A 56,681-nucleotide genomic window follows, 5' to 3' on the forward strand; every position below is an offset into this window, starting at 1 on the left:
GAGCAGCAGGCCCTGCCACCAGATGCCGTCGTCGATCAGGAACTCCATGCACAGCGCGCCCGCAGCCATCGCGAACGCCACCGCTCCGACCAGGCCCTCACGGGTCTTGCCGGGGCTGATGCGCGGCGCGAGCTTGTGGGTGCCGAAGCGCCAGCCGACCGCGTACGCGCCGGTGTCGCTGACGACGGTCAGGAGCAGGAAGGTCAGGACGCGGGCCGCCCCGTCCTCGGCCGTCAGCATCATCGCGACGAACGTGGCCAGGAACGGCACGTAGAACGCGGCGAAGACACCCGCCGTGACGTCCTTGAGGTAGCCCTCCGGCGGTTCGGTCATCCGCCAGACGAGGACCGCGAGTGCCGTGAGCGCCATGGCGACCCAGGCACCCTCCGCGCCCCGGACGTACCCCGAGATGACCATCGCGGCTCCGCCGAGCGCCAGCGGCACGAGCGGCGCCTTGATGCCCTTGCGCTCCTCCAGCCGCTTCGTCAGCTCCCACAGCCCGACCACGACGGCGACCGCTATCACGCCGACGAAAGCGGCCTTGACGAAGAACAGCGACGCGATGATCACCGCGCCGAGTCCGACCCCGACGCCTATGGCCGCACCCAGGTCCCGCCCCGCGCTCTTCTTCTGCGGCGCGGGCGCCGGCTGCGAGGAGTCGGGCATGGGCTCCGGATTCTGCTTCTGCGGTGCCGCCGGGTAGGGCTGCGCCGATGCGGTCACTTCACGGAACGTCCCGTCCCGGAACGTGTCGTCCCGGAACAAGGGGCCGCTCAGCCGAGCGGCCCCCCGGTCGTCATCCTGGTCGTCGCCGTCCCGGGGTACAGCGGGTCCGTCGGGCACGATGGGCATGGGGCGAGTGTGCTGCGCGTCATGCGCATCGTACGCGGGACCCGCCGGGGCAGCCCCCTGGACAGGCCCCTGGTCGGACGGCCCCCAGTACCCGGTGTGAGGCGGCGTCGCCCAGGAAGAGTCGTTCATCAGACCTCGAGAAGCTCCGCTTCCTTGTGCTTGAGGAGCTCGTCCACCTGGGCGACGTACTTGTGCGTCGCGTCGTCGAGGTCCTTCTCAGCACGGCGGCCCTCGTCCTCGCCGACCTCGCCGTCCTTGACGAGCTTGTCGATCGCGTCCTTGGCCTTGCGGCGGACCGAGCGGATGGAGACCTTGCTGTCCTCGGCCTTGCCCCGGGCCACCTTGATGTAGTCGCGGCGGCGCTCCTCGGTGAGCTCGGGGAACACCACTCGGATGATGTTGCCGTCGTTGCTCGGGTTGACGCCCAGGTCGGAGTCGCGGATCGCCTGTTCGATGTTGCGCAGCGCGGTCTTGTCGAACGGGGTCACCACGGCCATGCGCGGCTCCGGCACGGAGAACGAAGCCAGCTGGTTGATCGGCGTCGGCGCACCGTAGTAGTCGGCCACGATCTTGTTGAACATCGCCGGGTGCGCACGCCCGGTGCGGATCGCGGCGAAGTCCTCCTTGGCGACCACGACGGCCTTCTCCATCTTCTCCTCGGCCTCGAGGAGGGTCTCTTCGATCACCACTTGCTCCTGCGTGTCTTGAGTAGGCCCGGCTGCTGTTCCATGTGCGTGGGCGGCGGCCGGCTGCGTCGCGTCTTCTTCCTGCACGGTTCCCGACCGGCAGGACATTGTCCATCCCCCGGTCAGGGACCGGGTGTGTCCCCTGTCAGTCCCGGCTGCCCGGCTCACCCACCAGCGTGCCGATCTTCTCACCCTTGACGGCTCGGGCGATATTTCCCTCCGTCAGAAGCTCGAAGACCACGATCGGCAGCTTGTTGTCGCGGCACAGCGTGACGGCCGTGGCGTCGGCGACCTTCAGGTCACGGGTGATGACCTCGCCGTATCCGAGGGAGTCGAACTTGACCGCGTCGGGGTTGGTCTTCGGGTCGGAGTCGTAGACCCCGTCCACGCCGTTCTTGCCCATGAGCAGCGCCTCGGCGTCGATCTCCAGGGCGCGCTGCGCGGCGGTGGTGTCGGTGGAGAAGTACGGCATGCCCATACCGGCGCCGAAGATGACCACGCGGCCCTTCTCCAGGTGGCGCACGGCGCGCAGCGGGATGTACGGCTCGGCCACCTGGCCCATGGTGATGGCGGTCTGCACCCGGCTGTCGATGCCCTCCTTCTCCAGGAAGTCCTGGAGGGCGAGGCAGTTCATCACGGTGCCCAGCATGCCCATGTAGTCCGAGCGGGCGCGGTCCATGCCGCGCTGCTGGAGTTCGGCACCACGGAAGAAGTTGCCGCCGCCGATGACGACGGCGATCTCGGCGCCGTCCCGGACGACGGCGGCGATCTCACGAGCGATCTTGTGCACCACGTCGGGGTCCACACCCAGGCCCCCGCCACCGGCGAACGCCTCTCCGGACAGCTTCAGCAGAAACCGGCCGCGCACTTTGCCGTCGTCGCTCTTCTGGGCCTTGGTGGTCATGGGATCCCGCCTCTTTCACCTGTTGCACATACGAAGAAGGCCACTGCCGGTGGGAACTGGTTCGCATCCCATGCGCGGCAATGGCCTCCTCGTCAGATCTGCTGTCGTCCGCCACGCGCGTGCGTGGCGGCGTACCGGACGACTGCTGACGACCCTATCGGGCCCGCGCGTCGCTCGCGGTACGGACTCAGATGCCGACCTTGATGCGCGTGAAGCGCTTCAGGGTGACACCGGCCTCGTCCAGAACCTTCTGGACCGACTTCTTGTTGTCGAGCGCGTACGGCTGACCGAGCAGCGTGGCGTCCTTGAAGAAGCCGTTGAGGCGACCCTCGACGATCTTCGGCAGGGCGGCCTCGGGCTTGCCCTCGGCGCGGGTGGTCTCCTCGGCGACGCGGCGCTCGGACTCGACGACCTCGGCCGGCACGTCCTCCTTGGAGAGGTACTTCGGCGCGAAGGCGGCGATGTGCTGGGCGACACCGCGGGCGACCTCGGCGTTCGGCTTGTCCAGCTCGACGAGGACACCGATCTGCGGGGGCAGGTCGGGCATCGTGCGGTGCATGTACGCGGTCACGAAGCCGTCGGCGAACTGCGCGAAGCGGTCCAGGACGATCTTCTCGCCGAGGTTGGCGTTGGCCTCGTCCACGAACGCCTGGACGGTCTTGCCGGCCTCGATCTCGGAGGCGAGCAGGGCCTCCAGGTCGGCCGGGGAGGTCGCCGCGACGTGCTCGGCGATCTGGTTGGCGACGGCCTGGAACTTCTCGCCCTTGGCGACGAAGTCCGTCTCGCACTTCAGCTCGACGAGGACGCCGGAGGAGTTGTCGTCGGCGATGATCGAGACCACGGCGCCGTTCTCGGCGGAGCGGCCCTCGCGCTTGGCGACGCCCTTCTGGCCCTTGATCCGGAGCGCCTCGACGGCCTTCTCGACGTCGCCCGCGGCCTCGTCCAGCGCCTTCTTGCAGTCCATCATGCCGGCGCCCGTGAGCTCACGGAGCTTCTTGACGTCGGCGGCGGTGTAGTTCGCCATGAGTCTGTGAATCTTTCTCGAAGTCTGGAAGATCGAAGATCTACGGGGTCTACGGCCCCCATGTAGCCGGGGGCCGCCGACTCACCGCTGACCTACGGGTGAACGGCGGGAGCGGAGTTGGTGCACCGCTCCCGCCGTCACCCCTGACGCTGACGGGTCAGGCCTGCTCGGCGTCCGCGGCCGGAGCGGCCTCGGCGGGAGCCTCGGCAGCCGGAGCCGCCTCAGCCTCGGCAGCGGGGGCCTCGGCGGCAGGGGCCTCGGCAGCCGGAGCCTCGGCGGCCTCGGCAGCGGGGGCCTCCTCGGCCTTCTTCTCGCCGCCCTCGAGCAGGTCGCGCTCCCACTCGGCGAGCGGCTCGCCCGCGGCCTTCTCGCCCTTGTCACCGGTGGCGACACGCGAGCGGCTGATGAGGCCCTCGGCGACGGCGTCGGCGATCACGCGGGTGAGCAGGGTGACGGAGCGGATCGCGTCGTCGTTGCCCGGGATCTTGTAGTCGACCTCGTCGGGGTCGCAGTTGGTGTCGAGGATGGCGACGACCGGGATGTTGAGCTTCCGGGCCTCGCCGACCGCGATGTGCTCCTTCTTGGTGTCCACGATCCAGACGGCGCTGGGCACCTTGGACATCTCGCGGATACCACCGAGGGTCTTCTCCAGCTTGGCCTTCTCGCGCGAGAGCACGAGAAGCTCCTTCTTGGTGAGACCGGAAGCGGCGACGTCCTCGAAGTCGATCTGCTCGAGCTCCTTGAGGCGCTGCAGACGCTTGTAGACGGTCGAGAAGTTGGTGAGCATGCCGCCCAGCCAGCGCTGGTTGACGTAGGGCATGCCGACGCGGGTGGCCTGCTCGGCGATGGCCTCCTGCGCCTGCTTCTTCGTGCCGACGAACATGACCGTGCCGCCGTGGGCGACGGTCTCCTTGACGAACTCGTAGGCGCGGTCGATGTACGACAGCGACTGGAGCAGGTCGATGATGTAGATGCCGTTGCGCTCCGTGAAGATGAAGCGCTTCATCTTCGGGTTCCAACGACGGGTCTGGTGACCGAAGTGGACGCCGCTTTCCAGCAGCTCCCGCATCGTGACGACGGCCATGGCCGTTCTCCTTGGTGTTCTCGGTTGTACCGCGGGTACCGGAGGGCACCCGCGCCTGACGCCCGCGACGCGCCTTGCCGCAAAGGACCGAGAGGCGCTGACACCGACCGCGTGACGGCGCGGTGTCGGGGCGTGCGAAGTCGACCCGGTGACCCGGATCGCCAGAAGAAGTGTACGGGACCGGCGGGGTACCGGGTGACGCCGCTGTCCACAACCCGGGAGTAGTCCACAGGCCCCGGTCATGAACCGGGCGGCTGCGGGACGGTTTCCGCATGCGAGCGAAGCGATGCGGACGATGCGGTACGTGGCTGGTGCTGGGGTTTCTGCTGTTCCTGACGGCGCCGGCACCCGCGCCGGAGCAGGCCGCCCTCAGGCCGATGGCCAGGATCGCGGACGTCTCGGTGCCGACGATCGGGCGCACCTGGCCCGTGGGCACCCGGCCGACGGTCCTGCGCGGCTGGGAACCGCCGGCGACGGTGTACGGCCGCGGCCACCGGGGCGTGGACCTGGCGGCACCTGCCGGCACCCCGGTACGGGCGGTGGCGGCGGGCCGGGTGTCGTTCGCGGGCCGGGTGGCGGGCAAGGCGGTCGTCTCGGTGGAACTGACGGGCACAGTCCTTCGAACGACCTACGAACCGGTGACGGCGTCGGTGCAGAAGGGCGACGAGGTGGCGGCGGGCGAGGTGGTGGGGGTGGTGGAGCCGACGGGCTCCCACTGCCCGACCACGTGTGTGCACTGGGGTCTGCTGAGAGGCGAGACCTACCTGGACCCGCTGTCCCTGCTTCCGCCATGGCTGCTGCGGAGAGGTCCGTCCAGGTTGCTCCCTGTCCTGGGGGTGCCTGTACCTGCGTAACGTCCGGACCGCGCTTCAAGAGGCGTGCGGCAGCCGCGCCCAAGTCGCGGGGGGGGCACCGCGCGACCAGCCCCGACGGACCCGCGCCCGGCAGCCACCCGCAGCCCCGTACGCCGACCCCGCACTCAGCCCCGCACGCCCCGCAGCGCCATGGAGACCGCGGCCTCGGTAATCACCGAAGGCTCCTCCGCCGCCCCCAGCTCGATCCGCCGGACCGCCGCGTCCACCACTCCCTGCACCAGCATCGCCGCCAGCCGAGGCTGCTCGTGCCCCATCTCCGCGAGCGCCTCGCCGATCATCGCGACCAGGCCACCGTGCGCCGCGCGGATCTTCTCCCGGGCCCCCGCGTCCAGCTCGCTCGCGGAGATGGCGACGACGGCCCGATGCCGCCGGTCCCCCACCAGCGTCAGCTGCCGTCGCACATACGCCTCGACCTTGGCCTGCGCTCCCTCCGCGGCGGCCATCGCCTGCGAGACCTCCGCCGCCCACACCGGGAAGTCGACCTCGCACAGCTCCTCGACCACGGCGGCCCGTGACCGGAAGTACTCGTACACGGACGACCGCGCGAGCCCCGTCCGCTCGGCGAGAGCCGGGAAGGTCAGCGCCTCCGTCCCGCCCTCGGACAGCAGAGAGCGAGCCGCATCCAGCAGGGCGGCTCGCTGCATCGACCGGTGCTCGGCCACGGAGGCCGCTCGAATCCTTGGCACGTCAACCACTGTACGGACGCGCCCCTGCGGACGGGAGTCACTCCGCCCGAGCAGCCGTCGCCGGAGGGCCGCCCGGCCGGGTCAGCGACCGAAACTGGCCAGCTTCGCCCGCAGTTGCAGCACCGACTTGGTGTGGATCTGGCTGACCCTGCTCTCGGTCACGCCCAGCACGTTCCCGATCTCGGCGAGCGTGAGCCCCTCGTAGTAGTACAGGGTCACCACGGTCTTCTCCCGCTCGGGCAGCGTGTTGATGGCCCGCGCGAGGAACCGTCTGAGCTCCCGGTCCTCGGCGACCTCCACGGGGTTGTCGGCGGCGGGGTCCTCCAGGGTGTCCATGAAGCTCAACCCGTCGCCGCCCTCGCCGCCGACGTGCAGCAATTCCTCCAGGGCCACCACATTGGCCAGCGACAACTGGCTGAAGACGGCATGGAGATCGTCGACCGCGATCCCCAGTTCGCCGGCCACCTCCCCCTCCGTGGGCGTCCGTCTCAGCCGTGCCTCCAGCGTCGCGTACGCCCGCTCGACGTTGCGCGCCTTCTGCCGGACGGACCGCGGGATCCAGTCCAGTGCCCGCAGTTCGTCGATCATCGCGCCGCGGATCCGGGTGATCGCGTACGTCTCGAACTTGATCTCCCGGTCGAGGTCGAACTTCTCGATCGCGTCGATGAGCCCGAAGACCCCCGAGGACACGAAGTCCGCCTGCTCGACGTTGGGCGGCAGACCGACGCTCACCCGTCCGGCGACGTACTTCACGAGCGGTGAGTAGTGCAGGATCAGCTGCTCGCGCAGCCGCTCGTCCCCCGTCGCCTTGTACGACCGCCACAGTTCGTCGAGCGTCGAGGGAGCGGGCGGCCGCACGCTGCCACCGTCACGGGCGGCTGGGGGGATGGCCGCCCGGTCGGACCCGGAAGTGTGCTGGGGCATGCGTCGCCTTGTGCCGTTCTGCCGTGAAGTACGCGATGTACGTGATGTGCGTCGGAATCCCCGTGAGCGTAGCGTGACTGAAAGGTCGCAGTGCGCAAACAGCGGGCCGGGGCTCACCATCGGATGCGTCCCGCGGACCGCTTCCGCGCGACGCGGCCGTCGCCCTGTGTGATCAACGGAACACCCCAACTGCGGTAATTCCCAAGGGCTTCGGGGTTCCCCCGGACGGCCGAACACGCTCCGTCAACACGGGCCGCGGCCACCCCGGACGGAGATCATCGCCTGGCGTGTCAACTTCCAGCCGTCGCCGTGTCGTTCGACGTAACCAAGTGCACGGAGTTCGTACAGTCTCGCGACGGCGTCGTCCCGCGTGGTCTGCGCACCGCGCGCGATCTCGTCCACGCCGGCCTCCCGCCGGCCGGGCAGCGCGGACAGGACTCTTCGTGCCTCCGGGTCCAGCAGATCGCGCGGCAGCACCGGTCCGCGCCGGTCCGGAGCCAGCTCCCCCATGTCGCCGACCAGCTCCACGACTTCCGCGGCGTCCGTGACCAGCGTGGCGCCCCCGCGCAGCAGTTCGTGCACCCCGGCGGACAGGCTGCTGGTGGCCGGCCCGGGCACCCCCATCGTGTGACGGCCCAACCGCTGTGCCGCACGCGCGGTGACCAGTGAGCCGCTGCGGTGGGCGGCCTCGACGACCACGGTGCCCCGGGTGAGGGCGGCGATCACCCTGTTGCGCAGCACGAATCTGCTGGGCGTCGGATGATCGCCGGGCGGCAACTCCCCGATCACCAGGCCCTGTTCCGCGATCCTGGTGATCAACTGGGCGTGTCCGCGCGGATAGGGCCGGTCGACCCCGCAGGCCAGGACGGCGACGGTGGCACCGCCCGCGCCGAGGGCACCGCGGTGGGCGGCGCCGTCGACGCCGTAGGCTCCGCCGGACACGACGACCCACCCGAGCTCGGCGAGCCCGGTGCCGAGGGTGGCCGCCATGTGGGCGCCGTACTCGGTACAGGCACGGGCCCCGACGAGGGCGACGGACCTGAGCGCCCACATCCTCAGGCTGGGCCGCCCCCGCACCCACAGACCGATCGGCCGCGCGTCCCCGAGGTCGTCGAGCTGTCCCGGCCACTCGGCTGTCCCGGGCACGGCGAACCGCGCACCGGCCTCGTACGCGACGGCGAGATCCCGGCGCGGCTCCGCCACCTCGGCCCGGGCCCGCATCCCACCCCACCGCTTCTCGCTCACTCCGGGCAGCGGCTCCGCACATCCGCGCAACCGCGCGGCCACCTCCCGCACGCCCCACTCCCGGATCCACCGCCCGCCGACCTCGTCACCGGGCTCGACGACGCGAGCGAGCAGGACACGGTCGAGCAGTTCGGCGTCGGGTTCCTCGCCGGTCATGTCAGCGCCCCGATGGCCATCGGTACGCCCCGGGGCACTCCGGTGCGCAGTTGCAGCGCCAGCGCGACGTCGGTCGCGTCCGGGCGGTCGTGTCCCACGAGGTCCGCGACGGTCCAGGCGACGCGCAGGACGCGGTCGAGTCCCCGGGCGGTCAGGACGCCCCGCTCCAGACTGCGCTCGGCCTCGTCCATCGCCCCGGACACGGCGTGCCAACGGCTGCGCAGCTCGCGTCCCGGCACCTCGCTGTTGGTCCGCCACGGGGTGCCGGCGAAGCGCGTAGCCGCGCGTTGCCTGGCGGCCCGCACCCGGTCCGCGACCACGGCGGTCGTCTCGCCCCGGGCGCCCCGTCCGGCGAGCTGGTCACGCGTGACACGGTCCACCTGCACCCGCAGGTCGACCCGGTCGAGCAGCGGACCGGAGAGCCGGGCCTGGTAGCGGCGGATCGCCGAGGGCGGGCACTCGCAGAAGTCGTCGGTCTGCGAGAAGCGACCGCAGGGACAGGGGTTGGCCGCGAGCACCATCAGGAACTTCGCCGGGAACCGTACGACACCCGCGCTGCGCGCGATCACCACGTGCCCCGCCTCCAGCGGCTGTCGCAGCGCGTCGAGGGCCTGGGTGTTGAATTCGGGAGTCTCGTCGAGAAAGAGCACCCCTCGGTGTGAGAGCGAGACCGCGCCGGGACGGGCGATGCCGTTGCCGCCGCCCACCAGCGCCTGCATGGTGGCCGAGTGGTGCGGGGCACAGTAGGGGGCGACGTCGATCAGGGGCTTGCCCGGTGGCAGCAGACCGGCCACCGAGTGCACCGCCGTCACCTCCAGCGACTCCTCCCGGGCCAGCCGGGGCAGGACGGCGGGCAGCCGCTCGGCGAGCATTGTCTTGCCCGCGCCGGGCGGCCCTTCCAGGAACAGGTGATGGCCTCCGGCCGCCGCGACCTCCACGGCCGTGCGCGCCGAGGTCTGACCGACGACGTCGGCCAGGTCGTGTCCGTGGTCCTGCTGGGCGGCTCCGGCACTGTGCATGCCGGTGGCGGCACCCGTGCCCGGCACGCGCAGGCCGGCCAGCAGGGGGTCGGGGCGGCCGGGCTCGTGCGGTTCCTCGTCGGGCACCGGTTCGTCCGCGAGGACCGCGACGAGCTGCCGCAGAGTGCGTACGCCCAGCACGGAGACGCCGGGCACCAGGGAAGCCTCGGCCGCGGCACACTCCGGCACGACGACCTGTTCGTAGCCGGCGTCCGCGGCGGCCAGCACCGCGGGCAGGATGCCCCGGACCGGACGCACCCGGCCGTCCAGGCCCAGCTCGCCGATCATCACGATGTCGGCGAGCACGCGCGGGTCGATCCGCTCGGAGGCCCCCAGCACGGCGCACGCGACGGCGAGGTCGAACCCCGAGCCCGCCTTCGGCACCGACGCCGGGCTGAGCCCCACCGTGAGTTTCTTCTGGGGCCATTCACCGCCCGAATTCACGACGGCCGCCCGAACCCGGTCCCGGCTCTCCGTCAGGCTCTTGTCCGGCAGCCCCACCAGCGTGAAGGCCGCGACCCCGGGCTCCAGGTCGGCCTGGACCTCGACCACGACTCCTTCGACGCCCACCAGCGCCACCGAGCACGTACGAGCGAAACCCATCTCAGGCCACCCCCCGCGCATGCTCGACCACGGGTGCGCCACGCTGGGGCAGGACGACGCCCACCAGGTCGATGCGGACACCTCCCGGTGGCGCCCCTCCATGGGCGTGGATCCAGCATGCGGCGAGGCTCCGCAGGCGCTCCGCCTTGTCGGGAGTCACCGCGGCCATCGGGTGCTCGAAGGCACCGGCCCGCCGTGTCTTGACCTCGCAGACGACGAGGACCTCGCCGTCCCGCGCCACGATGTCGATCTCGCCCGTCCTGCCACAGCGCCAGTTGCGCTCCAGGACCGTCATCCCGGCCTCGGTCAGCCGCCGCGCGGCCAGACTCTCGCCGTACTTGCCGAGTGCACTGCGTGCGTTCATGTCGGCACCACCTCCGGCGCCAACGATCACGCAACCCCGCCCACCGAGTTGATCTTGGTGGACTACTCAGCGGTTGTGGAAAACCGCGTCACTCACATGAGTGAAAGCCACCGTCAGCCGCCCGGCAGCTCCAGATCGCTCTTGTTCAGCTCCTCGATGTTCACGTCCTTGAACGTCAATACGCGGACCTGTTTCACGAAGCGAGCCGGCCGATACATGTCCCACACCCACGCATCCGCCATGGACACCTCGAAGAACACCTCACCCTGGACCGAGTGCACCTGCATCTCGTAGTCATTGGTCAGGTAGAAGCGCCGCTCGGTCTCGATCACGTATTTGAACAGACCGACGACATCGCGGTACTCCCGGTAGAGCTTGAGCTCCATCTCGGTCTCGTACTTCTCGAGGTCCTCGGCGCTCATGGCATGTTCCCCTTCAGCCGTGCGATCCCACCATTGTGCGCCAGTCCCGTCGGCACCTAGACGATTTCGGTGTCGAGGGTCACGGGCCCGGCCGGGGGACCTTCGTCGAGCAGCCTGCTCAGCAGCTCGGCGAGTCTGGTCGGATACACCGTCTCATGTGCCCGGGTCAGTTCCTGACACGTCCACCAGCGCGCTCCGGCGACACTGCGTCGCTCCAGCTCGGTCAGGGCCGTGGGCCGGGTGTCCGTCACCGTCGTACGGGCCAGGTAGTACCACTCGTCCTGGTCCCAGCGACGGCCCGCGAACGGGAACGAGCACGTCCGCCGCCAGAGCACCGGCCCGAGTTCCACCTCGGTGATGCCGGTCTCCTCGGCGAGTTCCCTCAGCGCGGCCTCTTCACGGGTCTCGTCACCCTCCAGTCCGCCGCCGGGCGTGAACCACCAGTCGTCGGACGGATCGTCCGGCTCGTGGCCGTGCAGCAGCAGGATGCGGTCCTCGGGATCGAGCAGCACCACCCGGGCCACCTTGCGCAGCCCGCCTCCGGACAAGGCCGCGGCCGACGCTTCAGCGGGCACCCACGGGCTCCGTCCGGACCCGGGAGCGCCTGCTGAAGAGGTTGGCGACAGGGCCGTACGCGCCGCCGCCGAGGACCAGCACCCCGCCGACGACGATCAGGAAGAAAATCGTACGCAGCGGGCCGGGTGAGGAGAGCGCGCCGAGCGGCTCGAAGGCGGCGGGGCGCTCCAGCATGCCCTTCATGGGCCAGACCACGGCGTCCACGCGAGCGTTCACAGCCGAGCTCTCGACGGTGCCCTGGGCGGCGTCGGTGAGGTGGGCGGAGGAGTCCAGCGAACCCTGGCGCTCGTCGCCGAGCAGAAACAGGCGGCCCTTGGGCACCTTCACGGTGGGGATGGACTTGTCCTCCACCACGCCGCCCTTGAGATAGGTCTCGTCGAGCGCCTTGCCGTTGACGGTCAGCTTCCCGTCCGTGCAGCAGGAGACCGTGTCGCCGCCGACCGCGACGACCCGCTTGACCACGGGCGCGTTGCTCACCCAGGTCTTGTCGGTGAAGACGACGACGTCGCCCCGGCGTACCTCGTCGCCGTCGACGCGCTGTGCCAGCACCCGGTCGCCGGCGTCGATCGTGGGCGTCATCGAACTGGTGGGCACGGTGTAGGGCCGGTACAGCACCGCTCCCCAGGCGAATCCCCCGAGGAACAGCACCAGGCCCAGCGCGACGGCCAGTCCGGACAGTCGCTGTCCGGTCCGGCCGCCCACCGGGCCCGTGCTGGTGCCACCGCTGTGCGGGGCCGTACGTGTAATGCTCTCGCCACCCATGGATCCGCACCCTACCCGGCGGTACCTGAGCGGGTCAGCCCCTCCTGCCCGGCCGGAGCGACAAGCTCCGCAAAGCTTTCACCAGGCCCGTGGCAGCCCCAGCGGTCCGGTCGGCAGGACGGTACTCAGCGGGTCCGCTCGACGGCGGCCTTCCTGCGCCGCCACAGCGCCACCGGAACCACACCGACGAGGGCGATCCCCTGCGGCGCGACCGTCAGGGCGGCGGAGGCCGACGCCTTGTCGTTGATGCCGGCCTGGTCGAAGGTGTCCGGCTTGGGCAGCGTGCCCCAGCGGTTGAGCGGCCAGGCCTTCACGATGGCGCGGCCCACGACGTCGTCGACCGGGACCATGCCGTGGTGCTTGTCGGACTGGTTGTAGCGCGAGTCACGCGAGTTCTGCCGGTGGTCGCCCATCACCCAGATGTACCCCTTGGGGACCTTCACGGTGAACTGGCCGCCCTGGTCGTCCTGGCTGCAGGGGGTGTTGCCGGCGTAGACGTACGACGACTCGCTCAGCGCGTGACCGTTGACCTTGAGCGGTCCGGTGCCCTCGCAGGAGACCGTGTCACCGCCCACGCCGATGACGCGCTTGATGAGGTCCTTCTCCGTGGCGGACGGCATGAGACCGATCCAGGAGAGGAACGTCTGTACGGCGTTCGGGTCCGCCACCGGCTCGCCAGCCAGCCAGTTGTCGGGGTCGTGGAAGACGACGACCTCGCCGCGCTCGGGCTCGGAGCCGAACCACGGGGTGAGCTTGTCGACCAGCACCCGGTCGCCCTGCTGGAGGGTGTTCTGCATCGAGTCGGACGGGATCGAGAAGGCCTGCACCAGGAAGGTCTTGATCAGCAGCGCCAGCACGAGCGCGATGCCGATCAGGATCGGCAGCTCCTTCCAGAAGGAGCGCTGCTTCTTCACCGCGGGGGCCGAATCGCCCGGCCCCCCTCCCCGGACCTCCGTCGCCGTACCGTCCTCGGTCGCCCCGGAGTCACTCCCGGAGGTCACGGCGCTGTCCGATGCCGGGTCGGCTGCTTCCACGGGGCGTCCGCGGTGCTCCTCGCCGTCGTGCCCGGATCGTGCGCCAACCGCCACATCCCCCACGCCAACTCCTTACTCTGTGCCGCCGCCTGCGCCACGTACGGCGCAGGCCCACCACTCCCATAACGAGCGGGAGTTCCGCAGGGCTCGGGAGTTGGATCGCTTCGTTCGGATCGTCGTGAGCAACCCTAAGCGACGTCCGGGAAGCTGCGGTCGTCCCGGACACCGAGTCGGCAACGGAAGAGTAAGTTTTCGGTTCGTCGAGCATGGTCCAGTGGCCGAAAGGCCACGCGATGACCCTGGCCCGCCCCACCACCGAGTCCAGGGACACCGTGCCGCCGTAGTCGGTGTCCTGGTGCGAGCGGGAGTCCGCGGAGTTGGCGCGATGGTCCCCCATCACCCACAGCCGCCCCTTGGGGACGGTGATGTCGAACTGCTGGGTGGACGGGGCGTTCCCGGGATACAGGTAGTCCGTCTCGCTCAAGGGGACGCCGTTGACGGTGACCCGCCCCTCGGTGTCACAGCACTTGACGCGGTCGCCGCCGACTCCGACGACCCGCTTGATCAGGTCCTTCTCGTTGTCGGACGGCAGCAGGCCGATGAAGGTGAGCCCCTCCTTGACCTGCTTGACGACGACGGGGTCGTCCTTCTTCGTCGTGGTCTGCTCGTCCTGGAGCCAACCGCCGGGGTCCTTGAAGACGACGACGTCCCCGCGCTTCGGCTCGGAGCCGAACCACGGGGTGAACTTGTCGACCAGGACGCGGTCGCCGATCCGGATCGTCTGCTCCATCGAGCCGGACGGGATCACGAACGCCTGGACCAGGAACGTCTTCAGGACCAGGGCTATCAGGACGGCCACACCGACCAGGAGGGGTATCTCCTTGACCGCGCCGCGCCTCCTGCGCCGCTTCACCTTGCGCTGGAGCTTGCGCCGCTCCGCGCGTGAGCGGCCGCCGGAGGGGCTGGCGGAACGTCTCACACCGGTGGGCAGCAGATTGTCGGCGGGGGTGCTCGACACACCGCGCGGTTTGCCGCGGTTACCCATGCGCGCCCTCCGCTGCGGGCACGCGCGCGTAGGCGGCGGAACGGTGCAGGCGGACGGCGTGGCCGGCGGGCCAGATGATCCAGTCGGCCCGTCCGAGGACGTCGTCGACGGGGACCATGCCGCCGCCCGGTGAGCCGAGATGGTCCCGGGAGTCGCTGGAGACGCTGCGGTGGTCACCGAGGACGAAGAGACTGCCGTCGGGCACCTCGACGTCGAAGGGCACCGAGGACGGGCTGTCGCCGGGGTACAGGAAGCCCGACTCGTCGACCGACCGGCCGTTCACCTCGACCCTCCCCTTCTTGTCGCAGCAGACCACGTGGTCTCCCCCCACGCCCACAACGCGCTTGATGTAGTCCCCGTCCCCGAAATACCCGGTTCCGTCGAACACGACCACATCTCCCCGCTGCGGCACGGCACCGAAACGGTACGCCAACCTATTTACGAGAACGCGGTCCCCGATCCTCAATCCGTTTTCCATGGATCCGCTGGGAATCAGGAAAGGTCTGACCACGAACGTACTGATCAGCAAAAGAAAGACCAGGCAGACCAGCAGGGTCAGGGAGATCCGGCCGCCGGGCAGCCACTGGGTGATTCTCGACACCAACGCGAAACGCGACCGTCCCTCCGCGGCCCCTGGTGCGGGGCGGGAGGAGCGGTCGCGCTCCGTCGGCTGTGCTTCGGTGTCCATCGGGGCCAGATGCTATCCGGCCGCGCCGTGACGTCCGAGAAGCGCTCAGTTGTCGCGCTTCTCCTTGATCTTCGCGGCCTTGCCGCGCAGCTCGCGCAGGTAGTACAGCTTGGCGCGACGCACGTCACCGCGGGTGACGAGCTCGATCTTCTCGACGATCGGGGTGTGCACCGGGAAGGTGCGCTCGACGCCGACGGAGAAGGAGACCTTGCGGACCGTGAAGGTCTCGCGGACACCGGCGCCCTGGCGACGGATGACTACGCCCTTGAACTGCTGCACACGGGAGCGGTTGCCCTCGATGACGCGGACGTGGACGTTGACGGTGTCACCCGGGCGGAAGGCCGGGATGTCGGTGCGCAGCGACGCGGAGTCGACGGTGTCGAGCAGGTGAGACATTTCGTCTGCTTTCTTCGCCCATGCCACAGGTCATCGGCGGTAGATAGGGTTCGTGAGGAGCTGTCCGTGTCGGGGCGGGCGTCGTGTCCCCCTGTGGCAGGGGCGCACGCCGGACGACGCACAACAGCGGCCTATTGTTCCATGCCTTCTGGCCTGCGCCAAAATCGGCCGTACGGCTCCCCCGCCGGGTCCGGCGCCCAGCCCAGGATGGAGAGCATCTCGCGGTCCTTCTTGTTGAAGACCGCCGGGTCGCAGCGCTCGATGAGGTCGGGCCGGTTGGCCGCCGTACGCCTGAGCGCCTCGTCGCGGCGCCAGCGGGCGATCTTGCCGTGGTGCCCGCTGAGCAGGACGTCCGGGATGCCGCGGCCGCGCCACTCGGGCGGCTTGGTGTAGACGGGGCCTTCGAGCAGGTTGGCCATGGCTCCGGGCGCGAAGGAGTCGTCCCGGTGCGACTCGGCGTTGCCGAGCACGCCGGGCAGCAGCCGCGCCACCGCCTCGGTGATCACCAGGACGGCCGCTTCACCGCCGGCGAGGACGTAGTCGCCGATGGACACCTCGTGGACCGGCATCCTCGTGGCGTACTCGTCGATCACCCGGCGGTCGATGCCCTCGTAGCGCGCGGGCGTGAAGATCAGCCAGGGGCGCTCGGAGAGCTCTACGGCGAGTTCCTGGGTGAAGGGGCGGCCGCTCGGGGTGGGGACGATGAGGGCGGGCGCACCGGAGCCCGACTCGTAGCCGTCCGCCAGCACGGAGTCCAGCGCGTCTCCCCAGGGGTCGGTCTTCATGACCATGCCGGGGCCGCCGCCGTACGGGGTGTCGTCGACGGTGTTGTGGCGGTCGTACGTCCACTGGCGCAGATCGTGGACGTGCACGTCCAGCTGTCCACGCGCGCGTGCCTTGCCGACCAGGGAGACGTTCAGGGGGTCGAGGTACTCGGGGAAGATCGTGACGACGTCGAGGCGCATCAGGACTCGTCCTCGGAGTCCCGGGAGGACGCGATCTCGGCGCGGTCGTCGATCAGCCCGGGCGGTGGTGTGATGACCGCCTTCTGCTCCGCCAGGTCGATCTCGGCGACGATCTCCTCGACGAACGGGATCATCACCTCGCTGCCGTCGGGCCGCTCGACGATGAAGAGGTCCTGGGATGGCAGGTGCGAGATCTCGGTGATCCGGCCCACCTCCACGCCGTCCTCGGTCACGACGTCGAGGTCCATGAGCTGGTGGTCGTAGTACTCGTCCTCCTCCTCGGGCAGCTCCTCCGGGTCGACCTCGGCGATCAGGAGGGTGTTGCGCAGCGCCTCGGCGGCGGTCCGGTCACGGACACCCTCGAAACGCAGCAGGAGGCGGCCGCTGTGGACACGGCCCGTCTCGATGGTGAGCGGGCCGGTGGCGGCCGGGTCGGTCGCCAGTACGGCGCCGGGTGCGAGCCGGAGTTCCGGCTCGTCGGTGCGGACCTCGACGGTGACCTCGCCCTTGATGCCATGGGCACGGCCGATCCGCGCGACTACGAGCTGCACTTCCGAAGATCTCCTGTCGTTGGGCCCGTAACGACTACGGGCCGGGGACGGCCCGATGGCCCTCCCCGGCCCGAGCCGGTGCTGCGTGTGACGTCAGCGGACGTGGTCGACGTCGACGAGGTCGACGCGGACACCGCGGCCGCCGATGGCCCCCACGACGGTACGCAGGGCGCGAGCGGTGCGGCCGTTGCGGCCGATCACCTTGCCGAGGTCGTCGGGGTGGACCCGGACCTCCAGCACTCGCCCGCGGCGCAGGGTGCGCGAGGCGACCTGCACATCGTCAGGGTTGTCGACGATGCCCTTCACGAGGTGCTCGAGAGCCTCCTCGAGCATGCTCAGGCCTCGGTCGACTCAGACGAAGACGACTCAGCGGCAGCCTCGTCCTTCTTCTCAGCCTTCTTCTTCTGGGTGATGGCCTCACCCTTGCCCGCGTCGTCGCCACCGAGGGCCTCGAACGAGGGACGCGCGGCCTTCTCGGCCGGCTGGAGCAGCGGAGCCGGGGCGGGCTCGCCCTTGAACTTCTGCCAGTCGCCGGTCTTCTTCAGGATGGCGAGCACGGGCTCGGTCGGCTGCGCGCCGACACCCAGCCAGTACTGCGCGCGCTCCGAGTCGACCTCGATGCGCGAGGGGTTCTGCACCGGGTGGTACAGGCCGATCTCCTCGATCGCACGGCCGTCACGACGGGTGCGGGAGTCGGCGACGACGATGCGGTAGTGAGGCGCGCGGATCTTGCCCAGACGCTTCAGCTTGATCTTGACTGCCACGGGAGTGGATTCTCCTGGATTTGACGTGGTTGGGCACGGCGAGAAAGCCGCGTGGGGTTGCGGTACCCGAGTGCCCGATGGACGCGTCAGCCGGAGGCGAGAGGGTTCCTGTGCGGCTGTCGAGTACAGCTAGCCATTGTGCCACACCTGGGGCTCCCCTCTGACCGGGACCGCGCGCGAGCATGCCTGAAGGGCACCCGGTACTCCAGGTGCCCCCGGGCAGGACCGCGGCTGCCACGAGCAGCCGCGGTCTCAGCTCGCTGCCGCGCCCACGATCTCGGGGATACGGAACGGCTTCCCGCAGCCCCCGCAAACAATGGGCGCCTGGGCCAGGACGGAAGGAACGACCCTCACATTGCGGCCGCAGTCGCAGACCGCCTTGACCCGGACTCCGCCTCCGGAGGAGCCGTGCCGCGCCGCCGGACCCCGGAAGGAGCGGGCTGTGTCGGCGGAGGTCGCCGCCGTGTGGGCCTTGAGTGCGCGCTGGAGCCGCTCGATGGTCGGGCGGTACCGGCGCTTTGCCTCGGGGGTGAGCGAGACCAGCGAGAAGCCACTGCTCGGGTGCGGCTCCTCGGGGTGGTCCAGGCCCATCTCCTCGGCGATCGCGAGGAATCTGCGGTTGTGGTAGCGGCCGGCGCGGGAGGTGTCGCGGATGCCTCGCGCGGCGGCGATGCCGTGGACTGCCTCGTGAAGCAGTCGCTCGAAGGAGAGCTCGTGACCGCACGCGGACGACGACTCCCCGATCAGGGACTCTGGCGCGGCAAGGTCAGGCAGTTCGGGGTGGTACCGCTGAATGTCGGCCCACGCCTCTGCCAGCTCTGCGGCGAGAACAGGTGGTGTCTGTGTCGTGCTCACGTAATGACAACGAGCCAGAGTGCCCCGGTGTTCCTATTCCGGGGCATCCCAAATAATTTGCACGTACCCGTCAGTTGCCGCTGATGCGTGGAGACGAGGGCGGGTGCGCTGATCTGCGGAGAAGCCTCGCAGCTCGTACCAAGCTGGTGCGTAGTGTGAGGTACGCCCCGGCGCGTAGATCGTGTCCACGCGCCGGTGCGGTTGTGATCCGCAGGTGCGCAAGAGGCGTTTCGGTCGCTCTCGCGCCGGAAGGGCGCTGCCTCAGTAAGCGCGTGCGACTACTGCGACGTTACCGGGGGCGTCGTCGGTTCCCGGCACCGACCCGTCCTCCGCGACCAGACACCGTACGGTCGCCCCGTGCTCGGCCAGCCTGGCCTCGCCTTCCTCGCCGAGAGTGGCCCACGGGATCCGCGCCCAGCCGCCGGCGACGGCGGCCTCGACGGCTTCGTCGAACGTCGACACGTCGGCCGTCCGGGACTCGCGGCGCTCGCGGGACTGGGCCAGCAGCAGCGCCTGGTCCTCCTCGAGGACGGCCCGGAGCAGTCGTACGAGATCGTCGACGGCGACCGCCTCCTTGCCCCCCGGGATGCGGCGGGCCACCATCGCGGTGCCGCTCTCCAGGTCACGGGGTCCGACCTCCACGCGGACCGGCACGCCCTTGAGCTCCCAGTCGACCGCGCGGCGGCCGAAGGGGGTGTCGGTGCGGTCGTCGACGTGGACGCGCAGGCCCGCCGCCTTCAACCGGTCGCCGATGTCGCGGACCTTGGCCAGAACCTGTTCGTCCCCCTTGATGGCCAGAACGACGACCTGGGTCTGCGCCAGCCGCGGCGGGACGCGCAGGCCGTTGTCGTCGCCGTGCATCATCACCAGGGCGCCGATCATGCGGGTGGTGGAGCCCCAGGAGGTCTGCCAGACGAGTTCCTGGGTGCCGTCCTTGGACAGGTACGAGGTGTTGAAGGCCTTGGCGAAGTTCTGGCCCAGCTCATGGCTGGTGGCCATCTGGAGGGCCTTGCCGTCACCCATCATGCCTTCGAGCGTGAGGGTGTTGATCGCGCCGGCGAAGCGCTCCTTGACGGTCTTGCGGCCGGGGACGACGTCCATGGCGAGGACGTTGGTCATGAAGTCCTCGTAGACCTGCCGGTGGATGTGCGAGGCGAACGCGCGCGCGTCCTCCTGGGTGGCGTGCGCGGTGTGGCCCTCCTGCCACAGGAACTCGGTCGTCCGCAGGAACAGCCGGGGCCGCAGCTCCCAACGCACCACGTTCGCCCACTGGTTGATCAGCAGGGGCAGGTCGCGGTAGCTCTGCACCCACTTCGAGAAGTAGTCGTTGATGATCATCTCGGAGGTGGGGCGGACGACGGCGGGCTCTTCGAGCTCCTTGCCGCCGCCGTGGGTGACGACCGCGAGTTCGGGCGCGAAGCCCTCGACGTGGTCGGCCTCGCGGGTGAGGTACGACTGCGGGATCAGCAGCGGGAAGTACGCGTTCTGGGTGCCCGTCTCCTTGATGCGGGCGTCCATCTCGGCCTGCATCCGTTCCCACAGCCCGTACCCGTACGGTCGGATGACCATGGTGCCGCGCACCGGACCGTTGTCGGCCAGTTCGGCCTTGGTGATCAGATCCTGGTACCAGCGCGGGAAGTCGTCCGCCCGGGGTGTGAGAACAGGTGCCTTTGCCATGGCGCGATGTTACGGGCGCAGATTGCCGGGATGTGAATTCTTTTCCCCGGCACATGCCAACCGGCAAGCAGGGCCCTCTGCCTCTGGACGAGCGGTCGAGTGCGGAGTTACCTGGCATACGGGGGAACTGCGAGCGCACGTCACGGGGCCACGGAATCGTGCACAGAGTCAACTCTCGGCGGATTGGGGCGCTTATCCATGACACCTACGCTCGTGCGGCAGCACCTGCCCTCGACGGGGGAGACCTCCCGTCGCGACCTCGGTGCACGCGCGCGTGACTGGTCCGAGATCCAGGAGCGGATGCTGGTTCCGCTGTACGAGGCCGTCTACGAGCGACTGGAAGTGGGCACCGGGACGCGGCTGTTGGGCCTCGGCTGCGGCAGCGGGCTCGCCCTGCTGATGGCCGCCTCCAAAGGCGCCGCGGTCGTCGGTGTCGAGCCCTCCTCCCCGGAACGGCTGGCGCTCGCGCGGGAGCGGCTGCAGCCGGAGGCGTGGGGTACGCGCGCGCGTGCCGGCACCAGGCTCGTCGAGGGAGCCCCTGGAGGCGCCTCCGACGCCGGGACCGCCCCGTACACCCTCGTGACGGCCTTCGAGCCGATCGGGTGTCTCGCGGGCGACTCGGAGGGGCTGGGTGACCTTCTCGCCGCGGCGACACCGCTCGCCGAGCGGGGAGCGTCCGTGGTGCTCGTCGGCTGGGGGCCGCCGGAGCGGTGCGCCACGACGTCCGTGCTGCGGGTGGCCACCAAGCTGGCGGAGCCGCTGCGCGGCACGGGCAGTTGGCGCCCGGCCCTGCGCGACGACCTGGAGGAGGTCGCCCAGCGGGCCGGCCTGCGGCCCGACGGGTCGGGGCGGGTTTCCTGCCCCTTCGGGTACGCCGACCTCGACAGCGCCCTCAAGGGCCTGCTGTCGACCGGCCTCTTCGACGCGGCCATCGAGGCGACCGACCAGGCGCAGGTGGACAAGGAGGTGACGGAAGCCCTGCATCCGTACCAGCGCCGGGACGGCACGGTGTGGATGCCGAACGTCTTCCGGTACCTGGTCGCGGACGTGCCCTAGCCGTCGATCTCCTTCGTCAGCCGGGAGATCCCCGCGATGCGGTGCGCGGCGGGTCGGGTCGGGGCCGGGGCCGGGACGGGGTCGGTCATATCCGGACGTTACGACGGACACCCACCCCCGGCACACGCGGAGGGGAACTCAGCCCATGAACTTCTTGAACTCGTCCGGCAGTTCGAAGTCCTGCGGGGCCTGCTGACCGGGCACCCCGAAGGCGCTGCCGGCCTGGGCGGCCTTGCGTGCGGCCTCCTCCTGCTCCTGCTGCTTGCGCTTCATCGGGTTGCCGGAGCGCTGCTTGCCCTTGGCCTTCTTGGGCTGCTTCCTGGCCCGGCCGGGGCCGCCGCCCATGCCCGGCACCCCGGGCATACCCGGCATGCCGCCGCCCTGGGCCATGCGGGACATCATCTTGCGGGCCTCGAAGAACCGCTCGACGAGGTTCTTGACCGCGCTGACCTCGACGCCGGAGCCCTTGGCGATACGGGCGCGGCGGGAGCCGTTGATGATGGTCGGTTCCTGGCGCTCGGCCGGGGTCATCGACTTGATGATGGCGGCCGTACGGTCGACGTCCCGCTCGTCGATGTTGTTGATCTGTTCCTTGATCTGGCCCATGCCGGGCATCATGCCGAGCAGCTTGCTGATGCTGCCCATCTTGCGGACCTGCTCCATCTGGGCCAGGAAGTCGTCGAGGGTGAAGTCCTGGCCCTTCTTGGAGGCGAGCTTGGAGGCCATCTTGGCGGCCTCTTCCTCGCTGAACTCCTTCTGCGCCTTCTCGAACAGGGTGGCCAGGTCACCCATGTCGAGGATGCGGGAGGCCATCCGGTCCGGGTGGAAGACGTCGAAGTCGTCCAGCTTCTCGCCGTTCGACGCGAACATGATCGGCTTGCCGGTGACCGACGCGATCGACAGGGCCGCACCACCGCGTGCGTCACCGTCGAGCTTGGAGAGGACCACACCGTCGAAACCGACACCGTCGCGGAAGGCCTCGGCGGTGTTGACCGCGTCCTGACCGATCATCGCGTCGACGACGAAGAGGATCTCGTCCGGCGAGACCGCGTCCCGGATGTCCGCGGCCTGCTGCATCAGTTCCTGGTCGATGCCGAGGCGGCCGGCGGTGTCCACGATGACGATGTCGTGGAGCTTGGCCCTGGCGTGCTGGACCGAGTCCTGGGCGACCTTGACCGGGTCGCCCACGCCGTTGCCCGGCTCCGGGGCGAAGACGGCCACGCCCGCGCGTTCGGCGACGACGCTCAGCTGGGTGACCGCGTTCGGTCGCTGGAGGTCGGCGGCGACCAGGAGCGGCGAGTGGCCCTCTTCCTTGAGGTGCCTGGCGAGCTTGCCCGCCAGGGTGGTCTTACCGGCGCCCTGCAGACCCGCGAGCATGATCACGGTCGGGGGCTGCTTGGCGAAGCGCAGGCGGCGGGTCTGGCCACCCAGGATGGTGACCAGTTCCTCGTTGACGATGTCGAGGACCCGCTGCGCCGGGTACTGCGAACCGGAGACCTCGGGGCCGAGGGCACGCTCCTTGACGTTCTTGATGAACGCCCGGACGACCGGGAGCGCCACGTCCGCTTCCAGCAGCGCGATCCGGATCTCGCGCGCGGTGGCGTCGATGTCCGCCTCGGAGAGCCGTCCCTTGCCGCGCAGGTTCTTGAAAGTCGCTGAGAGGCGATCGGAAAGAGTATCGAACACGGCGCTCGCGGTCCTCGGGGTCGGTGGCAGCTGGGAATCGCCCTCCAGGGTATCCCGGCGACACACCTGGCCGGGATCCCCCGGTCAGCCCCGCAGGGTCTCCTCCAGCTTCCGGGCCACGGAAGCCGCTTCGCCGGCCCCGAGCGGGGCGCCCTTGCCGTCGGTGACGTAGAAGGCGTCCACCGCGTTGGCGCCCAGCGTCGACACGTGCGCGCTGCGCATCCGCACCCCGGCGTCCTCCAGCGCGCGTCCGATGCGGAACAGCAGTCCGGGGGCGTCCTGGGCGCGCACCTCGATCACCGTGGCGTGCCGGGAGGCCGCCCCGGCGACCGTCACGCGCGCGGGGGGCGCGACGACACCCCGGCGCCTCGGATAGGCCGCGTCCCGCTCGGCGAGGCGCCCGGCGACATCCAGCGAGCCGTCCAGGACCCGTACGAGATCGGCGCGCAGCCGGGCCGCCTGGGGCAGCGAGCCGTACTGGGCGGCGACCCGCCAGTTCAGCAGGAGCACGGCACCCTCGACGCCGTCGGGCAGCTCCTGGGTGCTCAGTTCCGCGGTGCGGACCGTCAGCCGGTGCACGGCCAGCACTCCGGCGACCGCGGGCAGCACACCCGGCTGGTCGGGTACGGCGATCACCAGCTCCACGCCGAGCGGTTCCGGGTCGCCCGAGGGCTGGGCGTCCGCGGGCAGCTCGGTCTGCGCGCGCAGGGACAGCACCGGGCCGCCCGTCGCGAGCGCCTCGATGGCGAGCCGCTCCTGCTCGGCGGTGGGCGCGGCGGCCTCGGGCTCGTCGGGGTCGTCCCCGGCGAGCACCGCGGACACCCGCTTGACCAGGTCGGCGACGAGCGAGCCCCGCCAGGACGACCAGGCGGCCGGCCCGGTGGCCAGGGCGTCGGCCTCGGTCAGCGCGTGCAGCAGCTCCAGCGTGCCCTGCGAGCCCACCGCCTCGGCGACCGAGCGCACGGTGGCCGGGTCCTCCAGGTCACGCCGGGTCGCGGTGTCGATGAGCAGCAGGTGGTGGCGTACGAGTGTCGCGAGTACGGCGACGTCGTCGCGGTCGAAGCCGATGCGCGCGGCGACGTCCTTCGCGATGATCTCGCCGGCCACCGAGTGGTCGCCGGGCCAGCCCTTGCCGATGTCGTGCAGCAGGGCGGCGACGAGCAGCAGGTCGGGGCGGTGGACGCGCCGGGTGAACTCCGAGGCGCGGACCGCGGTCTCGATCAGGTGCCGGTCGACGGTCCAGATGTGCACGGCGTTGCGCTGCGGGCGGCAGCGCACCCGCTCCCAGTCGGGCAGCATCCGGGTGATCAGCCCCTCGGCCTCCAGTGCCTCCCAGACCTCGATGGTGGGCTGGCCGGAGCCGAGCAGGGTCACGAGCTGTTCGCGGGCCTCGGCGGGCCAGGGCGTGGGCAGCGGGCGCACGCCGACCGCCATGCGGCGCACGGCGTGCAGGGAGAGCGGGAGTCCGGCCTGGGCGGCGGCGGCCGCGGCACGCAGCGGGAGCACGGGGTCCCGGTCGGGGCGCGCGGCGCGGGCGAGCACCACCTCGCCGTCCTGCTCGACGACACCCTCCGCCAGAGGCGACCGTTCGGCGACCGGCTTGCCGCCCCCGAGCATGGCGCGCAGCCGTGGCCGCACGGCACGCGACCTGAGGACGCGTCCCACCTCGCGCCAGGTGACGTCGCTGGCGTACGCGATGACCCGGGCGGCCTCGTAGACCTGCCGCAGCAGGGTGTCGGCGTCGAGGAGGCCGAGTTCGGCGGCGACCTGGTCCTGTTCCTGGAGCGCGAGCCGGTCGGTCGCGCGGCCCGTCGCCAGGTGCAGGGCGTCCCGGACGTCGAGCAGCCGGCGCCGGGCGTCGTCGAGGCCCTCGCGCGGGGCGTCGGCCAGCCAGGAGGCGGCGACGGCACGCAGGGCGGTGGCGTCACGGAGACCGCCGCGGGCCTCTTTCAGATCGGGTTCGAGCAGGTACTGGAGCTCGCCCTGGCGTTCGGCACGCTCGGCACACAGTTCCTGGAGCTCGGGAAGGCGTTTGGGGGCCTGGTTGCGCCAGTCGGCGAGGACCGCTGTCCGCAGACCGGTCGTCAGTCCGAGGTCACCGGCGATGTGGCGGGCGTCCAGCAGGCCGAGTTGGACCTTCAGATCCTCACCGGCCGTCTTGCGGGCCTCTGCGGGTGTGCGCACGGAGTGGTCGAGGGCGAGGCCGAGGTCCCACACGGGGTACCAGATGCGATCGGCGAGGGTGGCGACCGCGCCCGGGTCGCTGCCGTCGTGCAGCAGGACCAGGTCCAGGTCGCTGCGCGGCGACAGCTCGCCGCGGCCGTAGCCGCCGACGGCGATCAGGGCGACCCCGCGCACCTGCTCGTTGCCCGCGGTGAACAGCCCCGAGAGCCAGTCGTCGGTCAGTTCGGCGAGGGCGGAACGGCGCGGCGGCCCGGACCGCGCCCCCTCCTGGAGGAGGCGCAGCCGGGCCGCCGCGTAGCCGCTGGGTCCCGAGTCCTCTGCATCCTTGCGCACGTTCGTGCTCGTCACCCAGCAGCTCCTGTTCTGTTCTTCGGTCAGAGCGCGTCCGGGCCGCGCTCGCCCGTCCTGACCCGTACGGCGGTCTCGACCGGCAGGGACCAGACCTTGCCGTCACCGATCTTGCCGGTGCGGGCCGCCTTGACGATGACGTCGATCAGCTGCTCGGCGTCGTCGTCCTCGGCGAGGACCTCGATGCGGATCTTCGGCACCAGGTCCACGGTGTACTCGGCACCGCGGTAGACCTCGGTGTGGCCCCGCTGACGACCGTAGCCGCTCGCCTCGGTGACCGTCAGGCCGTGGACCCCGAAGGCCTGGAGGGCTTCCTTGATCTCGTCGAGCCGGTGCGGCTTGACGACGGCGGTGATGAGCTTCATGCGTCCACCTTCTTGGACTCAGAGGCGGGCGGGGTCGGCACGGCGCTGCGGTCGTAACCACCGCCGGCGCCGCTGAAGTCGTATGCGGTCTCGGCGTGCTCGGCCTGGTCGATGCCCGAGATCTCCTCGTCCTCCTCGACCCGCATGCCGATCGTCTTGTCGAGCAGGAAAGCGAGGATCGCGGAGGCGACCAGGGAGTAGGCGAGGACCGCGAAGACACCGGCGCACTGCTTCCAGAGCTGGTCCGCGTTGCCGCCGTAGAACAGGCCCTTGACGTCGGACTGGCCCTTGCCGCTGGCGAAGAAGCCGATCAGCAGGGAGCCGATGATGCCGCCGACCATGTGGACGCCGACGACGTCCAGGGAGTCGTCGTAGTTGAAGCGGTACTTCAGCCCGACGGCCGCGGCGCAGGCGACACCGGCGATGGCGCCGATGCAGATCGCGCCGATCGGGGTGATCGCACCACCGGAAGGGGTGATGGCGACCAGACCGGCGACCGCGCCGGAGGCGGCACCGAGGGTGGTGAACGCGCCGTGGCGGATCTTCTCGTAGATGAGCCAGGCGAGCATCGCGGCCGCGGTGGCGATCTGCGTGTTGACGAACATCAGCGAACCGACGCCGTCGTCGTTGCCGAGCCACGAGCCGGCGTTGAAGCCGAACCAGCCGAACCACAGCAGGCCCGCGCCGAGCATGACCAGCGGGAGGCTGTGGGGGCGCATGGGGTCCCGCTTGAAACCGACACGCTTGCCGATGACCAGGATGACACCGAGCGCCGCGGCACCCGCGTTGATGTGGACCGCGGTACCACCGGCGAAGTCGATCACGCCGAGCTCGAAGGCCCAGCCGCCGGTGCCCCAGACCCAGTGGGCGACCGGGAAGTACACGACCGTCGCCCACAGCGCGACGAAGAGCGCCCAGGCGGAGAACTTCACGCGGTCGGCGATCGCGCCGCTTATCAGGGCGGGCGTGATGATCGCGAACATCATCTGGAAGACGGCGAAGGCGAGGACCGGGATCGTGTACCCGGACCAGATGTCGCCCTTGTCGATGCCGGTCCATCCGAAGAAGTCGGATTCCCAGCCGATGAGCGAGCCGTGGTCCGTGCCGAACGCCATGGAGAAGCCGTAGACCACCCACAGGATGGTGACGATACCCATGCTGATGAAGCTCATCATGAGCATGTTGAGGGTGCTCTTGACGCGGACCATGCCTCCGTAGAAGAAGGCAAGACCCGGGGTCATGATCAGCACCAGGGCGGAACAGATCAACATGAAGCCTGTGTTCGCCACAGACAGCTTGTCTGCGGCGAGCGTGATGGCTGGTGCCATCGGCGTCTCCTCGTCGTAGGTACGGCCCCGTGCGGGCGAAGCCAGAGCGGATTGAGGGGTGGGCCGGTTATGCGCCATGAGATTGGCGCAGCGCGGTTTCGGTGGAAGCCCCTCGTTGTTTCGCCGCCGTGACGAAGGCGCCTTGTGTGTTACGCGTCGATGAACTGGCAGATTTGGGCCACGCCGATCGTTATCGTGGCGCAACCTTCGTAGAAGGAAAGAAACCGGCCGCGGTCGGCCTTCCGACGACCTGGCATGGGGGAGCCGAGTCGGGCAGTTCGGGAGGGCCGGCCGCGGCCGGGGTTCCGGGGATTCAGACGGCTTCCGCGGTCTCCGGGAGTTCCACTGCGAGCTTGTCGGTGAGGTCCACGACTGCGGATAGATCACCGAAATCGCGTACGGCCGTGTCGACCGTCTTTCGAATACGAGTGTTGACCCGCTCGGAGCGGACCTTCTTGGCGATGTGCATGGCCTGTTCCACCAGTCCGGTGCTCTGCTCGGGCTCACGCCGCAGCAGGTGCACCGTGGCCATGCCGACGAGATTGAGTGCGTACGACCGCTGGTGCTCGCCGTCCTCGGAGAAGAGCTCCACCGCCCGCTGCATGAGGGGCTCGGCCAAGGAGGCGTAGGTCGGGCTGCGACCGGCGACGTAGGCCAGGTCGCGGTAGGAGTGGGAGTTCTCGCCGTACAGCTCCGCCTCGGAGAAGAAGCGGATCCAGTCGGGGTCCGGCTCGTCCCACTCGTCGGCCTCGGCGAAGGTGTCCTCGGCCATCCGGACCGCCCTCTTGCACTTGCCGGGCTGGCCCATGTTGGCGTAGGCGCGGGCCTCCATCGCATACAGCATGGACAGGGTCCGCGGGCTCGCGCAGTCCCGGCTGCCGTACTGCGCTAGGTGGATCAGCTCCAGGGCGTCCTCGGGCCGCCCGAGGTGGATCATCTGACGGCTCATGCTGGACAGGACATAGGAGCCGAGCGGCTTGTCCCCGGCTTCCTTGGCGGCGTGCAGGGCGAGCACGAAGTACTTCTGCGCGCTGGGCTGGAGCCCCACGTCGTACGACATCCAGCCCGCGAGCTCGGCAAGTTCGGCGGCGACCTTGAAGAGCTTGCGGGTGGTGGCCTCGGGCTGGGGCTCCTGGAGGAGGTCCGTGACCTCGTGCAGCTGGCCGACGACCGCCTTGCGGCGCAGACCGCCGCCGCACTGGGCGTCCCACTGGCGGAACATCACGGTCGTCGACTCGAGGAGTTCGAGCTCCGGCTTGGAGAGCCGGCCGACGCGGCGGGAGGCGGCCGGGTCGGGCTCACGATGCGGGGGGGCGGCGGGGCCGGGGACCAGCCAGCGCTGCATGGGCTCGATGAGGGACGGGCCCGCGGACAGGGCCAGCGAGGTCCCGAGGAAGCCGCGCCGCGCCAGCATGAGGTCGCTGCGCGAGAACTCGCTGAGCAGGGCCACGGTCTGCGGACCCGTCCAGGGCAGGTCGACCCCGGTCGTGGACGGTGACTGGCGGGCGGTGCGCAGTCCGAGGTCCTCGACGGCGACGACGCATCCGAACCGCTCGGAGAACAGCTCGGACAGGATCCTGGGGATGGGTTCGCGGGGGTTCTCGCCATCGAGCCAGCGGCGCACCCGCGAGGTGTCGGTGGAGATGTGGTTGGCGCCCAACTGGCGGGCCCTGCGGTTGACCTGGCGGGCGAGCTCGCCCTTCGACCACCCGCTGCGGACGAACCAGGAGGTGAGCAGTTCGTTCGGGCGCTTGTCGGCTTGCGCAGCGCTCCCGGCGCCCGTCCCGCTTCCGCTGTTGCCGCCCACTGGAACGCCCCCACTCCCTGAGACCACTTGTCGCCGAGTGCGCCAAGCCTTATCAGAATGCCGGTAAATACAGCCGTTCGTCCGGCAGTTGTCAGCCTTCGAACGCGGAACCGACTTGCCTCCGGCATACCCACAAGTGCAAGTGCCCCCAGGACTCGTGCACTCACAGTAATCCTACGATCACGCGTCCAGCCATGGCGATCCCGGAAACGCCACCATTCGCCACCCCTTCGAATGAACTCACGGTCGCCTCCACACGATTCACTTGACATAGACCGAGCGAGGTGGGCGGAGCGGTGCACTCAGGGGCGCACATGTCCCGGCGCACCACCCTGGGCGCTTCCGGGCGCCACCGTCGCCCGGAAGAGGCAACGGAGAGTGACCGGTCGCGTCCGCCTCGTAACCACCGGCGCGCTGGACCCGTTGGAGGGGGCATGGGCTTCACGATCGGCGGCATTCGGGAGATTCGTTCCGGTACGCGCAGGCGCGGCCGCTCCTCGGAGTGCACCGCCGTCGCCGAGTTCACCGGACTCTGGGGCTGGGACGTCGTCCCGGGCGCGCGGGCCTCGGCCGGCGCCTGCTCCTGCGGCCGCGCGGACTGCCCTCACCCCGGCGCCCACCCCCTCGACTTCGCGCCCCCGGTCCCGGCCGGGGCCACGCTCGACGAGGTGACCAAGGCATGGGGCGAGTTCCCCGGCGCCTCCGTGATGCTGCCGGTCGGCCGTGCCTTCGACGTCATCGAGGTCGCCGAGCCCGCCGGGCGCCGGGCCCTGGTCCGCCTGGAGCGCATGGGCCTGCCGCTCGGCCCGGTGACCGCGACCCCCGAGGGCCGCGCCCAGTTCTTCGTCGCCCCCGGCGCCGCGTCCGACCTGGCCGAGCTCCTCTACCGCATGGGCTGGGACGACACCGCCTCCCTCGACCTGCGCGGGCTGGGCCCCGGTACCCACATCACGGCTCCGCCGTCGGACCGGGGCGGCCTGGGGCCGGTGCAGTGGCTGCGGCCGTCTTCCCTGGACACGGCGACGAAACCGCCGGCCGCCCGCCTGCTGCTGGGGACGCTGGCGTACGTGGCGCACCGGTCGCGCGCATAGTCGTACAGCCGCCGTAAGCCATACAGCCGTACAGCCGGCCGTACACAGCGAAGCGCCCGTCCCCGACTGCACCTCGGGGGCGGGCGCTTCTTCGCGTTCCACGGCTCCGACTCGGCCGCGGGTACGGCGTCTCAGTCGCCGATCAGCGCGTCCACGAACGCTTCCGGCTCGAACGGCGCCAGGTCGTCCGCGCCCTCTCCGAGGCCGATCAGCTTGACCGGCACGCCCAGTTCACGCTGGACCGCGACCACGATGCCGCCCTTGGCGGTGCCGTCCAGCTTGGTCAGGACGATGCCGGTGATGTCGACGACCTCGGCGAAGACGCGGGCCTGCACCAGGCCGTTCTGCCCCGTCGTGGCGTCCAGCACCAGCAGCACCTCGTCGAGCGGGGCGTGCTTCTCGACGACCCGCTTGACCTTGCCGAGCTCGTCCATGAGACCGGTCTTGGTGTGGAGGCGGCCGGCGGTGTCGATGAGGACCACGTCGACCCCCATCTCCTTGCCCTCCTTCACCGCGTCGAAGGCGACGGAGGCGGGGTCGCCCCCCTCGGGCCCGCGCACGGTGTGGGCACCCACCCGCTCGCCCCAGGTCTGGAGCTGGTCGGCGGCGGCGGCCCGGAAGGTGTCGGCGGCACCCAGGACGACGCTCCGCCCGTCGGCCACGAGCACGCGCGCCAGCTTGCCGGTGGTGGTGGTCTTGCCGGTGCCGTTGACCCCGACGACCATCACGATGCCCGGCTTGCGCTCCTCGGGCTCGGTGCGCACCGTGCGGTCGACCTCGGTGCCGACCAGCTTGAGCAGCTCGGCGCGCAGCAGTCCGCGCAGTTCGTCGGGGGTCCGGGTGCCGAGCACCTTCACCCGCTCGCGCAGCCCGTCGACCAGTTCCTGGGTGGGGGCGACACCGACGTCGGCGGTGAGGAGGATGTCCTCGATCTCCTCCCAGGTGTCGTCGTCGAGGTGTTCGCGCGACAGGAGCGTGAGCAGCCCCTTGCCGAGCGCGTTCTGCGAACGGGAGAGCCGGGTGCGCAGCCGGACCAGACGTCCGGCGGTGGGCTCCGGGACTTCGATCTCGGTCGGCGGGAGCTCTTCCACGACGGGCGGCGCCGAGCCGCCCGGGAGATCCACCTCCTCAATGGTCCGGCGCGGTTCGTCGCGCGGCGTCTCGGCCTCGTCGCCGACGTGCGGCTCGGCCGGAGGGGCGGTGATGTCGGGCGCGGCGGGAGGTGGCGGGGGCAGCGACTTCTTGCGTCGGCTGCCGACGACGAGCCCGCCGAGCACACCGAGCACGACCACGGCGATGACTACAGCAAGGATGACGGTTTCCATAACCCGTCCAGTATCCATCCCGCCCTCACCGGGGCGAGCGCGCCGCTGTGCTCAGAAAAGCGAGACCCCTCGAAAGCAACGGCCCCGGGCCACCCGCCGAGCGGGAGCGCACCGCACGGACCGGGGACCTGTTCCAACGGGTTCACCGCCCACGCGACGATCACAGTCTCGGGGCCGCCGTACGCGGCACTGGCGAAGCCGGCGGCCGTGAACCCGGTCGGCCGACCGGACGACGGACCGAGTCGACACCGTCCTCTGAGCCGCGACTCGGGGGCCACTCGCAGGCAGGGCACGTCCCCCGCCCGGCACCACCCGGCACCGCACCCGGCCGCAAGCGCGGCGCGGCAGCGGCACCGGGTCCCGCCGCGCACCAAGCCGTCGACGCGAGCGCCTGCCGGCCCCATAGTAATCTGACGCCTCGTCAGCTACCGTCCCCGCACCACCCGTCCGGTGAAGGGGGACCTCCCATGCCCGTCACGGTCGTCCGTTTCAACCTCGTCGAGCCCGGCGCGACGCCCGCGTCCCTCAGCGCCCGCTACCGGGCCGCCCTGGAGATGGCCGCGTACGCCGACGAGCACGGGATCACCACCGTGCAGACCGAGGAGCACCACGGCGTCGACAACAACTGGCTGCCGTCGCCGTTCGCCTTCGCGGGCGCGGTGTTCGGCGCGACGCGGAGGATCGCGGTCACCGTCTCCGCCGTGATCGGCCCGCTGCACGATCCGCTCCGCCTGGCCGAGGAGATCGCCGTACTGGACCTGCTGAGCGGCGGTCGGCTGGTGACGGTCGCCGGGATCGGGTACCGGCCCGAGGAGTACGCCCTGTTCGACGTGGAGTGGCGGCGGCGGGGCCGCTTGCAGGACGAGCTGCTGGAGACCCTGCTGAAGGCCTGGACAGGCGAGGAGTTCGAGTACCGCGGCCGTACCGTACGGGTCACCCCGCGCCCCTTCACCGACCCGCACCCCCTTCTCCTGGTCGGCGGCTCCTCGAAGGCCGCCGCCCGCCGGGCCGCCCGCCTGGGTCTCCCCTTCTTCCCCAGCGCGCATCTGCCGGAGCTGGAGGCGTACTACAAGGAGCGGCTCGTCGAGTACGGCACCGAGGGCTGGACCATGATGCCGACGGCCGAGACGCCGTTGCTGCACATCGCCGAGGACCCGGACGAGACGTGGGACCGGCATGGGAAGCACTTCCTGCACGAGGCCCGGACGTACGCCTCCTGGCAGTCCGGTGACATCCGCTCGGCGGTGCGTTCGGCGGCCACGTCGGTCGACGAACTGCGCGCGGAGGGCGTGTACCGGATCCTCACGCCCGAGGAGTGCGTGGAGCAGGGCCTCGACAACCTCGTCCTGCATCCGCTGGCGGGCGGAATGCCGGTGGAGGAGGGGTGGCGGAGTCTGCGGTTGTTCGCGGAGCGGGTCCTTCCCGCGCTGAACGGCTGAGCCGGGCGATATCCGGTGGTCGGCGAGGACTCGGCGATGCTCCACTGAGCCCATGAGTCTGTTGGTGGAAGTGTTCGTCCGGGAGCCGGACGGCAAGCGGCGGATCCTTGACGTGCCGGACGGCGTGTACCAGTCCGGCGGCTTCGAGTCGTGGCGTACGACGGTGTGGGGCTCGGAGTTCGTGCGCTCGCTCGGTGCGCGCTTCCTGCCCGTACTGGCCGAGGACGACCTCTATGTCGAGGCCGAGGACGTGCCTGGGTTCCAGCGCGAAGTGGCGCTGCTGCGTTCCCGTCTCGACGAGTTCGCCCACGGCACCCACCGGCCACGGACGGTCGAGGAGCACCGGCACCAGATCGACACCCGGCTGCGGATCATCGAGGAGAGCTCCCGCAAGGCCCTGGAGATCGGCGGCGGCGTCCTCATCTGGTGACCCCGTGCGGTACGACACCGCCGCCCCCGGTCCAGGCGGTTGCCGGACCGGGGGCGGCGGACGGTTCGAGGAGAGGGGCAGCGGGGTGTTGGCCCCTCCCCCCGGGTTCGCGGGGGCGTCAGCCCATCTCCTCCAGCGCCTTGCCCTTCGTCTCCTTGACGTACTTGAGGACGAACGGGATGGAGAGCGCGGCGAAGACCGTGTAGATCACGTAGGTCGCGGACAGGTTCCAGTCGGCCAGCGACGGGAAGCTCGCGGTGATGGCCCAGTTGGCGATCCACTGCGCGGAGGCGGCCACACCGAGGGCGGCGGCGCGGATCCGGTTCGGGAACATCTCACCGAGGAAGACCCAGACGACCACACCCCAGGAGAGGGCGAAGAAGAGCACGAACACATGGGCGGCGATCAGGGCGGTCCAGCCCTGCGCGGCCGGCAGCTTGCCGTCGACCAGGTCGAAGGAGAACGCCCAGGCCTCCAGCGCGAGACCGATCACCATGCCGACCGAACCGATCAGGGCGAGCGGCCGGCGGCCGATGCGGTCCACGAAGATCATGGCGATCACGGTGCCGACGATGTTGATGATCGACGTCGTGAAGGAGTAGAAGAACGAGTCCGTCGGGTCGACACCCACCGACTGCCACAGCGTCGAGGAGTAGTAGAACGCGACGTTGATGCCGACGAACTGCTGGAAGACCGACAGGCCGATGCCGACCCAGACGATCGGCTTGAAGAAGAAGCTCCCGCCGAGCAGGTCCTTGAACGTCGACTTGTGCTCGCTCTTCATGGCGTGCTCGATCTCGGCCACGCGCGCGTCGAGGTCGATCTTGTCGCCCTCGACCTCGGCGAGGATCTCCCGGGCCCGCTCGTGCTTGCCGACGGAGATCAGGAACCGCGGGGACTCGGGGATGGCGAAGGAGAGCAGCCCGTAGAGGACGGCCGGGATCACCATGACGCCGAGCATGACCTGCCAGGCCTCCAGGCCCATCAGCTTGCCGCGCTGGTCACCGCCGGCGGCGTTCAGCAGGCCCCAGTTGACCAGCTGCGAGATGGCGATGCCGATGACGATCGCGGCCTGCTGGAAGGACCCGAGCCGGCCGCGGTAGGCGGGCGGCGCGACCTCGGCGATGTAGGCGGGGCCGATGACCGAGGCCATGCCGATGGCGAAGCCGCCGACGATCCGCCAGAACGCCAGGTCGTACAGCGCGAAGGGCAGCGCGGACCCGATGGCGCTGACCGTGAAGAGGACGGCCGAGATCTGCATGCAGCGGATACGGCCGATGCGGTCCGCGATGCGTCCGGCGGTCGCCGCGCCGATCGCACAGCCGATCAGGGCGATGGCGATGACCTGCGCCAGGGCCGCGGAGCCGACGTCGTAGCGGCCCCGGATGGCCTCGACCGCGCCGTTGATCACGGAGCTGTCGTAGCCGAAGAGGAACCCGCCCATCGCGGCCGCCGCCGCGATGAAGATGACATGCCCGAGATGATCGGGATGAGCCGTACGGGCTCCTGGTTCGGATGCCTGTGCTGTGCTGGTCACGTTTACTCCTCGGGCCACCGGCAACGCTGTCGGTGTGGTCAGCCCCCCAGGTAGGTGGTACCTGAAGGTAAATCCAACGTTCCTGACCTTATGCCTTCAAGTCTCAAATTCAAACGCGGCGAATTGTGAGAACTTAGACAGATGACCGCCACATGCGTTCACTTCTTGAAGCAAGAGGGTCAGCGCAGCCGCTGACTGATGACCTTCGACACCCCGTCGCCCTGCATGGAGACGCCGTACAGCGCGTCGGCGACCTCCATCGTCCGCTTCTGGTGCGTGATCACGATGAGCTGCGAGGCCTCCTGCAGCTCCTGCATGATGCGGATCAGCCGCTGGAGGTTGGTGTCGTCGAGGGCGGCCTCGACCTCGTCCATGACGTAGAACGGGCTGGGCCGTGCCTTGAAGATCGACACCAGCAACGCTACGGCCGTGAGGGAACGCTCGCCACCGGAGAGCAGGCTGAGCCGCTTGACCTTCTTGCCCGGCGGCCGCGCCTCGACGTCCACGCCGGTGGTGAGCATGTTGTCAGGGTCGGTCAGGATCAGCCGCCCCTCGCCGCCCGGGAAGAGCCGGCTGAAGACGCCCTCGAACTCCCGGGCCGTGTCCCGGTATGCCTCGGTGAACACCTGCTCGACACGCTCGTCGACCTCCTTCACCACCTGAAGCAGGTCGGCGCGGGTCTTCTTCAGGTCCTCCAGCTGCTCACTGAGGAACTTGTGCCGCTCCTCCAGCGCCGCGAACTCCTCCAGCGCGAGCGGATTGACCTTGCCGAGCTGCTGGTACGCCCGCTCGGCCGCCCTGAGCCGCTTCTCCTGCTCGGCCCGGTGGAACTGCTTCGGCTGGTTGCGCGGATGCTCCGGGTCCTCCGGCAGTTCCTCGCCCTCGGCGGGCGGAGAGGGCGGTACGAGCTGGTGGGGGCCGTACTCCTCGACCAGGCCCGCCGGCTCGACACCCAGCTCCTCCAGCGCCTTGGTCTCCAGCTGCTCGATCCGCATCCGCTTCTCGGCCCCGAGGACTTCGCCCCGGTGGACGAAGTCGGTCAGCTTGTCGAGCTCGGCCTTGAGGTCCCGGCCGGTGTTGCGGGCAGCGGTCAGCTCCCGCTCCCTGAACGCCTTCGCCGCGTCGGCGGCGGTCCGCTCCGCGTCCGCGCGCGCGAGGGACACCTCGACATGCGCGAGCAGCTGCCGCGCACCGGAAGCGACAGCCCCGGCCACGGCGGCCTCGTGCCGCAGCCGGGCCCGCCGCTGTTCGGCACGCGCGCGTGCGTCCCGCTCCGCGCGGGCGGCACGGTCGAGGGAGTCGGCGCGGCCGGCGAGTCCCTTGACCCGCTCCTCGTGCGTACGGACCTGGAGCCGGGCCTCCATCTCGGTCTGGCGGGCGTTGGCCCCGTCGGCGGCGAGCCGGTCCCGTACGGAGGTGTCGGGCTCCTCCTCGACCGGCATCTCCTCGGCCACGGCGAGGCGTTCGGCGAGTTCCTCGGCCTCTTCGAGTGCCTTCTCCAGCGCGTCCTGCGCGCGCGTGGCTGCCGCGGTGGACCGCTCGGCCTCGCCGGCGGCGCCCTTCGCCTGGCCGGCGAGGCGGCCGAGTTGCTGGGCCACGGAGGACTTCTCACGGTCGGCAGCCCTGCGGCGCTCTCCGAGCTCCTCGACCTGGGCGGCGCATGTCCTGCGGTGCTCGACCGCGGTGTGCTGGGCCTCGGTGAGTTCCTCGCAGCGGACGGCCAGCTCTTCCAGTTCCGCTGCGGCCTCGTCCACCGATGCCTGCACTTCGAGGAGGCTCGGGGCGCCCGCGGAGCCGCCGCGGGCGAAGTGGGCGCCGAGGAGGTCACCCTCGGCGGTGACGGCGGTGAGGTGGGGGTTGGCGTAGACGAGGTCTTCGGCGTCTTCGAGGGTGTTGACAACGACGATGCCGTGGAGGAGACGTCTTACGGACGGCATGAGATCGGAGGGTGCGCGGACGAGGTCTGCCGCGTGCTGATGGGTGGCGTCCGCGGGTCCGTCGTGGCTGGTCGCGCCCCGCGGCGGAGCCGCAGATTGATTCAGCCCCGCGCCCCCAGGTCGGTCCGATTCCCCGGCGACGAGCAGTGAAGCTCTGCCTCCGTCCTGTTTCCGCAGCAGGCGGATCGCTTCCGCCGCCGCCGACGGGGACGTCACCGCGAGGGCGTCCGCCGCCGCTCCGAACGCCGCCGCCACGGCCACCTCGTGGCCCGGGGTCACCGTCAACAGCTCCGCCGCCGGGCCCAGCAGGCCGGTGAGGCGGTCCTTCGCACCGAGCAGGGCGCCGCTGCCGTCCTTCCTCCGCAGCCCCATCGCCAGCGCTTCGTGCCGGGCCTGGGTCGCCGCCCGCCTGCGTTCCGCCGCCGTGGTCGCCTCGCGGGCGGCGGTCAGTGCGGCCTCCGCCTCCGCGAGCTGCCGCTTGGCCGCCTCGTGCTGTTCCGCCAGCTCCGCGTCGCCCGCGTCGAGGCCGTCGACCTCGGCCTTCAGGGCCTCGTACTCCTCCTGCGCGGCGAACGCCCGCTCCTGGGCCTCGTCCCGGGCGGCGGCGAGGCGGTCGATCTCGGCCTGGGCGGAGGCGGCGCGGGAACGGGCCGCGTTGACCTGGCCGCTGAGACGGGCGAGGCCCTCGCGACGGTCGGCGATGGCCCGGGCCACGTCCTTGAGACGCCGTTCCTCCTGGGTGAGCGCGCGCTCCAGATCGGCGCGGTGCGCGACCGTGTCCTCCAGAGCGCGCTCGGCCGCCTCCAGGGCAGCCTCCAGCTCGGCCTCCTGCTCGCGGATCCGCGCGGCCTCGCGTTCCATGTCCTCGGGGTCCCGGCCCCGGCGTTCCTCGGGCGGCGCCGAGGTCGCGCTCTTCACCCGGGCGTCGGCCAGCGAGATCGTGCCGCGCACCCGCTCGGCGAGCTGGGAGAGCTCGTACCAGGTCTGCTGGGCGCGCTGCAGGCGGGGCGTGAGCTGCCGTACCTCGTCCTCCAGAAGCGCCTCGCGCTGGAGGGCCTTCTTCAGCTCCTGCTCGGCGGCCTCCTTGCGCTCCTTCAGCGCGGCCTCGTCCGCGACCTCGGCCTGGAGCGCCTGGCGCAGTCGTACGAGATCGTCGGCGAGCAGCCGGAGGCGGGCGTCACGCAGGTCGGCCTGGATGACGGCGGCCCGGCGGGCGACCGCGGCCTGTCTGCCGAGCGGCTTGAGCTGGCGCCGGAGTTCGTCGGTGAGGTCCTGCACGCGCGCGAGGTTGGCCTGCATCGCGTCCAGCTTGCGGAGCGCCTTCTCCTTGCGCTTGCGGTGCTTGAGGACGCCGGCGGCCTCCTCGATGAAGGCGCGGCGGCCCGTCGGGTCCGCGTGCAGGACGGAGTCGAGCTGGCCCTGGCCGACGATCACGTGCATCTCGCGGCCGATGCCGGAGTCGGACAGGAGTTCCTGGATGTCCAGGAGGCGGCAGGTGTCGCCGTTGATCTGGTACTCGCTGCCGCCGTTGCGGAACATGATCCGCGTGATGGTGACCTCGGCGTACTCGATGGGCAGGGCACCGTCGGAGTTGTCGATGGTCAGGGACACCTCGGCGCGGCCGAGCGGCGGGCGCCCGGTGGTGCCGGCGAAGATGACGTCCTCCATCTTGCCGCCGCGTAGCGACTTGGCGCCCTGTTCGCCCATGACCCAGCTGAGGGCGTCCACGACGTTGGACTTGCCCGAGCCGTTGGGCCCGACGACGCACGTGATCCCCGGCTCGAACCGGAGCGTGGTCGCCGAGGCGAACGACTTGAACCCTCGGAGGGTCAGGGCCTTGAGGTGCACGCCGCTGGACTCTACCTTCCGGGGGTGTCTCACTCCATGAACGCGCTGTCCCCCGCGGTTTCACCGTTGAACGTGCAGGGCACACCAAACGTTAAGAGAGTGAAAGGGTGCGGGGGCAAGAAAGAAGGGACGCCGAAGCGTCCCTTGAATACTCTGACAACTGAGCGGTTGATACGGATCAGCGGTTGATACGGGCCGCCCGACCACTGCGTGAGCTGTCGTGGAGCGATGCAGCGATCAGGTGAGCGCAGGCTCCGCCTGGTGTGCGTCGATGCTCTCCATGATCCTGTCGTGAGAAGCGGCAGCCGCGAGCTCGTCGTTCTCAGCCTGGATCCGTACGAGCTCGGATTCCAGGTCCTGGACGCGCTGCTGGAGCCGTCGCATCTCGGCGAGGAGTCGAGGGTCCGAGCCGCCGACGTAACCGAGAAGCGCCTTTGCCATGATGGATGGTCCTCCACAATGAGTGACCGACCGATGCGGTGTGGGTCGTGAGGGATTCGCACCCGTGGTGCTTGACACTTTTGAGTTCGTGCTGTCGTTCTTCCATGCCAAACAGCTAAGGTGCGCGGGGTGCTTTCAGCGTCTCACCAAAAAGTTTGACGGTCAACACGATCACGCCCCGTATTGGCGGCAACCCGTGCCGGTGCGGCCTGAGAACGGCGGCGCAGCGGCTCCCTCGGGACCCGGGGGCGTGACGATCATTCTTAGCTGCGGAGCCTGCCATGGCACGGGGCTTCTTGGCAACCACCAGCGCCTTTCTCCTCCGGGCAGGTGCTCGTGGCATGTCCCACCGCTTCCACCGGGGCCGCTTCGCAGAAACGGCTCATCGGATGGCGAAGCCGTCGTAACCCCCGCGGGGTGTGTCCCAGATCTCGGTGACCCCGTCGACACGGCCGGGCGTGTCGTCGCCCAGGAGCCAGTCCAGGAGTCCCTGACAGCCCTTGCGCGGTCCCTCCGCGACCACTTGCACGCGTCCGTCGTCCAGATTGAGAGCAAAACCACTCAGGCCGCCGATCTCCAGCGCCTTGGCCCGCGTGAACCAGCGGAAACCCACACCTTGGACGCGTCCACGCACCCAGGCGACCAGTCGCACTTCCTCGCTCATGGGTGCAACCTAACCGGCCAATGTCTCTCCCGACACTCCTCCATCTGGCGCAATGCGGTACTGTCCGCTGCCAATGAATCTCATACGAAACTCACTTGATCGTGTGGGTTTTGTGACTTTGGTTGACCGGGGGGACGCGTCGACCTCAAGAACAGACGAGGAAGGCAAGGACATGGGACGCCACCGACGCTCCGCCGCCGGCCGCGCCGCCACGGGCCGCGCCACGGGGTTCACACAGACACACAGCTCCTACGGAAGCGAATTCGACCCGCAGGACTCGTACAACTTCGCCTCGGTGGCCAGCTCGACCTATCCGAGCCACGAGGACGCCGACCCCTACGCGCGCAGTGACGCCTACCTGTTCGCGTCGGAGGAGGAGTACGCGCTGTACCGGGGCGAGGGCTACACGCCCGCCGACGGTCCGCGCCGGGGCGGCTCGCACCGCCGCCGCAAGAGGAACCTCGTGACACCGGTCAAGACCGGTCTGCTCGGCGTCTCGGCCGCCGTCGCGATCGGCACGGTGGCGGTCGCCACGGGCGTCGTGCCCGGCCTGGACAACTACAAGATCGGCGGTGGCAGCACCACCGGCGGTGACGTGCAGGCGGCGGGCTCGCCCACCAACTCCCCCGCCGAGCAGGGCGGCACCTCCGGCAGCGCCGGCAGCTCGGACAGTCGCGAGGACGGCTCGTCGACGAGCCGGGACGCCGACCGCGCCTCCTCGCCCGCGCCGGCCCCCTCGACCTCGACGGCCGCCCCGACCGAGAAGCCGGCGGAGAAGCAGCCGACGGCCACGCCGAGCAAGAAGCCGAAGACCACGCCCTCGCAGAAGGAGCGGGAGCCGGCGAAGAAGGAGACCACCGCGCCGGTGGAGGTCTCCACGGAGGCCGCCGCCGAAGCCGAGGTGCTCAGGCTCGTCAACGTCGAGCGGGCGAAGGTCGGCTGCAGCCCCGTCGCCGCCAACAGCGCGCTGACCGAGCTCGCCGAGACCTTCAGCAAGGCCATGGCCGACCAGGGCTTCTTCGACCACACCGACCCGAGCGGCGCCACCCCGTGGGACCGCGCCGCGAAGGCCGGGATCACCAGCCTCGGCGGCGAGAACATCGCCCGGGGCCAGGCCGACGCGGCCTCGGTCATGGAAGCCTGGATGAACAGTCCCGGCCACAAGGCCAACATCCTGAACTGCGACTTCAAGACCCTGGGCGTGGGCGTGCAGTTCGGTGCGGGCGGCCCCTGGTGGACCCAGGACTTCGGCTACTAGAGGCCGGCGATGACGACGCGTCGCACTAACTTTTCGTTAGTGCGACCTGTCGGTTAGTGCTGTCGTCCAGTACGCTCGGGATATGGACACCACGCAGCAGCCCCCGGAGGCCCGGGACCTCCCGTACGACGTGTTCGCCAAGGCCTGCCCCTCGCGCGGCACGCTGGAGCATGTGACGGGCCGCTGGGGCGCCCTCACCCTCGGCGCCCTGTACGAGGGCTCGCTGCGCTTCAACGAGCTGCGCCGCCGGGTCGACGGCGTGAGCGAGAAGATGCTCTCCCAGACGCTCCAGGGGCTGGAGCGCGACGGCCTGGTGCACCGCGAGGCCCAGCCCACCAACCCGCCCCGGGTCGACTACGAGCTGACCCCGCTGGGCCACGAGGTCGCCGAGCGGCTGCTGGGCCTCATCCGCTTCGTCGAGGGCCGCATGGACGACGTCCTGGCCGCCCGCGAGCGCTACGACGTGACGCGCGGCGCCCGCTGACACCTCGGGCAGAAGTAGCTGGACCGGTTCATCCAGGGCCGTCGGCGCATCGGCGTACCGCACCGCTTGCACGGCAGTCCTTCACGGCCGTACGCGTCGAGGGACCGGTCGAAGTACCCGGACTCGCCGTTGACGTTGACGTACAGGCTGTCGAAGCTGGTGCCGCCGACCGCGAGGGCCGCGTTCATCACGTCCCGGACGTGGCCCAGGAGTTCGGCCGTGCGCGGGCGCGTGAAGCCGGCGGTGGGGCGCTCGTAGTGGATGCGCGAGCGCCAAAGGGCCTCGTCCGCGTAGATGTTGCCGACTCCGCTGATCAACGACTGGTCCAGCAGGGCCCGTTTGATGGTGCTGCGCTTGCGGCGCAGGGCCTGGTGGAAGGCCTCGTCGTCGAAGAGCGGGTCGAGGGGGTCGCGCGCGATGTGCGCGATGACGTCGGGCAGTCCGTCGGGGGTGTTGTCGTGCAACGACAGCCCGCCGAAGGTGCGTTGGTCGACGAAGCGGAGTTCGGTGTCGACCTCGTCGGCGAACCGCACCCGGATCCTGAGGTGCTTCTCGTCGGGCGCGGCATGCGGCTGGACCAGCAGCTGGCCGCTCATCCCGAGATGGGCCAGGACCGACTGGTCCGTGTCCTCCAGGGGCAGCCAGAGGTACTTCCCGCGGCGGCTCGGGGTGCCGACACGGTGGCCCTCGAGGCGGTGCGCGAAGTCCTCGGCACCGGCGAGGTGACGGCGGACCGCGCGCGGGTGCAGCACCTCGGCCTCGGCGACCGTGCGGTGGGCGACCCACCGCTCAAGGCCACGCCGTACGACCTCGACCTCGGGCAACTCGGGCATGGGGCTCCCCCGTCACGGACCGGTGTATGAGCCGAGCGCCCGCCCCGGTGTTCAGGGACAGGCGCTCGGCTGCGCTGTTCTTCCAGACGCGCTGGGTGCTTCCAGGCGTCAGGCGGAGACGGAAGACGGACCTTCGTCGTCGTCCTCGACGGCTTCGACGACTTCGGCGGCTTCGACAGCCGCTTCGGCCGCCGCCTTGGCACGCTCGTCCGCGGCGGCCCGGATGGACCTCCAGGCGGATTCCGCGGCCTGCTGCTCCGCCTCCTTCTTGCTGCGGCCGGTGCCGGTGCCGTACGAGACGCCTCCGACGCGGGCGGCAGCAGTGAAGGTCTTCTCGTGATCGGGGCCGGTCTCCGTGACCAGGTACTCGGGCACGCCGAGTCCTTCGGTCGCGGTGAGCTCCTGGAGACTGGTCTTCCAGTCCAGGCCGGCACCGAGGTTCGAGGATTTCTCGATCAGGGGGTCGAACAGGCGGTGGACCAGTTCGGAGGCCGCCTTGAGACCCTGGTCGAGATAGACCGCGCCGATCACCGCTTCCAGGGTGTCGGCGAGGATGGATGCCTTGTCCCGGCCGCCTGTGCCCTCTTCACCACGGCCGAGCCGGATGAAGGAACCCAGGTCGAGCCCGCGGCCGACCTCCGCAAGTGCGCGTGAGTTGACCACCGCGGCCCGCAACTTGGCCAGTTGGCCTTCGGGCAGGTCGGGGTGGGTGTTGTACAGCGTGTCCGTGACCACGAGGCCGAGCACGGAGTCCCCGAGGAACTCCAGACGCTCGTTGGTCGGCAGGCCGCCGTTCTCGTACGCGTAGGAGCGGTGGGTCAGCGCACGCACCAGAAGGGCGGACTCGAGCTTGTACCCGAGCCGCCCTTCCAACAGCGTGTGGGACGAGGCCTGGTTGTCGCCCGAGTTCTTCTTCGGCGTGGACACAGTGCCTCTCACCAGCCGCTCAGACCTCGAGGACCTGGCGCTTGTTGTAGGTGCCACAAGCGGGGCACGCGATGTGCTGCAGCTTGGGCTCGTGGCAGCGCTCGCACGCAACCAGGGTGGGGACCGCAGCCTTCCACTGCGACCGGCGGTGGCGCGTGTTGCTGCGCGACATCTTCCGCTTCGGAACAGCCACGGCTACTTCTCCTGCTTCTCGTTGGCGGGCGCCGATCGAGGCGCTTCGCCACTCATCTCGTCCTTCTCGCCGTCTTCGAGTGAACCGGCGAGTCCCTGCAGTGCCGCCCAACGGATGTCGACGGCGTCGTGGTGGTGGTCCGGGTCGTCCGTGAGCCGTTCTCCGCACTCGGAGCACAGGCCCAGACAGTCGTCCTGGCACACCGGCTGCATCGGCAGTGCGAGCACCACCGCATCACGCAGCACGGGTTCGAGGTCGAACAGGCCGTCCTCGATGAAGAGCCTGTCCTCGTCTTCCTCGGCGTCGTCGGCCGGTTCCGCTTTCACGCGGCCACGGTCGTCGGCGTCAGGGTACGAGAACATCTCCTGGAAGTCCGCTTCGAGCGCCAGCTCAAGCGGCTCCAGACACCTTACGCACTCCCCCTCGGCCTGTGCACGGGCGGTGCCTGTGACAAGCACCCCTTCCATGACCGACTCGAGCCGGAGTTCGAGCACGACCGGGGCGCCTTCCGGCACTCCGATCACTCCCTGGATGCCGAGATCCTTGGGAGCGTCGATCTCACGGGTCAGGCGCTGCAGCGCGCCAGGACGCCGCCCCAGCTCGTGTGTGTCGAACACGAGAGGGTTGCGGTGGTCGAGGCGCGCGTTGGGAGCCATTCCTGCTTTCGATCTTCGAGCTCAGAGGGACACTGCCCTTCGGTGTTCCCGGGCAGCGTTGATCGCGGACGTACACGCGACCGAAGAGCCAGGATACTGGACCTTTCGCTCACGGCCCAATCCGGTGGTCTCCTACTGGCCGCGGCCCTGCTCGTACGCCCTCAACTGCTCCGGCGTGATCATGCCGGTGTCGAAGAGACTCGTCTCGTCGAGGGCGTAGCTCTGCTGCGGCTGATGCGTCTGCTGCGGCTGGTGAGCCTGCTGTGTCTGCTGGTCGTACGCGGCCTGCTGCTGGTCGTAGCCCTGGTAGGCATAGGGGTCGGCCTGCTGGTAGCCGTACGGGTCCTGCTGCTGCGCGTACGGATCGGGCTGCTGCTGGTACCCGGCGTAGGCGTCGGTCTGCTGCTGGTAGCCGTACGCCGGCTGCTGGGCGTAGTCCGGCTGCTGGGCCGCCTGCTGGGCCTGGGCGTCCTGCTCCGCCAGGGCGGTGAGGTCGGCCAGGTAGTCGGCGTCGCTGGAGTGCTGGACGGTGGAGGTGTCGTCGGCGAGGGCACCGAGGTCGTCGGATGCGATACGGCCGTGCAGCTTCTGGCGGCCGCGGCCGACGGCCTCCAGGGTCTTGGCGAGGACCGCCTCGAAGGCGCCGAGCTTGGCGTCGACGTAGGAGTCGGCGTCCTTGCGCAGCGTCTCGGGGTCGTGGCTGCGCTCGGGGGCGTCCTCGTCCTCGTAGCCGTGCTCGTCGAGGCCCGGGCCGGTGCCGAGGAGCTTCTCGCGACCGCGGCCGACCGAGCCGAGGGTCTTGGTGAGGACGACCTCGAAGTTGGCGAGCTTGGAGTCGACGTAGTCGTCGGCCTCGGCGCGGACCTCCTCGGCCTCCTGGCGGGCCTCGTTCAGGATCCGGTCGGCCTCGGCCTGGGAGCGGCGGGCGATCTCGGTGTCGGAGATCAGGGAGCCGCGCTCGGCGTGCGCCTGCCCGATGATCCGCTCGGCCTCCTGGCGTGCCTGCTCGACCATCTGCTCACGGTCGCCGATCAGCTCCTGGGCCTGCGCGAGGGAGCCCGGCAGGGCCTGGCGCAGTTCTTCGAGCATCGCGAGCAGGTCGGCGCGGTTGACGATCACCGAGGCCGACATGGGCATCGAACGGGCGCCGGAGACCGCGGCGACGATCTCGTCGAGCTTCTTCTGCACGTCCACCTGTGCTCGCCACTCTCTACAGCTGTGTTGGAGACGGACGGGACGACTGTAGCCCCATCAGCCCTTGTGGAGGCGCTCGTTCAGGGCTTCGAGAACCCTCGGGGGGACCAGGTGGGAGACGTCTCCGCCCCAGGTCGCGACCTCCTTGACGAGCGAGGAGGACAGGAAGCTGTAGGTGGGGTTGGTCGGGACGAAAAGGGTCTCGACACCGCTGAGGCCGTTGTTCATCTGGGCCATCTGGAGCTCGTAGTCGAAGTCGCTGACCGCGCGCAGGCCCTTGACGATGGCCGGGATGTCGCGCTCCTTGCAGTAGTCGACGAGGAGGCCGTGGAAGGCCTCCACGATCACGTTGCCGTACTCGGCGGTGACCTCGCGGATCAGGTCGATCCGTTCGTCGATCTCGAACAGGCCCTTCTTGGACTTGTTGATCATCACCGCGACGTAGACCTCGTCGTACAGTCTGGAGGCGCGGGAGATGATGTCGAGGTGTCCGTTGGTGATCGGGTCGAACGACCCGGGACAGACGGCGCGGCGCACTTGAGATCCCTCGCTCTCCGGTCCGGTCATCGTGCGTCTTCGCACGTAGAGGCGGCGCGACCGTACCAAAACGTTCCCTCGCCGTAGCGACGGGCCTTGACCGCGTCGAAACCGGGCGGCCAGTGGAATTCTCCGCCTCTGGTGCTGCGCTCCACGGTGACGAGGGCGTCCGGTGTGAGCCAGTGTTCCGTGCGGAGTGTGAGCAGGATCTCGCGAAGATCGTGATCCGTGACTCGGTACGGAGGGTCCAGGAAGACGAGGTCGTACGGCTCCGTCGGCGCCCCCGTCCGGATGATCTGTTCGGCCTTGCCCGCGCGGACTTCGGCGCCGGGCAGGCCGATGTTCCTGACGTTCTCGCGGATCGTGCGGGCGGCTCTGGCGTCGGCCTCCACCAGGAGGGTGTGGCTCGCGCCCCGGGAGAGCGCTTCGAGGCCTACGGCTCCTGAGCCGGCGTACAGGTCGAGGACGCGCTCGCCTTGGAGCGGGCCGCCCAGCAGGGACTGCCAGGTGGAGAAGAGACCTTCGCGCGCGCGGTCCGAGGTGGGACGGGTGCCGTTTCCTGGCGGGACGGCCAGGCGCCGTCCGCCGGCTGTGCCCGCGATCACGCGCGTCATCTTCGGTCCTTGTTCGGGGATCGTTACGGGTTCAGTTTCTCAGCCCTTTTCCAGGTACTGCTCCCTCTCCTCGTCCACAAGCGCGTCCAGGGCTGTCCGCAGGCCGGGAAGTTCCGTCAGCTCCGGGTCCGCCTCCACGACCGCCGTCGCCTCTTGCCTCGCCTCCGCGATGATCTCCTCGTCCTCGATCACGGCGAGGACCCGCAGCGAAGTCCGGGCGCCGGACTGGGCCTGGCCCAGGACATCTCCCTCGCGGCGCTGTTCCAGGTCGATGCGGGACAGCTCGAAGCCGTCCAGCGTCGACGCCACCGCGTTCAGGCGCTGGCGGGCCGGGCTCGCCTCGGGCATCTCCGAGACCAGGAGGCACAGCCCGGGCGCCGAGCCCCGGCCCACCCGGCCGCGCAGCTGGTGGAGCTGGGAGACGCCGAAGCGGTCGGCGTCCATGATGACCATCGCCGTGGCGTTGGGGACGTTGACGCCGACCTCGATGACCGTGGTGGCGACCAGGACGTGGGTCTCGCCGGCGGCGAAGCGGCGCATGACCGCGTCCTTGTCGTCGGGGTGCATACGGCCGTGCAGCACCTCGACCCTCAGACCGCTCAGGGGCCCCTTGACGAGCTGGTCGGCGATGTCCAGGACGGCGAGCGGCGGGCGCTTCTCGGCCTCGTCCTCGGCGGACTTCTGCTTGGCGGACTTCTTGGGGTCGTCCTCCTCGTCGCCGATGCGGGGGCAGACGACGTACGCCTGGTGGCCGTTCTCCACCTCCTCGCGGACGCGTTCCCAGGCCCGGGTGAGGAAGTGCGGCTTGTCCGCGGCGGGCACCACATGGCTGGCGATCGGGGAGCGGCCGGCCGGGAGCTGGTCGAGGACGGAGGTCTCCAGGTCGCCGAAGACCGTCATGGCGACCGTGCGCGGGATGGGGGTGGCCGTCATGACGAGGAGGTGGGGCGGCTGCTTTCCCTTGCCGCGCAGGGCGTCCCGCTGCTCGACCCCGAACCGGTGCTGTTCGTCGACCACGACCAGGCCCAGGTCGTGGAACTGCACCTTGTCCTCGATCAGCGCGTGCGTGCCGATCACGATCCCGGCCTCACCGGTGACCAGATCCAGCATCGCCTGCCTGCGCGCGGCCGTCCCCATCGACCCGGTGAGCAGGACGACCTTGGTGCCCTGCTCGGATCCGCCCAGCATCCCGCCCTCGGCGAGCTCGCCCATCATCTCCACGATCGAGCGGTGGTGCTGCTGCGCGAGCACTTCGGTGGGCGCGAGCATGGCGGCCTGTCCGCCCGCGTCCACGACGGCGAGCATGGCGCGCAGGGCCACCAGTGTCTTTCCCGATCCGACCTCGCCCTGCAGCAGCCGGTGCATCGGGTGGTCCGTCGCCAGGTCGTCGAAGATCTCCTTGGAGACCTTCTGCTGGCCGTCGGTGAGGGTGAAGGGCAGGCGGTCGTCGAAGGCCGAGAGCAGGCCGTCGGGAGCGGGTTTCCGCGGGACCGCGGGGAGTTGGGCGTCCGCGCGGCGGCGGCGGGCGAGTGCCACCTGGAGGACGAAGGCCTCGTCCCACTTGAGGCGGGCGTGGGCGTCGGCGATGTCGGCCTTGGTGTGCGGGCGGTGGATCTTGAGAAGGGCCTCGGGGAGGGGAAGCAGGCCGCGGCCCTCGCGCAGCGACTGAGGGAGGGGGTCGATCGCCTCCTGCGCGCTCGGCAGGACCGTCTGGATCGCCTTGCCGATCTTCCAGGACTCCAGTTTGGCGGTCGCGGGGTAGAGGGGGATCAGGGCGCCCGCCCAGGACTCCACCGTCTCCGCTGCCTCGTCGTCGGCGCCGCGCAGCAACTCGTACGCCGGGTGCGCCAGTTGGAGGCGGCGGTTGAAGAGGGAGACCTTGCCGGCGAACAGCGCGCGGGTGCCCGGCAGGAGTTCCTTGTGGGGTTTGTGGACGCCGTTGCCGAAGAAGACCAGTTGGAGGCGGCCGCTGCCGTCCGTGATGGTGACCTCCAGCCGCTGTCCCTTGCCGCGCGGCGCCTTGGCGGAGGCGAAGGTGTGCAGCCGGGCGTCGGCGACCTGGGCGACCACGGTGACGTGCTCGTCCATGGGCAGGTCGGCGAGGTGGGTCAGCTGCCCCCGCTCCTCGTATCTGCGCGGGTAGTGGTGCAGGAGGTCGCCTACGGAGTGCAGGCCGAGATGCTCGGCCATCACCTTCGCGGTGGCGGGGCCGAGCACTGCCTTCAAGGGTTGTTCTAGCGGTTCTTCCAGTGCGGGCACGAGATCCATTGCACACCACACCACTGACATTGCCGTATACGTCCCGGGAAACCCCTGGTCAGACGGCTGGTTGGGGACTTAGGATGGCGCGCTCCGGCCATCCGCGGATCCCCGCCCCATCCGGGACCGCCCTACCCCGCGCCGTGCGAACGTTCCCCCCACCGGCGCTGCGACGATGGATTCCCAGACCTCACAGTCACAGACACCCCAGGTACCTCAGCAACCTCATACGTTCCAGGTCGACCTGCGCGGTCTGGTGGACCTCCTCTCCCATCACCTCTACTCCAGCCCCAAGGTCTATCTGCGCGAGCTGCTCCAGAACGCGGTGGACGCGATCACGGCCCGGCGGGCCGAGGAGCCGGACGCCCCGGCCCGCGTGCGGTTGTACGCCGAGAACGGCACCCTGCGGGTCGAGGACTCCGGGGTCGGTCTCACCGAGGCGGACGTGCACAACCTGCTGGCCACCATCGGGCGCAGTTCCAAGCGGGCCGAGGGGCTGCAGGAGGCCCGCTCCGACTTCCTCGGGCAGTTCGGGATCGGTCTGCTCGCCTGTTTCGTGGTCGCCGAGCGGATCCGCGTGGTCAGCCGCAGCGCCCGTACGCCGGACGCGCCGCCCGTGGAGTGGACGGCGAGCGACGACGGCTCCTACCGGGTGCGGACGCTGTCCCACGACGCCCGTCCGGAGCCGGGGACCACGGTGCATCTGGTGGCACGGGCGGGCGCCGGCGAGTGGCTGTCGCCCGAGCGGGTCCTCCAGCTCGCCCAGCACTTCGGCTCCCTGCTGCCGTACGACGTCCGGGTCGGCGACGAGGCGGTCACCGATCTGCCCGCGCCCTGGGACCGGCCCTACCCCTCCCCCGCGACCCGCCGGGTGGCCCTGGCCCGGCACTGCCACGAGCTGTTCGGCTTCACCCCACTGGACTCGATCGAGCTGAATGTGCCGCTGGCCGGGATCCGGGGCGTGGCGTACGTCCTGCCCTCGGCGGTCAGTCCCGCCCAGCGGGCGACTCACCGCGTCCATCTCAAGGGCATGCTGCTCACCGAGCGGGCCGAACAGCTGCTGCCCGACTGGGCGTTCTTCGTGCGCTGCGTCCTGGACACCGACAGCCTGCGGCCCACGGCCTCGCGCGAGTCGCTGTACGAGGACGAGACGCTGGCCGCTGTACGGGAGGCGCTCGGGGAGCGGATCCGGTCCTGGCTGACGGGTCTTGCCGCCGGGGACCCGGAACGGCTCGCGGCCTTCCTGTCCGTGCACCACCTGGGCGTGAAGTCGCTCGCGCGGCACGACAAGGACATGCTGCGCACGATGCTGCCCTGGCTGCCGTTCGAGACGACCGACGGGCGGCTGTCCCTGGAGGAGTTCGCGCAGCGGCACACGGTGGTGCACTTCACGCGGACCGTCGAGGAGTACCGACAGGTCGCGGCGATCGCGTCGGCGCAGGGCGTCGGGGTGGTGAACGGCGGCTACACGTACGACAGCGACCTGGTCGAGGCGCTGCCCTCGGTGCGCCCGGGCACGGTCGTCGCCGAGCTGGACGCGGACACCGTCACCGCCCACATGGACCTGGTCGATCCGGCCGAGGAGCTGGCGCTGTCTGGCTTCCTGGCGGCCGCGCGGGCCAGGCTCGACCCGCTGGGCTGTGACGTGGTCCTGCGTGCCTTCCGACCGCTGTCCGTGCCCGCGCTGCACCTGGACGACCGGGACGCCCGGCACGAACAGGCAAGGGCGGAGGCCGAGGACCGGGCGGACGACCTGTGGGCGGGCATCCTCGGTTCACTGCGCGGGAGCGCCCCCCGCGCGCGTCTGGTGCTGAACCATCTCAACCCGCTGGTGCGGCGGATCGGTTCGCTCGGCGACCCGGAGCTGATGGGCACCGCCACCGAGTCCCTGTACGGGCAGGCGCTGCTGATGGCCCAGCGGCCGCTCAGGCCCGCGGACTCGGCGCTGCTGAACCGGGCCTTCATAGGCCTGCTCGAGTGGGCCACGAACGGCGAGGAGGGCCGCTGATGAGCGGAGTCGACGGGAGCCCGGCCTTCGACGCGCTGCGCCGGGCGATGGCGGAGAACGCCGAGGAGCCGGAGGGGCCGGCCCGCAACGCCCGCGCGGAACAGCTGCTCGCCGAGGCCGAGAAGCTGAACATCCCGCTCGCGGTGATCGAGGCGCTCGGACACCAGCTGAAGGTCTACAACTACAGCTCCGAGAAGGCCAAGATGTTCGTCCCCTTCGCGCGGCTGCTGCGCATGTGGGACGAGCGCCCCGAGGACTTCGACGAGTACGAGACGCACTCGCTGCACTGGGTCTTCAAGTGGATGACGGCCGGCATGCTCGACCAGCCGCACATCCCGCTCGCCGCCATGGAGAAGTGGCTCGGCGAGATGGAGCACCGCTACCGGCTGGCCGGGCACTCCGAGCGGGCCGTGCGCAGCGCCGAGTACAGCGTGGCCGCGCACGTCGGGGACCTGGAGCGGGCCGAGCGCGCGTACGCCGCGTGGCTGGCCGCCGACCGGGACGCCATGGCCGACTGCCACGCCTGCGAGCTGCACGAGCAGGGCTGGTGGCAGGCGCAGCGCGGGCGGGACGCGGAGGCGCTGGAGCTGTGGGCGCCGGTCCTGGAGGGCGAGTTCACGTGCGCCCACGAGCCGCACGCGGCCCTCGCGTCCTCTCTCAGGCCGCTGCTGCGCCTGGGCCGCCTCGACGAGGCGCGCGCCAACCATCTGCGGGGCTTTCGCCTGGTGCGGTCCATGGAGAGCATGCGCGGTGCCTACGCGGACCATGTCGAGTTCTGCGCGCTCAGCGGCAACGAGGCCCGCGCTCTGGAGCTGCTGGCGGAGCGCCCCGCGTACTTCACGGACGACGGCCATCCGCGCAGCAGGCTGGACTTCACGGCCGTGGTGGCCCTGCTGATGGACCGGCTGACCGGGCTGGGCCTGGGCGAGCGGCCGGTGCCGGGGCCCGCGGGCCGGTCCTGGACGGCGGCCGAACTGGCCGTCCACGCGCGCGGGGAGGCCCTCGCGCTGGCTGCCCGCTTCGACGAGCGCAACGGCACGACCCACGTCAGCGAGCGGACGCGCGCGCGTATGGCGCAGCGGCCGCTGGTGGAACGGCTGCCCCTGGGAGTACGGGCGGCCCGGACCGTCGCCCCTCCCGTGGTGGTGTCCGCGGCCCCCGCGACCGCCCGGGAACCCGATCTGCCCGCACTGGTCGCCGAGGCCCGGCGGCTGTCGGACACCCTCCGGCCGAATGCCGTGGAGGCGTGGGCGGCGGTCGCACGGGCCGCCGAGGGCGTCGAGCTGGACCCGCGCGACCGGGCGGAGATCGCCGACCACGAGGCGATGGACCTGGGCCCCGAGGGCCTCGAACTCTTCGAGCGCGCCGCCGAGTTGTACGCGGCGGCGGGCGACCCCGGCGAGGCGCTGGCCGCACGCGCGCGTGCCGCGTACGTGCGCGCGCTGGCGGGCGAGGTGGAGGAGGCACTCGCGGCGGTCGCCGGTCCGTACGACGAGGTCCTCGCGCTCTACTCCGTGGACGACACCGGCGTACGGCAGGCCGCGTCGGTGCTGATGTCCCGGGCCCGGATCCTGATGCGAAGGGTCCACGAGGGCGACGACGAGGCGTTCCTGAGCGACGCCGAGTCGGCCGTACGGGAGGTACTGGCCCTCGTCGAGGGGCGGACCGGGGACGACGTGCGGCTCGCCGCGCGGGTCGCCGAGGGGCAGGCGATGCTCGCGGAGCTGGCCGCGCGGACCGGGGACCTGCCGACGGCGGCCGAACTGTTCACGTGGGCCGCGACGGGGTTCGTGGAGGCGGGCCTGCCGTGGTTCGCGGTGGAGTACGAGGCCCGGCTGGCCGGGCTCCTGCACCACCTGGGCGACCCGGCCGGGACGGAACGGGCGCTGCGGGCGGCCCTGGAGCACGGCGGGCCGCACCTGGAGGCGATCGGACGGGCCCAGCTGCATCTCCAGCTCGCGGAGGTCGTCGGGGGCCGGGGAGCGGCCGAGGAGGCCGCCGAGCATGCCCTGGAGGCCGCTCACTGGGCCGACGAGGCCGGGGAGGGGCCGACGCTGGGTGCCCTGGCCCGGCACCAGCTGGGCGGGTTCCTGCTGGGTCTCGGGCGGTGGGCCGAGGCCGCGGAGGTGCTGGAGTCGGCGCTGCCCGACCTGAGCGCGGAGCGGCACGGCGAGGGGGCGGTCGTACAGGCGCAGTGGTGGCTCGGCGACTGTCTGAGCGAGCTGGGCGAGCACCGGGAGGCGGCCGAACGGCGGCTGCAGGCCGCCGAGATCGCCCGGCACTGGCCCGAGCAGCACGACCACGCCACGCTCGCGCACCTCGCCGCCGAGTCCCTCGGGGCCGCGGGGCTGCCCACCGAGGCCGACCGGGCGTACGAGCGCGCGGGCGCCCTGTGGCGGGACCTCGGCAACGTGCACGGCCTCGTCCGCGCCCTGCGGGCCCGCGCCTGGCTCGCGTTGCGCGCGGAGGACGGGGCGGACGCGGCACGGGAGTTGATGGCGGACGCGGTCCGGGAGTGCGAGACCGCGCTGGGGAACATGCGGGAGGACGAGGAGGCGCGGCGGCGGCTCGTCGGCGAACTCGGGCACACCCACCGGCAGTTCGGGGACCTGCTCGCCCGTTCCGTGCCCGAGGACGCCGAGGACGACTCGATCCGGACGGTGCTGGAGGAGGCGCTGGCCCAGGTGGTGGAGGCGGTCGTCGTGTTCGGCTCGCTCGGGGACGACGCCCTGGACGCCAGGACCGGTGCCGAACTCGCGGCGGGCTGGCTGGCGGCCGACCTGGGCCGGCCGGCGGAGGCGGCGGCACGCGCGCGTGCGGTGCTCGACGCGTACGGGGACGCGACCGGGGACCCGGACGGGACCGACGGCACGGCACGCGCGCGACGGGCCGAGGCGGAGCAGCTGCTGGGCCTCATGGAGGAGCAGGACAGCTGACGCCAGGGGTCTATTCGACGCCGATGAGCAGGACGGCCCCCTGCCGTCCGCCTCGGTACACCACCGTGTCGACGGCGAGGTAGGACTCCCGTACGCGCGCCTCCAGGTGGTCGGCGACGGTCTCGGGGGCCTCGTCGCCGAGGACGAGGGTGACCAGCTCGCCGCCGGCCGAGAGCATGCGGTCGAGGACGGCCTCGGCGGTGACGGCGACGTCCGAGCCGATCACCGCCACGTCCCCGTCGATGAGCCCGAGGACATCGCCGGCCTGGCAGATGCCGGCCATGGTCCAGGACTGGCGTTCGGCGACGGTGACCTCGGCGTAGCGGGTCGCGCCGGCCGCCGAGGTCATCTGCACGACGTCCTCGTCGAACCGGCGCTCCGGCTCGTGCACGGCGAGCGCCGCGATGCCCTGGACCGCGGAGCGGGTCGGGATCAGCGCGACCCGGATGCCCTCGGTGCGGGCCTGCTCGGCCGCGGCGGCCGCGGTGTGGCGCAGGTCGGCGTCGTTGGGCAGCAGCACGACCTCGCGCGCGTGGGCCCGTCGTACGGCCTCCACGAGCTCCCCGCTCGCGGGCGGCTCCCCGGGCCGGGCGAGCACGGTGGTCGCGCCGGCCTCGGCGTACAGACCGGCCAGGCCCTCACCGGGCACGACGGCGACGACGGCCCGCTGGGCGGGCTCGCGGGGCGGCCGTTCGGCGCCGGTGGTGTGCACGTCGCCGAGGCCGAAGTGCGTGATGCGGATCCGGTACGGCCGACCGGCCTCGACGCCCGCCTCCACGGCGGCGCCCGCGTCGTCGACGTGCACATGGACGTTCCACAGCCCGTCGCCGCCGACCACCACGAGGGAGTCCCCGAGCCCGTCGAGCCGCCGCCGCAGCCGCGCGACGGCGGTGTCGTCGGCCTCCAGGAGGTAGATCACCTCGAAGGCGGGGCCACCGGTGCCCGGGGCGTCGGCGCAGTCGTCGGGGGCAGCCGCGAGGAGCTCGGCGGAGCCCGCGAGGGAGGCCGTGTCCGTGTCGCCCGCCACGCGCGCGTGCTCCGGGTCGCTCACCACCGGCACCGCCCTGGGCACCTGTCCCGTGAACGTCTCCACCAGAGCCCCGAGCACCGCCACCAGCCCGCGCCCTCCGGCGTCCACCACTCCCGCCCGCTCCAGGACGACCAGCTGGCCGGGCGTCGCGGCGAGAGCTGCGCGCGCCCCTTCGTAGGCGGCCCGGGCGACCGTCCCGCAGTCGCCCTCCGCTCCCCCGGCCGCGTCGGCGGCGGCCGAGGCGACCGTGAGGACCGTGCCCTCCACGGGGTGGGCCACGGCCTGGCGGGCGGAGTCGGCGGCCTGCCGCAGGGCGAGCCGCAGTCCCTCGCCGTCGGTGTGAGTCGTCTCACCGTCGGCGGCGAGCACCTGGGCCATGCCGCGCAGGAGCTGGGCGAGGATCGTGCCCGAGTTGCCGCGGGCGCCTATCAGGGCTCCGTGCGCCATCGCGCGCGCGGCGTCGGCGAGGGTCGGTTTCCCCGAGTCATGGGCGTCATGAGCCTCGAACACGGCCTCGACAGCGGCGGCGGCCGACTCCGCCGTCAGATACAGGTTGGTGCCGGTGTCCCCGTCGGCGACCGGGTAGACGTTGATCGCGTCGATCTCCTCGCGCGCCCTCCCCAGTGCCCGCAGCGCGAGACCGCACCAGGTGCGCACCGCGAGAGCATCGAAGAATGTCTGCGGCACCTGCGCCACCTGCGCCTCCCCGGGCTCCTGGACTGGACGCAGCGTAGACCCCGGGCGGGTGTCCGCCGGAAGTGGGCCGGGAGCGAGTGCCTGATCAGCCATGGTAGTTTCGTTCTACTGGCGCAGTCGTTGTATGCTGCTCCGGTTGCCCGATCCTGATCGGGCCATTCCCCTGGCAGTGCCACTCAGATCTCTGATCCTACGATCTCGATCCTGGCTTGCTGCCGGGATCCAACCGTAAGTGCATCTGAAGTCTTTGGAGTGACCCGTGGCTGCCAACTGCGACGTCTGCGGCAAGGGGCCGGGCTTCGGCAACAGCGTGTCGTTTTCGCACCGCCGTACGTCCCGTCGCTGGAACCCGAACATCCAGCACGTCCGTACTGTGGTCGGCGGGACGCCGAAGCGCCTGAACGTCTGCACCTCGTGCATCAAGGCCGGCAAGGTCTCGCGCTGACGCACAGCTAAGCGCGCGGCCACTGCTTGTTCGCTGCACTGAGCCGGTCCACCGAGAGGTGGGCCGGCTTTTTGCCGTGACCGCGCGCCTCCACCTACTGCGCGCCGGCGTCCTGACGGAACCGCCATCCATGATCCACGGGCCCGATCCCGCCGCCCAGCGCGAATCCGGCGGCGATCGCCCCGGTGACGTACTCCTTCGCGGCCGTCACCGCCTCCGGCACGGACCGGCCCCGCGCGAGGTGCGAGGCGATCGCGGAGGCGAGCGTGCAGCCCGTGCCGTGCGTGTGCCGGTTGTCGTGGCGGGGCGCGCGCAGCCAGTGCTCCTCGGAGCCGTCGGTGAGCAGGTCGACGGCGTCACCGGGGAGGTGACCGCCCTTGATGAGCGCCCATTTCGGCCCGTACGACAGGACGGCCGCGGCGGCCTCCCTCAGCTGATCCTCCGACTCGACCAGGACGCCGGTGAGCTGGGCAACCTCGTCGAGGTTCGGGGTGGCGACGGTGGCCACCGGGAGCAGCCGTCGCCGGACGGAATCGAGGGCTGAGGCGGCCAGCAGCGAGTCGCCGTGCTTGGAGACACCGACCGGGTCGATCACGGCCGGGGCGTCCGTGGCGCCGATCAACTCGGCCACCGTCTCGACGAGTTCGGCCGAGGCGAGCATCCCGGTCTTGACGGCCTGGACGCCGATGTCGTCCACGACACTGCGGTACTGGGCCCGCACCGCCGCCACCGGCAGCTCCCAGGCGCCCTGTACACCGAGGGAGTTCTGCGCGGTGACGGCGGTGACGACACTCATGCCGTGCACGCCGAGCGCGAGCATGGTCTTCAGGTCGGCCTGGATTCCGGCGCCCCCGCCGGAGTCGGAGCCGGCCACCGTGAGCACCAGGGGCCTCACGACTCGATGTCCCCGCCGAAGTGGTCCCAGCCGCCCTTGCTGGTCCAGGGCGCCCCGTCGACCGTCACCTGGG

Annotated in this window: 54 protein-coding genes (2 of these 54 cut by a window edge); 10 read left to right on the forward strand and 44 right to left on the reverse strand. The window is 70.6% G+C overall.

All coding sequences use genetic code 11. The features are described from left to right. The 5 genes from D1369_RS11495 to rpsB form a co-directional block, all read right to left on the reverse strand. Positions 1 to 981, reverse strand: the 5' portion of a protein-coding gene (locus D1369_RS11495; protein ID WP_037901553.1) for a phosphatidate cytidylyltransferase. Its footprint begins 189 nt before the window's first position; only the first 981 of its 1,170 coding nucleotides appear in the window; it begins with the start codon at positions 979 to 981; the stop codon falls past the left edge of the window. Further along, positions 981 to 1,538 (reverse strand): ribosome recycling factor, encoded by a 558-nt coding sequence (gene frr, locus D1369_RS11500; RefSeq protein ID WP_007384983.1) that lies wholly within the window; start codon positions 1,536 to 1,538, stop codon positions 981 to 983. The genes D1369_RS11495 and frr overlap by 1 nt, the downstream gene beginning before the upstream one ends. A 145-nt stretch (positions 1,539 to 1,683) precedes the next feature. After that, positions 1,684 to 2,442 (reverse strand): UMP kinase, encoded by a 759-nt coding sequence (pyrH, locus tag D1369_RS11505; RefSeq protein WP_007384982.1) that lies wholly within the window; start codon positions 2,440 to 2,442, stop codon positions 1,684 to 1,686. A 187-nt stretch (positions 2,443 to 2,629) separates the two neighbouring features. Beyond that, complete coding sequence (gene tsf, locus D1369_RS11510; RefSeq protein WP_007384981.1) at positions 2,630 to 3,466, reverse strand: translation elongation factor Ts; 837 nt, start codon at positions 3,464 to 3,466, stop codon at positions 2,630 to 2,632. A gap of 157 nt (positions 3,467 to 3,623) precedes the next feature. Further along, positions 3,624 to 4,550, reverse strand: coding sequence for a 30S ribosomal protein S2 (gene rpsB / locus D1369_RS11515; protein WP_007384980.1), 927 nt, complete (start codon positions 4,548 to 4,550; stop codon positions 3,624 to 3,626). A gap of 272 nt (positions 4,551 to 4,822) precedes the next feature. Between rpsB and D1369_RS11520 the strand changes: the two genes are divergently transcribed. Beyond that, on the forward strand, positions 4,823 to 5,404 hold the full coding sequence (locus D1369_RS11520; RefSeq protein ID WP_050789756.1) for a M23 family metallopeptidase: 582 nt from the start codon (positions 4,823 to 4,825) through the stop codon (positions 5,402 to 5,404). A gap of 125 nt (positions 5,405 to 5,529) precedes the next feature. On the opposite strand, the gene D1369_RS11525 is transcribed toward D1369_RS11520, so the two are convergent. From D1369_RS11525 to proS, 18 genes are all read right to left on the reverse strand, one after another. Continuing rightward, entirely contained in the window at positions 5,530 to 6,087 is a 558-nt protein-coding gene (locus D1369_RS11525) for a TetR/AcrR family transcriptional regulator (RefSeq protein ID WP_007384978.1), read from the reverse strand. Positions 6,088 to 6,192: 105 nt separating this feature from the next. Further along, positions 6,193 to 7,035 (reverse strand): RNA polymerase sigma factor WhiG, encoded by an 843-nt coding sequence (gene whiG / locus D1369_RS11530; protein ID WP_007384977.1) that lies wholly within the window; start codon positions 7,033 to 7,035, stop codon positions 6,193 to 6,195. 243 nt (positions 7,036 to 7,278) lie between these two features. Beyond that, positions 7,279 to 8,436 (reverse strand): DNA-processing protein DprA, encoded by a 1,158-nt coding sequence (dprA, locus tag D1369_RS11535; protein ID WP_007384976.1) that lies wholly within the window; start codon positions 8,434 to 8,436, stop codon positions 7,279 to 7,281. After that, the gene (locus D1369_RS11540; protein ID WP_037901549.1) at positions 8,433 to 10,058 is read right to left on the reverse strand and encodes a YifB family Mg chelatase-like AAA ATPase; all 1,626 of its coding nucleotides are present in this window, start codon (positions 10,056 to 10,058) and stop codon (positions 8,433 to 8,435) included. Before D1369_RS11540 ends, dprA begins: the two co-directional genes overlap by 4 nt. Before the next feature lies 1 nt (position 10,059). After that, positions 10,060 to 10,422, reverse strand: a complete 363-nt coding sequence (locus tag D1369_RS11545) for a YraN family protein (protein ID WP_020120971.1) — start codon at positions 10,420 to 10,422, stop codon at positions 10,060 to 10,062. A gap of 113 nt (positions 10,423 to 10,535) precedes the next feature. Next, entirely contained in the window at positions 10,536 to 10,844 is a 309-nt protein-coding gene (locus D1369_RS11550; RefSeq protein WP_003965949.1) for a DUF2469 domain-containing protein, read from the reverse strand. A gap of 56 nt (positions 10,845 to 10,900) precedes the next feature. Beyond that, complete coding sequence (locus D1369_RS11555; RefSeq protein ID WP_007384973.1) at positions 10,901 to 11,419, reverse strand: NUDIX hydrolase; 519 nt, start codon at positions 11,417 to 11,419, stop codon at positions 10,901 to 10,903. Then, positions 11,409 to 12,182: a signal peptidase I gene (lepB, locus tag D1369_RS11560; protein ID WP_007384972.1), complete on the reverse strand. Its 774-nt coding sequence runs from the start codon at positions 12,180 to 12,182 to the stop codon at positions 11,409 to 11,411. Before lepB (D1369_RS11560) ends, D1369_RS11555 begins: the two co-directional genes overlap by 11 nt. 125 nt (positions 12,183 to 12,307) lie before the next feature. Next, positions 12,308 to 13,279 (reverse strand): signal peptidase I, encoded by a 972-nt coding sequence (lepB, locus tag D1369_RS11565; RefSeq protein ID WP_007384971.1) that lies wholly within the window; start codon positions 13,277 to 13,279, stop codon positions 12,308 to 12,310. Next, on the reverse strand, positions 13,167 to 14,261 hold the full coding sequence (gene lepB / locus D1369_RS11570; protein WP_007384970.1) for a signal peptidase I: 1,095 nt from the start codon (positions 14,259 to 14,261) through the stop codon (positions 13,167 to 13,169). The genes lepB (D1369_RS11565) and lepB (D1369_RS11570) overlap by 113 nt, the downstream gene beginning before the upstream one ends. Further along, positions 14,254 to 14,949 carry a signal peptidase I gene (gene lepB / locus D1369_RS11575; protein WP_037901547.1) on the reverse strand — a complete coding sequence of 232 codons (696 nt, stop codon included), beginning with the start codon at positions 14,947 to 14,949 and terminating at the stop codon, positions 14,254 to 14,256. The genes lepB (D1369_RS11570) and lepB (D1369_RS11575) overlap by 8 nt, the downstream gene beginning before the upstream one ends. Before the next feature lie 45 nt (positions 14,950 to 14,994). After that, positions 14,995 to 15,345 carry a 50S ribosomal protein L19 gene (gene rplS, locus D1369_RS11580; protein WP_007384968.1) on the reverse strand — a complete coding sequence of 117 codons (351 nt, stop codon included), beginning with the start codon at positions 15,343 to 15,345 and terminating at the stop codon, positions 14,995 to 14,997. Between the two features lie 131 nt (positions 15,346 to 15,476). After that, complete coding sequence (trmD, locus tag D1369_RS11585; RefSeq protein ID WP_007384967.1) at positions 15,477 to 16,310, reverse strand: tRNA (guanosine(37)-N1)-methyltransferase TrmD; 834 nt, start codon at positions 16,308 to 16,310, stop codon at positions 15,477 to 15,479. Beyond that, complete coding sequence (rimM, locus tag D1369_RS11590; protein WP_007384966.1) at positions 16,310 to 16,861, reverse strand: ribosome maturation factor RimM; 552 nt, start codon at positions 16,859 to 16,861, stop codon at positions 16,310 to 16,312. The genes trmD and rimM overlap by 1 nt, the downstream gene beginning before the upstream one ends. A 93-nt stretch (positions 16,862 to 16,954) precedes the next feature. Next, positions 16,955 to 17,194 (reverse strand): RNA-binding protein, encoded by a 240-nt coding sequence (locus D1369_RS11595; RefSeq protein WP_007384965.1) that lies wholly within the window; start codon positions 17,192 to 17,194, stop codon positions 16,955 to 16,957. A 2-nt stretch (positions 17,195 to 17,196) separates the two neighbouring features. Next, complete coding sequence (gene rpsP, locus D1369_RS11600; protein WP_007384964.1) at positions 17,197 to 17,625, reverse strand: 30S ribosomal protein S16; 429 nt, start codon at positions 17,623 to 17,625, stop codon at positions 17,197 to 17,199. Between the two features lie 252 nt (positions 17,626 to 17,877). After that, entirely contained in the window at positions 17,878 to 18,480 is a 603-nt protein-coding gene (locus D1369_RS11605; RefSeq protein WP_007384963.1) for a hypothetical protein, read from the reverse strand. A 261-nt stretch (positions 18,481 to 18,741) separates the two neighbouring features. Further along, positions 18,742 to 20,157: a proline--tRNA ligase gene (proS, locus tag D1369_RS11610; protein WP_007384962.1), complete on the reverse strand. Its 1,416-nt coding sequence runs from the start codon at positions 20,155 to 20,157 to the stop codon at positions 18,742 to 18,744. A 198-nt stretch (positions 20,158 to 20,355) separates the two neighbouring features. Here proS and D1369_RS11615 point away from each other — a divergent pair, with 198 nt between their 5' ends. Beyond that, complete coding sequence (locus D1369_RS11615; protein ID WP_007384961.1) at positions 20,356 to 21,213, forward strand: class I SAM-dependent methyltransferase; 858 nt, start codon at positions 20,356 to 20,358, stop codon at positions 21,211 to 21,213. Between the two features lie 138 nt (positions 21,214 to 21,351). Here the strand turns inward: D1369_RS11615 and ffh are convergent, their stop codons facing one another. The 5 genes from ffh to D1369_RS11640 form a co-directional block, all read right to left on the reverse strand. After that, the gene (ffh, locus tag D1369_RS11620) at positions 21,352 to 22,899 is read right to left on the reverse strand and encodes a signal recognition particle protein (RefSeq protein ID WP_037901545.1); all 1,548 of its coding nucleotides are present in this window, start codon (positions 22,897 to 22,899) and stop codon (positions 21,352 to 21,354) included. Between the two features lie 84 nt (positions 22,900 to 22,983). Then, entirely contained in the window at positions 22,984 to 25,431 is a 2,448-nt protein-coding gene (locus tag D1369_RS11625; RefSeq protein ID WP_118082441.1) for a [protein-PII] uridylyltransferase, read from the reverse strand. Positions 25,432 to 25,457: 26 nt separating this feature from the next. Continuing rightward, positions 25,458 to 25,796, reverse strand: coding sequence for a P-II family nitrogen regulator (locus tag D1369_RS11630; RefSeq protein ID WP_003997576.1), 339 nt, complete (start codon positions 25,794 to 25,796; stop codon positions 25,458 to 25,460). Continuing rightward, positions 25,793 to 27,124 carry an ammonium transporter gene (locus D1369_RS11635; protein ID WP_007384957.1) on the reverse strand — a complete coding sequence of 444 codons (1,332 nt, stop codon included), beginning with the start codon at positions 27,122 to 27,124 and terminating at the stop codon, positions 25,793 to 25,795. Before D1369_RS11635 ends, D1369_RS11630 begins: the two co-directional genes overlap by 4 nt. 313 nt (positions 27,125 to 27,437) lie before the next feature. Then, positions 27,438 to 28,931 carry a hypothetical protein gene (locus tag D1369_RS11640; RefSeq protein WP_007384956.1) on the reverse strand — a complete coding sequence of 498 codons (1,494 nt, stop codon included), beginning with the start codon at positions 28,929 to 28,931 and terminating at the stop codon, positions 27,438 to 27,440. Positions 28,932 to 29,365: 434 nt separating this feature from the next. Here D1369_RS11640 and D1369_RS11645 point away from each other — a divergent pair, with 434 nt between their 5' ends. Next, complete coding sequence (locus D1369_RS11645) at positions 29,366 to 30,022, forward strand: bifunctional DNA primase/polymerase (protein ID WP_007384955.1); 657 nt, start codon at positions 29,366 to 29,368, stop codon at positions 30,020 to 30,022. Between the two features lie 131 nt (positions 30,023 to 30,153). On the opposite strand, the gene ftsY is transcribed toward D1369_RS11645, so the two are convergent. After that, the gene (ftsY, locus tag D1369_RS11650) at positions 30,154 to 31,347 is read right to left on the reverse strand and encodes a signal recognition particle-docking protein FtsY (protein WP_037901542.1); all 1,194 of its coding nucleotides are present in this window, start codon (positions 31,345 to 31,347) and stop codon (positions 30,154 to 30,156) included. 467 nt (positions 31,348 to 31,814) lie between these two features. On the opposite strand from ftsY, the gene D1369_RS11655 reads away from it, so the two are divergent. Both D1369_RS11655 and D1369_RS11660 read left to right on the forward strand, forming a co-directional pair. Then, a complete protein-coding gene (locus D1369_RS11655) occupies positions 31,815 to 32,786 on the forward strand; it encodes an LLM class flavin-dependent oxidoreductase (protein ID WP_007384952.1) in 972 nt (323 codons plus the stop codon). A 52-nt stretch (positions 32,787 to 32,838) separates the two neighbouring features. Continuing rightward, positions 32,839 to 33,216 carry a hypothetical protein gene (locus tag D1369_RS11660; RefSeq protein WP_007384951.1) on the forward strand — a complete coding sequence of 126 codons (378 nt, stop codon included), beginning with the start codon at positions 32,839 to 32,841 and terminating at the stop codon, positions 33,214 to 33,216. A gap of 118 nt (positions 33,217 to 33,334) precedes the next feature. On the opposite strand, the gene D1369_RS11665 is transcribed toward D1369_RS11660, so the two are convergent. The 4 genes from D1369_RS11665 to D1369_RS11680 form a co-directional block, all read right to left on the reverse strand. Beyond that, complete coding sequence (locus D1369_RS11665; protein WP_007384950.1) at positions 33,335 to 34,753, reverse strand: sugar porter family MFS transporter; 1,419 nt, start codon at positions 34,751 to 34,753, stop codon at positions 33,335 to 33,337. 179 nt (positions 34,754 to 34,932) lie between these two features. Continuing rightward, positions 34,933 to 38,538 carry a chromosome segregation protein SMC gene (gene smc, locus D1369_RS11670; protein ID WP_007384949.1) on the reverse strand — a complete coding sequence of 1,202 codons (3,606 nt, stop codon included), beginning with the start codon at positions 38,536 to 38,538 and terminating at the stop codon, positions 34,933 to 34,935. A gap of 237 nt (positions 38,539 to 38,775) precedes the next feature. Beyond that, the gene (locus D1369_RS11675; RefSeq protein WP_007384948.1) at positions 38,776 to 38,979 is read right to left on the reverse strand and encodes a hypothetical protein; all 204 of its coding nucleotides are present in this window, start codon (positions 38,977 to 38,979) and stop codon (positions 38,776 to 38,778) included. A 382-nt stretch (positions 38,980 to 39,361) separates the two neighbouring features. After that, on the reverse strand, positions 39,362 to 39,643 hold the full coding sequence (locus tag D1369_RS11680; protein WP_007384947.1) for an acylphosphatase: 282 nt from the start codon (positions 39,641 to 39,643) through the stop codon (positions 39,362 to 39,364). 172 nt (positions 39,644 to 39,815) lie between these two features. Here D1369_RS11680 and D1369_RS11685 point away from each other — a divergent pair, with 172 nt between their 5' ends. Both D1369_RS11685 and D1369_RS11690 read left to right on the forward strand, forming a co-directional pair. After that, positions 39,816 to 40,901 (forward strand): CAP domain-containing protein, encoded by a 1,086-nt coding sequence (locus D1369_RS11685; protein WP_037901539.1) that lies wholly within the window; start codon positions 39,816 to 39,818, stop codon positions 40,899 to 40,901. 82 nt (positions 40,902 to 40,983) lie between these two features. Next, on the forward strand, positions 40,984 to 41,385 hold the full coding sequence (locus tag D1369_RS11690) for a helix-turn-helix domain-containing protein (RefSeq protein WP_007384945.1): 402 nt from the start codon (positions 40,984 to 40,986) through the stop codon (positions 41,383 to 41,385). On the opposite strand, the gene mutM is transcribed toward D1369_RS11690, so the two are convergent. The 8 genes from mutM to recG all read right to left on the reverse strand — a co-directional run bounded on the left by mutM (position 41,358) and on the right by recG (position 48,607). Beyond that, positions 41,358 to 42,218, reverse strand: coding sequence for a bifunctional DNA-formamidopyrimidine glycosylase/DNA-(apurinic or apyrimidinic site) lyase (gene mutM, locus D1369_RS11695; RefSeq protein ID WP_007384944.1), 861 nt, complete (start codon positions 42,216 to 42,218; stop codon positions 41,358 to 41,360). The genes D1369_RS11690 and mutM overlap by 28 nt on opposite strands. Before the next feature lie 108 nt (positions 42,219 to 42,326). Further along, positions 42,327 to 43,145 carry a ribonuclease III gene (gene rnc, locus D1369_RS11700; protein ID WP_007384943.1) on the reverse strand — a complete coding sequence of 273 codons (819 nt, stop codon included), beginning with the start codon at positions 43,143 to 43,145 and terminating at the stop codon, positions 42,327 to 42,329. A 19-nt stretch (positions 43,146 to 43,164) separates the two neighbouring features. Further along, positions 43,165 to 43,338 (reverse strand): 50S ribosomal protein L32, encoded by a 174-nt coding sequence (gene rpmF / locus D1369_RS11705; RefSeq protein WP_006139588.1) that lies wholly within the window; start codon positions 43,336 to 43,338, stop codon positions 43,165 to 43,167. A gap of 2 nt (positions 43,339 to 43,340) precedes the next feature. Next, positions 43,341 to 43,994 (reverse strand): DUF177 domain-containing protein, encoded by a 654-nt coding sequence (locus D1369_RS11710; protein WP_007384942.1) that lies wholly within the window; start codon positions 43,992 to 43,994, stop codon positions 43,341 to 43,343. A gap of 132 nt (positions 43,995 to 44,126) precedes the next feature. Further along, positions 44,127 to 45,188 carry a hypothetical protein gene (locus D1369_RS11715; RefSeq protein WP_007384941.1) on the reverse strand — a complete coding sequence of 354 codons (1,062 nt, stop codon included), beginning with the start codon at positions 45,186 to 45,188 and terminating at the stop codon, positions 44,127 to 44,129. Positions 45,189 to 45,245: 57 nt separating this feature from the next. Beyond that, positions 45,246 to 45,725: a pantetheine-phosphate adenylyltransferase gene (gene coaD, locus D1369_RS11720; protein ID WP_007384940.1), complete on the reverse strand. Its 480-nt coding sequence runs from the start codon at positions 45,723 to 45,725 to the stop codon at positions 45,246 to 45,248. A 26-nt stretch (positions 45,726 to 45,751) separates the two neighbouring features. Then, the gene (gene rsmD / locus D1369_RS11725; protein WP_007384939.1) at positions 45,752 to 46,339 is read right to left on the reverse strand and encodes a 16S rRNA (guanine(966)-N(2))-methyltransferase RsmD; all 588 of its coding nucleotides are present in this window, start codon (positions 46,337 to 46,339) and stop codon (positions 45,752 to 45,754) included. Positions 46,340 to 46,378: 39 nt separating this feature from the next. Beyond that, entirely contained in the window at positions 46,379 to 48,607 is a 2,229-nt protein-coding gene (gene recG / locus D1369_RS11730; RefSeq protein WP_007384938.1) for an ATP-dependent DNA helicase RecG, read from the reverse strand. Positions 48,608 to 48,773: 166 nt separating this feature from the next. Between recG and D1369_RS11735 the strand changes: the two genes are divergently transcribed. Both D1369_RS11735 and D1369_RS11740 read left to right on the forward strand, forming a co-directional pair. Beyond that, positions 48,774 to 50,606, forward strand: coding sequence for an HSP90 family protein (locus D1369_RS11735; protein WP_007384937.1), 1,833 nt, complete (start codon positions 48,774 to 48,776; stop codon positions 50,604 to 50,606). Beyond that, positions 50,606 to 53,542 carry a tetratricopeptide repeat protein gene (locus tag D1369_RS11740; protein WP_118082442.1) on the forward strand — a complete coding sequence of 979 codons (2,937 nt, stop codon included), beginning with the start codon at positions 50,606 to 50,608 and terminating at the stop codon, positions 53,540 to 53,542. The genes D1369_RS11735 and D1369_RS11740 overlap by 1 nt, the downstream gene beginning before the upstream one ends. Before the next feature lie 10 nt (positions 53,543 to 53,552). Here D1369_RS11740 and D1369_RS11745 read toward each other — a convergent pair whose 3' ends face one another. Further along, a complete protein-coding gene (locus tag D1369_RS11745; RefSeq protein ID WP_118082443.1) occupies positions 53,553 to 55,268 on the reverse strand; it encodes a DAK2 domain-containing protein in 1,716 nt (571 codons plus the stop codon). A gap of 259 nt (positions 55,269 to 55,527) precedes the next feature. On the opposite strand from D1369_RS11745, the gene rpmB reads away from it, so the two are divergent. Beyond that, positions 55,528 to 55,713 (forward strand): 50S ribosomal protein L28, encoded by a 186-nt coding sequence (gene rpmB, locus D1369_RS11750; protein ID WP_007384934.1) that lies wholly within the window; start codon positions 55,528 to 55,530, stop codon positions 55,711 to 55,713. Positions 55,714 to 55,807: 94 nt separating this feature from the next. Here the strand turns inward: rpmB and thiD are convergent, their stop codons facing one another. Then, entirely contained in the window at positions 55,808 to 56,608 is an 801-nt protein-coding gene (gene thiD, locus D1369_RS11755) for a bifunctional hydroxymethylpyrimidine kinase/phosphomethylpyrimidine kinase (protein ID WP_007384933.1), read from the reverse strand. Next, positions 56,605 to 56,681, reverse strand: partial view of a thiamine-phosphate kinase gene (locus tag D1369_RS11760; protein ID WP_118082444.1) — the final stretch only. It continues 892 nt past the right edge of the window; only the last 77 of its 969 coding nucleotides appear in the window; its start codon lies off the right edge, out of view; it ends in the stop codon at positions 56,605 to 56,607. The genes thiD and D1369_RS11760 overlap by 4 nt, the downstream gene beginning before the upstream one ends.

The sequence above is a fragment of the Streptomyces sp. CC0208 genome, assembly GCF_003443735.1.
Taxonomy (GTDB): domain Bacteria; phylum Actinomycetota; class Actinomycetes; order Streptomycetales; family Streptomycetaceae; genus Streptomyces; species Streptomyces sviceus.

Coding starts and splice junctions, on each gene's coding strand:
- pyrH (WP_007384982.1), bottom strand. CDS start 2,442: ATGACCACCAAGGCCCAGAAGAGCGACGACGGCAAAGTGCGCGGCCGG.
- tsf (WP_007384981.1), bottom strand. CDS start 3,466: ATGGCGAACTACACCGCCGCCGACGTCAAGAAGCTCCGTGAGCTCACG.
- rpsB (WP_007384980.1), bottom strand. CDS start 4,550: ATGGCCGTCGTCACGATGCGGGAGCTGCTGGAAAGCGGCGTCCACTTC.
- D1369_RS11520 (WP_050789756.1), top strand. CDS start 4,823: ATGCGAGCGAAGCGATGCGGACGATGCGGTACGTGGCTGGTGCTGGGG.
- whiG (WP_007384977.1), bottom strand. CDS start 7,035: ATGCCCCAGCACACTTCCGGGTCCGACCGGGCGGCCATCCCCCCAGCC.
- dprA (WP_007384976.1), bottom strand. CDS start 8,436: ATGACCGGCGAGGAACCCGACGCCGAACTGCTCGACCGTGTCCTGCTC.
- D1369_RS11540 (WP_037901549.1), bottom strand. CDS start 10,058: ATGGGTTTCGCTCGTACGTGCTCGGTGGCGCTGGTGGGCGTCGAAGGA.
- D1369_RS11545 (WP_020120971.1), bottom strand. CDS start 10,422: ATGAACGCACGCAGTGCACTCGGCAAGTACGGCGAGAGTCTGGCCGCG.
- D1369_RS11550 (WP_003965949.1), bottom strand. CDS start 10,844: ATGAGCGCCGAGGACCTCGAGAAGTACGAGACCGAGATGGAGCTCAAG.
- lepB (WP_007384972.1), bottom strand. CDS start 12,182: ATGGGTGGCGAGAGCATTACACGTACGGCCCCGCACAGCGGTGGCACC.
- lepB (WP_007384970.1), bottom strand. CDS start 14,261: ATGGGTAACCGCGGCAAACCGCGCGGTGTGTCGAGCACCCCCGCCGAC.
- lepB (WP_037901547.1), bottom strand. CDS start 14,949: ATGGACACCGAAGCACAGCCGACGGAGCGCGACCGCTCCTCCCGCCCC.
- rplS (WP_007384968.1), bottom strand. CDS start 15,345: ATGTCTCACCTGCTCGACACCGTCGACTCCGCGTCGCTGCGCACCGAC.
- trmD (WP_007384967.1), bottom strand. CDS start 16,310: ATGCGCCTCGACGTCGTCACGATCTTCCCCGAGTACCTCGACCCCCTG.
- D1369_RS11595 (WP_007384965.1), bottom strand. CDS start 17,194: ATGCTCGAGGAGGCTCTCGAGCACCTCGTGAAGGGCATCGTCGACAAC.
- proS (WP_007384962.1), bottom strand. CDS start 20,157: ATGGCAAAGGCACCTGTTCTCACACCCCGGGCGGACGACTTCCCGCGC.
- D1369_RS11615 (WP_007384961.1), top strand. CDS start 20,356: ATGACACCTACGCTCGTGCGGCAGCACCTGCCCTCGACGGGGGAGACC.
- D1369_RS11630 (WP_003997576.1), bottom strand. CDS start 25,796: ATGAAGCTCATCACCGCCGTCGTCAAGCCGCACCGGCTCGACGAGATC.
- D1369_RS11635 (WP_007384957.1), bottom strand. CDS start 27,124: ATGGCACCAGCCATCACGCTCGCCGCAGACAAGCTGTCTGTGGCGAAC.
- D1369_RS11645 (WP_007384955.1), top strand. CDS start 29,366: ATGGGCTTCACGATCGGCGGCATTCGGGAGATTCGTTCCGGTACGCGC.
- ftsY (WP_037901542.1), bottom strand. CDS start 31,347: ATGGAAACCGTCATCCTTGCTGTAGTCATCGCCGTGGTCGTGCTCGGT.
- D1369_RS11655 (WP_007384952.1), top strand. CDS start 31,815: ATGCCCGTCACGGTCGTCCGTTTCAACCTCGTCGAGCCCGGCGCGACG.
- D1369_RS11660 (WP_007384951.1), top strand. CDS start 32,839: ATGAGTCTGTTGGTGGAAGTGTTCGTCCGGGAGCCGGACGGCAAGCGG.
- D1369_RS11675 (WP_007384948.1), bottom strand. CDS start 38,979: ATGGCAAAGGCGCTTCTCGGTTACGTCGGCGGCTCGGACCCTCGACTC.
- D1369_RS11680 (WP_007384947.1), bottom strand. CDS start 39,643: ATGAGCGAGGAAGTGCGACTGGTCGCCTGGGTGCGTGGACGCGTCCAA.
- D1369_RS11685 (WP_037901539.1), top strand. CDS start 39,816: ATGGGACGCCACCGACGCTCCGCCGCCGGCCGCGCCGCCACGGGCCGC.
- D1369_RS11690 (WP_007384945.1), top strand. CDS start 40,984: ATGGACACCACGCAGCAGCCCCCGGAGGCCCGGGACCTCCCGTACGAC.
- mutM (WP_007384944.1), bottom strand. CDS start 42,218: ATGCCCGAGTTGCCCGAGGTCGAGGTCGTACGGCGTGGCCTTGAGCGG.
- D1369_RS11710 (WP_007384942.1), bottom strand. CDS start 43,994: ATGGCTCCCAACGCGCGCCTCGACCACCGCAACCCTCTCGTGTTCGAC.
- rsmD (WP_007384939.1), bottom strand. CDS start 46,339: ATGACGCGCGTGATCGCGGGCACAGCCGGCGGACGGCGCCTGGCCGTC.
- recG (WP_007384938.1), bottom strand. CDS start 48,607: ATGGATCTCGTGCCCGCACTGGAAGAACCGCTAGAACAACCCTTGAAG.
- D1369_RS11735 (WP_007384937.1), top strand. CDS start 48,774: ATGGATTCCCAGACCTCACAGTCACAGACACCCCAGGTACCTCAGCAA.
- D1369_RS11740 (WP_118082442.1), top strand. CDS start 50,606: ATGAGCGGAGTCGACGGGAGCCCGGCCTTCGACGCGCTGCGCCGGGCG.